Source organism: Sphaerotilus sp., assembly GCF_031429695.1.
Taxonomy (GTDB): domain Bacteria; phylum Pseudomonadota; class Gammaproteobacteria; order Burkholderiales; family Burkholderiaceae_C; genus Sphaerotilus.
Genome location: NZ_JANPAB010000068.1, coordinates 1 through 48168 on the forward strand (window position 1 = coordinate 1; position 48168 = coordinate 48168).

The following is a 48168-nucleotide window of genomic DNA, read 5'->3' on the forward strand; positions in this document are numbered from 1 at the left end:
GGCTACCAGTTGACCGAACACGTCCGGCGCTATTACCAGACCGCCAAGGTCTGAGGATCCGAGGAGACACCCCCATGCTGCTCACCCGCCGCGCCACCGCCCACCCCTCGGCGGGCTCGCCCTCCCCCCTCGTGTCCAGCCTGGCCCGCGGCATCGGCCGAGCCATCCCGACGATCGACCGCCGCTCCTTTCTGCGCCGCTCGGGCATGGGCGTCGGCGTCGGGCTGGCCGCGTCGCAACTGACGCTGGTCAAGCGCGTCGAGGCGGCCGATCCGGCATCCGCGGCGGCCGGCAGTGGCAAGAAGGTCGAGGTCAAGCGCACCGTCTGCGGCCACTGCTCGGTGGGCTGCGCGGTGGACGCTGTAGTGGAAAACGGCGTCTGGACACGCCAGGAGCCGGTGTTCGATTCGCCGATCAACATGGGCGCGCACTGTGCGAAGGGCGCCGCGCTGCGCGAGCACGGCCACGGCGAATACCGGCTCAAATACCCGATGAAGCTGGTGGACGGCAAATACAAGCGCATGTCCTGGGACGAGGCGCTGAATGGAATCAGCGCGAAGATGCTGGAGCTGAAGAAACAGAGCGGACCAGATTCGCTGTTCGTCGTCGGATCCAGCAAGCACAACAACGAACAGGCGTATCTGCTGCGCAAGTGGATCAGTTTCTGGGGCAGCAACAACACCGACCACCAGGCGCGCATCTGCCACTCCACCACGGTCGCAGGCGTGGCCAATACGTGGGGGTATGGCGCGATGACCAACTCCTACAACGACATGCAGAACTCGCGGTCGGCGATCTACATCGGCTCGAACGCGGCGGAAGCGCACCCGGTGTCGATGCTGCACATGCTCCACGCCAAGGAGACGGGCTGCAAGATGATCGTGGTCGATCCGCGCTTCACCCGCACCGCCGCGAAGGCCGACCAGTACGTGCGGATCCGCTCAGGGTCAGACATCCCCTTCCTGTTCGGCGTGATGCACCACCTCTTCAAGAACGGCTGGGAAGACAAGAAATACATCGAGGACCGCGTCTGGGGCATGGACAAGGTGCGCGAGGAGTGCCTGAGCAAATGGACGCCGGACAAGGTGCAGGAAGCCTGCGGCGTCGATGAGGCAACCTGCTTCCAGGTGGCCAAGACACTCGCCGACAACCGCCCCGGCACCATCGTCTGGTGCATGGGCCAGACGCAGCACACCATCGGCAACGCGATCGTGCGGGCGTCGTGCCTGCTGCAACTGGCGCTCGGCAACGTCGGCAAGTCCGGTGGCGGCACCAACATCTTCCGCGGCCACGACAACGTGCAGGGCGCCACCGACGTGGGGCCGAACCCCGATTCGCTGCCCGGTTACTACGGCCTGGCCGAGGGCGCGTGGAAGCACTTCGCCAAGACCTGGGGCGTCGATTACGAGTGGATCAAGAAGCAGTACGCGCCGGGCATGATGACCAAGTCCGGCATGACGGTCTCGCGCTGGATCGACGGCGTGCTGGAGAAGAACGAGCTGATCGACCAGGACAGCAACCTGCGCGGACTCGTCTTCTGGGGCCACGCGCCGAACTCGCAGACCCGCGGTCTGGAGATGAAGAAGGCGATGGACAAGCTCGACCTGCTCGTCGTCATCGATCCCTTCCCGAGTGCCACTGCCGCGATGGCCGCGATGCCCGGCAACAAGGACGACCTGAACGCCAACCGCGCCGTCTACCTGCTGCCCGCGTGTACGCAATTCGAGACCAGTGGCTCGGTCACGGCATCCAACCGCTCGATCCAGTGGCGCGAGAAGGTGATCGACCCGCTGTGGGAAGCGCGCTCGGACCACATGATCAGGTTCCAGCTGGCCGAAAAACTCGGCTTCGGCGCGGAACTGGTCAAGAACTTCAAGATGGTGCCCGGCAAGGCCAGCCTGCCAGAGCCGGAACCCGAGTCCATCCTGCGCGAGATCAACCGCAGCGTCTGGACCATCGGCTACACCGGCCAGAGCCCGGAGCGCCTGAAAGCCCACATGCGCAACATGCAGGTCTTCGACGTGAAGACGCTGAAGGCCAAGGGCGGCATCGACAAGGAAACCGGCTACGTGCTGGACGGCGACTACTTCGGACTGCCCTGGCCCTGCTACGGCACGCCGGAACTGAAGCACCCCGGCTCGTCCAACCTCTACGACAACAGCAAGCACGTCATGGATGGCGGCGGCAACTTCCGCGCCAACTTCGGCGTCGAGCGCGATGGCAGCTCGCTGCTGGCCGCCGATGGTTCGCACTCGCTGGGCGCGGACCTGACCACCGGTTACCCCGAATTCGACCACCTGCTGCTGAAGAAGCTCGGCTGGTGGGACGACCTGACCGAATCCGAGAAGACGGCGGCCGAGGGCAAGAACTGGAAGACCGACCCGTCGGGCGGCATCATCCGTGTGGCCATGAAGGTCCACGGTTGCCACCCTTTCGGCAACGCCAAGGCCCGTGCCATCGTCTGGAATTTCCCCGATCCGATCCCGCAGCACCGTGAGCCGCTCTACTCCACCCGTCCCGATCTGGTCGCCAAGTACCCGACGCATGACGACAAGAAAGCGTTCTGGCGGCTGCCCACGCTCTACAAGTCGGTTCAGGAGAAGAACAAGGACATCGGCAAGACCTTCCCGCTGATCATGACCTCGGGCCGACTGGTCGAGTACGAGGGCGGCGGCGAGGAGACACGCTCGAACCCGTGGCTGGCCGAGCTGCAGCAGGACATGTTCATCGAGCTGAACCCGAAGGCCGCCAACGACCGCGGCATCCGCAACGGCGACTGGGTGTGGGTGAAGACCCCGCCGATGGCCGCGGTGCCCGAATTCAAGGGAATGCGGATGAAGGCGCTGGTCACGGAGCGGGTCGATGCGGAAACGGTGTTCATGCCCTTCCACTTCTCGGGCCGCTGGGGCGGGGCTGACATGGCCGCGTACTACCCCGACGGCGCGATGCCGGTGGTGCGTGGCGAAGCCGTCAACACCGGCACGACCTACGGCTACGACAGCGTGACGATGATGCAAGAGACCAAGACCACGGTCTGCCAGGTCGAAAAAGCCGCCTGACACACCACGGTTCACGGAGCACCCCCATGGCACGAATGAAATTCCTCTGCGACTCGGAGCGCTGCATCGAGTGCAACGGCTGCGTCACCGCCTGCAAGGCCGAGCACGATGTCCCGTGGGGCGTCAACCGGCGCCGCGTCGTGACGCTGAACGACGGCATCCCCGGCGAGAAGTCGATCTCGGTGGCGTGCATGCATTGTTCGGACGCGCCGTGCATGTCGGTCTGCCCGGTGGACTGCTTCTACCGCACCGACGAGGGGGTGGTGCTGCACGACAAGGACGTGTGCATCGGCTGCGGCTACTGCTCCTACGCCTGCCCGTTCGGCGCGCCGCAGTTCCCGAGCAACGGCACCTTCGGCCTGCGCGGCAAGATGGACAAATGCACCTTCTGCGCCGGCGGGCCGGAGGAGAACACCAGCCAGGCCGAGTACGAAAAGTACGGCCGCAACCGGCTGGCCGAGGGCAAGCTGCCGGCCTGCGCCGAACAGTGCTCGACCAAGGCGCTGCTGGGCGGCGATGGTGATGTGGTCGCGGACATCTTCCGCACCCGCGTCGTGCAGCGCGGCAAGGGCAGCGAGGTCTGGGGCTGGGGCACCGCCTACGGCAAGCCGGAGGCACCGAAGTCATGAGCAAGACCACCCCGATCACCCGGAGCGCGCTGGGGTTGTCCGCGGCGCTGGTCTTGACCGCCACGCTCGCCGGCTGCGGCGAGCGCACGCAGGAACTCCGCGCCAAGCAGCCCGATCAGGCGCCCTACGCTGGCGGCGACAAGGCCGCGTGGGAAGCGCAGATCAAGGCGCGCAACCAGAACCAGAACGAGTACGTCCGCGCCCCGGCGCGGCCGTGAGGAGCGGCGCGATGTCCAAGCTGATCCGCCACCTGATGCTCGTCGCGCTGCTCCTCCTCGGTGGTGCGGCGGGGGCGCAGTCGAGCGACGCGGCGTCGGCCCCGGTCGCCGCGACGGCCTCGGCCTCGGCTGCGGCCAGCAGCCCGCAGGACAACAAGGCCGCCGTCTGGCGCGCCGCCCGGGACAGCGGCACCGTGCCCGGCTATTCGTCGCTGCCCGGCGCCGAGAAGGGCGTGCTGATCCAGTCACAGGTGCAGTACCCCGGCGCCCGCCGCACGACCGCTGGCGAGGCATGGCGGCAGGTGCGCAACCAGTGGATCATTCCCTACGGCGGCTCGCTGCTGCTGATCGTGGCGCTGGCGATTGCGCTGTTCTACTGGCGCAAGGGCGCGCTCGGTGGCCACGAACCCGACACCGGCCGCATGGTCGAACGCTTCACCCCGCTCGAACGCTCGGCCCATTGGCTCAACGCGATCGCCTTCGTGGTGCTCGCCGTGTCGGGGCTGGTGATGGCGTTCGGCAAGTTCGTGCTGCTGCCGGTGCTGGGCCACACGCTGTTCGGGTGGATCACCTTCGTGCTGAAGAACGCCCACAACTTCGCCGGGCCGCTGTTCGCCGTGTCGCTGGTGATCGTGATCGTCACCTTCGCCCGCGACAACCTGCCTCGGGCGGGCGACCTGGGCTGGCTGCTCAAGGGCGGCGGCCTGTTCGGCGGCAAGGAAGTCCCCTCTCACCGCTACAACGCGGGCGAGAAGCTGGTGTTCTGGGGCGGCGTGTTCGTGCTCGGGCTGGTCGTGGTGGTGTCGGGGCTGGTGCTCGACGACGTGGTGCCCGGCTTCAGCGGCCTGCGCGGTGACATGCAGATCGCCAACATGGTCCACGGCACCGCCACCGTGCTGATGATGGCGATGTTCATGGGCCACATCTACATCGGCACGATCGGCATGAAGGGCGCCTACGACGGGATGCGCACCGGCTACGTCGATGAAGCCTGGGCCCGAGAGCACCACCAGCTCTGGCTCGACGACATCCAGGCCGGCAAGATCCCGGCACAGCGGTCCACGCCGGTCGCCACCTCGGCCGCCCTTCCTCCCAACGCGAGCACCCCCGCATGAAGCGCACCGCCACCCTTCCCCTGCTGCTGGTCTTGCTGGTCGGTGCCGCGGTCGCCAAACTGCCCGCGCCCGGTGACGAAGCCAAGGCCAAGGCCGCCGAAGCCGCCGCCAAGACCGCCCACGCCGGCAAGGTGGATGCGTACAAGCTCTGCCTGTCGATGGACAAGGTTGCCGCCGACTACCGCACCAAGGCCAAGACCGCGGGCAAGGAGGTCAAGCCCGCCGCCGAGACCCCGGCGTGTGCCGATCCGGGAGCGTTCGTCTACGCGCCACCCGCGCCAGCGTCGGCCCCCTCGGCCGCGGCCTCCGCCCCGCCTGCAGCGGCCTCCAAGGGCTGACGACACCATGGCCTTCGCCGCGCCCTTGCCCGACCTGCGCCCCGACGCACCGCGGATGACGGCCGCGCGCGATCCGCTGCTGCGCGAGATCGAGGTGATGGACGAGTACGGCGAGCGGCGCACGATCCCGATCCCCGCCGAGCGCCCGCTGACCGTGTTCGTGGACAAGCGCGAAGTGGTCACGCTGATGACGCTGGGGGCGAGTCCGGAGCTGCTGGTGCTCGGCTGGCTGCGCAACCAGCGGCTGGTGGACACGCTCGCGGACATCGAGTCGATCACCGTGGACTGGGACGTGGGCGCGGCGGCGGTATACACGCGCTCGGGTCTGCCGGACCTGGACCGCCGCACTGGCCGGCGTGTCGTCACCACCGGCTGTGGCCAGGGCACCGTCTTCGGCGACGTGATGGAACAGGTCGATGCCATCCGCCTGCCCGACGCCCGCAGCGCCCGCATCCGCCAGGGCACGCTCAACGGCCTGCTCGACGTGATGCGCCAGCAGGACAGCATCCACCGCAAGGCTGGCTCGGTCCACGGCTGCGCGTTGTTCCTCGGCACGCAACTGCTGATGTTCATCGAGGACGTGGGCCGCCACAACGCCATCGACACCATTGCCGGCTGGATGTGGCTGCACGGCGTGGAGGGTGGCGACAAGACTTTCTACACCACCGGTCGGCTCACCAGCGAGATGGTGATGAAGGCCGCGCACATGGGCGTGCCGATCATCGTGTCGCGCAATGGCGTGACGCAGATGGGGCACGACCTCGCGACCCGGCTCGGCATGGCGCTGTTCGGGCGGGCGGCGAACCGGCATTTCCTCTGCTACACCGGGTTCGATCGCTTCGATTCGGAGCCGGAGGTGAAACGGGCGGCAGTGCGCGTCGTCGCGGGCTGACGCCCAGTCCCGTCAGCCGTTCGGAAACTTCAGTCCGATCCGCGCCGCCGCCACCACCGCCTCGGTGCGCGAGTTCACGCCCAGCTTGCGGAACAGGCCCAGCAGGTGGGTCTTGATGGTGGATTCCGCCACGTCCAGCTCGCGGCAGATCACCTTGTTGGACTGCCCCGCCGTCAGCAGGCGCAGCACATCGACCTGGCGCGGGGACAAGCCCAGGCGGTCGATCATTTCGGCCGTGCGTTCTTCGTCCGTCTGTTCCAGTTCGGGCAGCGGGGCCACGGCGCTGTAGACGATCGGCGGCAGGTAGATGCCGCCATCAAGCACCACGCGCAGCGCCTGTTCGACCGCCTTGCCGCGGGCGGTCTTGGGAATGAACCCCGCGGCACCCTCGTTGAGCGCGGCGATCACCGTGTCGGCGTCGTCGCTGGCCGACAGCACGACGATGGTGCGTTCGTCCGACACCGCGCGCAGCTGGCGCAGCGTCGGCAGGCCCTGGCTGTCGCGCAGGCCGAGGTCGAGCAGCACCAGCTCGATGTCGGGCTCGGCCGCCAGATGGGCCAGCGCCGGGGTCAGGCCCTCGGCTTCGCGCATGACCACGTCCGGAAAACGCGCGGCCAGCAGCAACATCAGGCCGGAGCGGAACAGCGCGTGGTCATCGACAAGCAGGGCCTTCATCGGGGGCGGGCGATCGTGATCGTGCATCGAACAAGTGCCCACTATAGCCAGCCCGACTGCGCCCAGCTTGCTCTGCGTCAAGTTCGATCAGGTGCGCCCCAGCTTTGTCGAGGTGGGCGCAACCGGTCAGGGCCATCGCGATCTCCAGCTCGTCGCGCAGCAGCCGCAGCACATGCGCCACGCCGCGCGCCCCGCCCACCGCCAGCGCATGCACCACCGGCCGCCCGATCAGCACCGCCCGCGCGCCCAGCGCCAGCGCCTTGAGCACGTCGGTGCCGCGCCGGATGCCCCCGTCGACCAGCAGCGGCAGGTCACTGCCCACTGCGTCGGCAATGCGCGGCAACAGCGTGGCGGTGGCGGGCAGCGTGTCGAGCGTGCGCCCGCCGTGGTTGGAGACGATCAGCCCGTCCACGCCGACCGATTGCGCCAGCCGCGCGTCCTCGGGATGTGTCACGCCCTTGAGCAGCAGCGGCAGCCGGGTCTGGGCGCGCAGCCAGGCCACGTCGTCCCAGGTCGGCGTGTCGGCGAGCAGGCCGTCGAACAGGGCGCTTTGTCCAGCCCCGAGCGAGCGCGCCGGCCGAGGTGGCAAACCCTCCAGATGCACCGCCCGCACGCCCGGCGGCAGCTGGAAACCGGCGCGGCGCTCGCGGTCGCGTGCGCCGTGGACGGGCGCATCGACTGTCAGCACCAACGCCGTGCAGCCGGCCGCCTCCGCGCGCCGCACCAGCTCCAGCGTGAAGCCGCGGTCGTGCTGCAGGTAGAGCTGGAACCACAGCGGCCCGGCGTCCGGATCGGTGCAGACGATGCGCGCAACGTCCTCGACCGGCACGGACGATTGCGTGCTCAGCACCATGCCGGCCTGCAGCGCTGCCGCCGCCTGCGCGGTGGCCAGTTCGCCATCCGGGTGTGCCAGCCGCTGGTAGGCGACCGGGGCCAGCAGGATCGGGTGTGCCAGCGTGCGGCCGAACAGGTCGATGCGCGTGTGTGCGCCCGCCATCGGCCGCAGCACCCGCGCCGACAGTGGCAGCTCGCGCCAGGCCTGTGCATTGGCGGCCAGCGTCAGCCCGTCCGCTGCACCACCATCGAAGTAGGCCCGGGCCTGGTCGTCCAGCCGGTCACGGGCCAGCGCGGCGTAGTCGGCCAGGTTGACCGGTGCAGCGGGCGGGCCGGCACGGGTCATTTTGTCTCGGGCTGGCTCACGAAGGCGACCTTGGTCAGCCCGGCCTTCGAGGCATCGGCCAGCGTCTGCGCGACAGGGCGGTAGGTGGCGTCCTGGTCGGCGCGCAGGTGGATCTCGGGCTGCATCGGCTTGCCGCCCTCGGCCAGGAAGCGCGCGGCGGCGTCCTCGCGGCTGACTGGCTCGCCGTTCCAGTAGCGCTGACCTTGGGCATCGATGGCGAAGTCGATCTTCACCGGCACCGGCGGGTTGACCTGGCTGGTCGCCTGCGGCAGCTCCAGCTTGACGGCGTGGGTCAGCAGCGGCGCCGTGACGATGAAGATGACGAGCAGCACCAGCATCACGTCGATCAGCGGCACCATGTTGATCTCGGCCATGGGGGCACCCGAGGTCTGGCGGTCGAAACTGGCGAAGGCCATGTCCATGCCCCTTTCAGGCCGACGCTGCAGCAGGCCGCAGCGTCGAGCCGGTGGTCAGGAAGGTCAGCAGCTCGAACGCGAAGGCGTCCAGCCGGGCGTTGAGCACGCGGTTGCTGCGGTGGATCGCGTTGTAGGCCATCACCGCCGGGATCGCGACCGCCAGCCCGATGCCCGTCATGATCAGCGCCTCGCCGACCGGCCCGGCCACCTTGTCCAGCGTGCCCGCCCCGCTCATGCCGATGGCCAGCAGCGCGTGGTAGACGCCCCAGACCGTGCCGAACAGGCCGACGAACGGGGCGGTGGCACCGATGGTGGCGAGCGTGGTCAGGCCGTTCTCCAGCCGGGTGGTCTCCTCGTCCAGCACCTTCTTGATGGTGCGGGTGACGAACTCCTGCGACGTACCCGCCTCCTGCAGCTTGGCCGCACCGTGCTTGGCGTGGTGGGCCTGGGCGTGGATGGCATGGGCGGCGAGATGGCCGAAGGGGTCGGCGACGCCGCGGGTGCGGATCTCGGCATCCACCTCGTCAAGCGAGCGGGCGTTCCAGAAGAAGGCCAGAAACTGGTCGCTGCGCTGGCGGCGGAGGACCTGGGTCACGCCCTTGATGACGATCAGCGCCCACGAGGCGACCGACATCAGCACGAGGATCGCCAGCAGCGTCTTGCCGACCACGTCGGACTGGGAAAGGAAATGGCCAAAGCCCATGGGGTTCTCCGGAAAAGGCAGGAAATCAGGTGGTCAGGGTCAATCTTCCAGCTCGAATTCCAGCGGCATCGCGATCCAGAACTCGAAGGGCACGCCGTTCTCGGTGCGCGGCTTGACGCGGGCGGTCATCGCGGCCCGCAACGCCTGCTGGTCGAGCCGGGCGTGGCCGGACGAGCGTTGCAGCGCGACCTGTTTCGGCACGCCCCGGGTGTCGATCAGCGCACGCACGACGACGGTGCCCTCCTCCTTCAGGCGGCGCGAGGCGAGCGGGTACTCGATCTCGGGCACACGCACCCAGTCGCTGTCGGTCAGCACGACCTGGCGCGGCGCAGCCGGGGCGGGTGCCGGAGGCACGGGCGGTGCGGCGGGTGCCGGTGGGGCCGGGGGTGCGGGCGGCGGGGGCGGTGTGTCGGGCAGGGGCACCGGGGCCGGCTGGGCGGCGGCGGTGCGGTGAACACGGGCACCGGGGCCGGCACGGGCACCGTGGCGGCGATCACCGCCGCAGGTGGCGGCGGGGGGGTCTTCGGCTGCACCTTCGGCGGCGGGGGCGGCGGCGGTGCCTCGGGGGTCGGCGCGATCAGGTCCACCACCATCGGCGCCACCTCGGCCGCGGCCTGCCGGACGGCGGGCACCTGCAGCAGCGCCCAGCCCGCCAGCAGGTGCACACCCAGCATGCCGCCGACCAGCACGCGCTTGGTGCCGGGGCCGAGGGCATCGGGAGAAACGTTCGCGTGCATGTCAGGTGTCCACCCACTGGCGCAGCAGGTTGTGATAGGTGCCGGTCAACCCGACCACGCTCGGGTCGGTTTCGCCCACGGTGCTGCGCAGGTGCACGAGGAATCGGTCCATGTCGTGGAGCAGGCGGCGCTGCTCGTCCCCGCGCACCATGCTCTCGATCCAGAAGAAGCCCGCGACACGGTGGCCACGTGTCACCGGCTCGACCCGGTGAACGCTGGTGCCGGGGTACAGCACCAGATCCCCGGCGGCCAGCTTCACGCGCTGTTCGCCGAAGGTGTCATCGATCACCAGCTCGCCGCCGCCGTAGTCCGCGGGGTCCGTGAGGAAGAGCGTGGCACTGAGGTCGGTGCGGACCCGCTCGCCCGTTCGGGGCACATGGCGCACCGCGTTGTCGACGTGCGGGCCGTAGGCGTTGGTGCGGCCGCCGTAGCGGTTGAACATCGGCGGAAACACCCGCTTGGGCAGCGCCGCCGAGAAGAACACCGGATACCGCTCCAGCGCCCCGAGCACCAGCGCCTGCAAGGCCAGTGCCGCGCCGCAGGCGGGCGGCAACTGCTCGTTGCGCTTGGCGTGTACCGCCTGGGCGCCGGCGGTCGCGGCACCGTCGGTCCACGGCGCGTCCACCAGCAGCGCACGGGCGCGGGCCAGCGCGTCGGCGTCCAGTACCCCGGGAAGGCGGATCAGCATGCGGGTCTCCCGAACCTGGAACTCAGAACTTCAGCGAGCCCGTGACCTGCAGCAGGCGGCCGGCGCCCGGGATGTAATGCCCGGTGTACAGCGCATCCGCGTACAGCTTGTTCGCCACGTTGCTCAGGTTGGCCTTGACGGTGAAGTCCTCGTTGACCGCGTACTCGGCCATCAGGTCACCGGTGATGAACTTCGGCGCGGCCCAGCCGGGATTGCGGTTGGGCGTCTGGCTGCTGCGGGCATTCAGACCACCACCGACACGCCATTTCGGCGTGAGCTGGTAGGTGGTCCAGAACGTGCCGCTGTGGCGTGGCGACAGCGACGGGCGATCGCCCTGCGCTTCGGTCTGCACGCAGGTCACCGTCGCCGATGCCGTGCAAGGCACCGCCACGTCGATCTTCGCCACCGGCATCCACAGGTAGGAGCCGTAGACCTCCCAGGCCGAGGTCAGCCGGCCAGCCAGGTCCAGCTCGGCACCCGCGGCGTGGCGCTTGCCCGACAAGGTCACCAGATTGACCAGCGGGTCGGTGTTGCGCTCGTTGAGCTTGGTCGAGCGGAACAGCGCAAACCGCGCCGAGAAGCGCCCGTCGGCCGACTCGGCCCGCCCGCCCAGCTCCAGGTTGATCGCCTTCTCGGGCGGGGTGTCGACGTTGGTCGCGCCCAGCGAATAGGCATCGCCCGAAGTGTTGAACGAGGTGGCCCCCGACAGGTGGAACGACAGCCGCTCGCTCGGCTGGAACAGCACGCCGGCGCGCTGGCTCCACTCGGCCACCTGCATGCGGTAGCTGGAGGTGGTGACCGGCGTGACGGCGGCGGTCGGGACCGTGAAGGTGTCGTAGTCGCCGGTCAGCCGGTCGTGGCGCAGGCCGGCCAGCACCTTCCACATCGGCGCCACCTGCACGAGATCCTGGGCATAGACCCCCAGACCGCGCGAGGTGTACTGGCTGCCGGTGCGCAGCGAGCGCAGGCTTTCGTCGACCGCCGCGCCGTCGTCGGGCGTGCCGGCGGTGGTCATGGCCTTGGTCGGCACGACACCGCCCTGGGCCGCAGTCAGCGCGGTATAGACGTTTTTCTTCTCGTAGGCGAAGTCCGCGCCGGCCAGCACCTCGTGCTGCAGGCCGAGCGCCTTGAACTTGCCGCTGAAGTCGCTCTGGGCATAGAGCGTCTCCAGATCCTGGATCTTCAGGTTGGTGCCGCGGGTGAAGACCGTCGCATCGCCGAAGTTGGCCAGCGTGGCCGAGGTCGGGCATTGCGGGTTGGTGACGGCGCCGGTGGTGGCGTTGACCGTGCGGGTACACAGGCGGATCGCGCTGGCGCGCTGGTCGCGGTCGTAGCGGCCGACACGCACCTTGCTGGTCAATTCCACGCCCTGGCCGAAGCGGTGGGTGTGGCTGGCGGTGGCCGTGGTGGCCTCGCCGGCGTTGCGGTCGCTGGCCAGGCCGTAGTAGGCGCTCGGGTCCAGCGGCAGCAGCGTGGTTTCGCTCACACCGGAAGTGGTGTTCGGGCGAATCCACGGCAGGCCGTAGTTCATCCCATTGTCGTTGTCGAGGTGCGAGAAGCCGACCGAGAACTCGTCGCGCTCGCCCATGCCCCAGCGGTAGGTGCCGGCCAGTCCGGTCTTGTTCAGCGAAGAGCCGGCGCCATTGTTGTCGGCGGTGGTGTTCATCACGCCCAGCCGCAGCGCGGCGCTGTCGCCGGTGCGGATATTGAAATCGCCGACCACGCGCTGGTAGCGGTGGTTGCCGAGCGTCACGTCGATCTGGTGCTCGTTGATCAGGCGCGGGGCCTTGGTGACCTGGTTGACCGCACCGCCAGTGGAACCCCGGCCGAACAGCATCGAGGCCGAGCCGCGCATCACCTCCAGCCGGTCGAGGAAGAAGGTGTCGCGTTCGTAGAAGGCAGGGTCGCGCATGCCGTCGACGAAGACATCGCCCGTGCTCTGCAGCGGCAGGCCGCGCAGGCGGATGTCCTCCTCGCCACCTTCGGCCGCCAGGAAGCTGATGCCGGCGGTGTTGCGCAGCGCGTCCTTGACGGTGTCGAGGTTGCGGTCGTCGATCAGGCGCTCGGTGACGACGGTGACGGACTGCGGGATGTCGCGCAGTTCCTGCTTGCCCTTGCCGATGGTGGTCGTCGTGGCCTGCAGGGAGTCCTTGCCGCGCTCGGTGTCGGTCTTGGCCTTCACGGTGATCTTACGCAGGGTCGAGACCTCGGCGACCGGAGGCTCCGGCTCGACCGGCTGGGCCTGGGCGAGACAGCCCAGACCGAATCCGGCGGCCAAGGCGCCGAGTGGAAGCGCCTGGGCCAGCAGGCGCCGGGCAGGTGTGGACGGGTCGGAGGAATGGCGCGCGCAGGTCATCGCAGTCGGGATCCAGAAGTCGGCAGGAACAGGGGGCGCGGATCCTGGCTTCTGGCTGGGGCGCTAAGTTTTCAAATGATAACCATTCTCATTTAATGTGTAAACACCCCTGATCAACGCGTGCGTCCGGGCTACTTCGTCAGGATGAGCTTGCCCAGCGCGGTGAGCCGCAGGCGGTACACCGCGCCTTCGTGGTCAATCTCGATCTCGCGCCGGCCGCGCAACAGGGCCGTGCTCGACAGGCGCTCGGTCACCACGGACACAGGGGGTGAAGCAGGCACGTCGCGGGAGGGGAGATCGGATGCCGGTGCGGCCGAGTCGGGAATGGGATGCGGGTTCATGTTCGTATTTTAATGCGAATCATTATCAACAATGGTGTTGCATTCGCACGCTTCTGCAGCAACACCGCCGATCCATAGCGTCCGTCTATGGAATGACAACAAACAGCCAATTGGTGCGATGCCGCAAGCTCCCCTAAGATTGAGTCCAACGATGACCCGAACCCGGGTCATTGCATGACCCGCAAGTCCACCTTCCGCTCGTTCCACTCTTTCACCCACGGAGCTTCCACGTGTCCTCTCTGATCAACACCCAAGTCCAGCCCTTCAAGACCACCGCCTTCCACAACGGCGCGTTCGTCGAGGTTTCGAACGAGAGCCTGAAGGGCCACTGGTCGGTCCTGATCTTCATGCCGGCCGCCTTCACCTTCAATTGCCCGACCGAGATCGAAGACGCGGCCGACAACTACGCCGCCTTCCAGGCTGCGGGCACCGAGGTCTACATCGTCACGACCGACACCCACTTCTCGCACAAGGTGTGGCACGAGACCTCGCCGGCCGTCGGCAAGGCCAAGTTCCCGCTGGTGGGTGACCCGACGCACACGCTGACCAACGCGTTCGGCGTCCACATCGCCGAAGAAGGCCTGGCGCTGCGCGGCACCTTCGTGATCAACCCGGACGGCGTCATCAAGACCGCCGAGATCCACTCGAACGAGATCGCCCGCGACGTGAAGGAAACGCTGCGCAAGCTGAAGGCCGCCCAGTTCACCGCCGCCCACCCCGGCCAGGTCTGCCCCGCCAAGTGGAACGAAGGCGCCGAGACGCTGACGCCATCGATCGACCTCGTCGGCAAGATCTGATCGCTCCCGACTGATCCCCACCCGCCCTGCCCCGCGCTGAAAGCCCATCATGTTGGACGCCGCCCTCAAGACCCAGCTGAAGAGCTACCTCGAACGCCTCGTGCAGCCCATCGAGATCGTCACCTTCACCGATGACACCGAGAACTCGAAGAAGCTGCTGGCGCTGGTGGCCGATGTGGCGTCGGTGGCCCCTGCAGGGCGGCTGACAGTGCGGGCCGGGGCGGTGTCGGGTGAGCGGGTGCCCTCGTTCCAGATCACCCGCCAAGGCGCCAACACCGGTGTGCGCTTCGCCGGCCTGCCGATGGGCCACGAGTTCACCTCGCTTGTGCTCGCCCTGCTGCAGACCAGCGGCTACCCGCCCAAGGTCGAGGCCGCACTGATCGAGCAGATCAAGGCCCTCGACCCCGGACAGGATCTCGTCTTCGAGACCTACATGTCCCTGACCTGCCACAACTGCCCGGACGTGGTGCAGGCGTTCAACCTGCTGGCCGCGCTCAACCCGAAGATCCGCCACACCGCGATCGAAGGCTCGATGTTCCAGGCCGAGATCGACGCGCGCCAGATCATGGGCGTGCCGTGTGTCTACCTGAACGGGCAGATGTTCTCGTCGGGGCGGATGGAGCTGGCCGAAATCCTCGCGAAGATCGACACCGGCGCCGCCGCCCGCGAAGCCGCGAAGATCACCGCGCAGGCACCCTACGACATGTTGATCGTCGGTGGTGGGCCGGCGGGGGCAGCGGCGGCGATCTACGCAGCCCGCAAGGGCATCCGCACCGGGGTCGCGGCCGAGCGTTTTGGCGGGCAGGTGCTCGACACGATGGGCATCGAGAACTTCATTTCGGTGAAGGAAACCGACGGCCCGAAGCTGGCCGCCGCGCTGGAGCAGCACGTCCGGCAGCACGACGTGGACGTGATGAACCTGCAGCGAGCCACGGCGCTGATCCCGGCCACTGAACCCGGTGGCCTGATCGAGGTGAAGCTGGAAAGCGGCGCGAGCCTGCGCAGCCGCAGCGTTGTCATCTCGACCGGCGCCCGCTGGCGGCAGATGAACGTCCCCGGTGAAGACGAATACCGCAACAAGGGCGTGGCCTACTGCCCGCACTGCGACGGGCCGCTGTTCAAGGGCAAGCGCGTGGCGGTGATCGGCGGCGGCAACTCGGGCGTGGAAGCAGCGATCGACCTGGCCGGCCTCGTCCGCCACGTCACGCTGATCGAGTTCGACAAGCAACTGCGCGCCGATGCGGTGCTGCAGAAGAAGCTCTTCAGCCTGCCGAACGTGACGGTCATCGTCTCGGCCCTGTCCACCGAGGTGCATGGCGACGGCCAGAAGGTCAACGGCCTGAGCTACAAGAGCCGCACGGACGACACGATGCACCGCGTGGACCTCGAAGGCATCTTCGTGCAGATCGGCCTGCTGCCCAACAGCGACTGGCTGCGCGGCACGGTCGAGCTGAGCGGGCGCGGCGAGGTGATCATCGACGACCGGGGCCAGACCTCCGTGCCGGGCGTGTTCGCGGCGGGCGACGTGACGACGGTGCCGTACAAGCAGATCATCATCGCGATGGGCGCAGGCTCGACGGCGGCGCTCAGCGCGTTCGATCACCTGATCCGCACCAGCGCGCCAGCCTGACAATACCGGTACTGAAACCTCTGCTGGAGCCACCGTCATGCAAGGCGACCCCCAAGTCATCGCGTACCTGAACGCGCAGCTCAAGAACGAACTCACCGCCATCAACCAGTACTTCCTGCATGCGCGGATGCTCAAGAACTGGGGCCTGATGAAGCTCGCCAAGCACGAGCACGAGGAGTCGATCGAGGAGATGAAACACGCCGACAAGCTCATCGAGCGCGTGCTGATGCTCGAAGGGCTGCCCAATCTGCAGGACCTGGGCAAGCTCTACATCGGCGAGAACGCGGTCGAGACGCTGCACTGCGACCTGAAGATCGAGATGGCCTCGCACCCGCTGCTGAAGGAAGCCATCGCCCACTGCGAGAGCGTGCGCGACTACGTCTCGCGCGACATCCTGCTGTCCATCCTCGACGACACCGAGGAGCACATCGACCACCTGGAGACCGAGATCGGGCTGGTCGCGCAGGTCGGCGAGCAGAACTGGCTGCAGACCCAGATCGGCGGCGCGGCGTCCTGACCCAGCTCCCCTGCTCCCCGTACTTCAAGGGCGCCATGCCCTTTTTTCACGCAAGTATTTGAGAATCAATCTCGTTTAGATTAAGATTCCTGCACCTCCTCTTCCGCAGGTTCCGCCATGATCGTCTGCCTCTGCAACCGTGTCAGTGACCGCGACATCCGCCATGCCGTCGAGGTACGCGGCGTGCGGGACTTCGAAGTGCTCAAGGACGTGACCCGCGCAGCCTCGTGCTGCGGCTGCTGCCAGGACTGCGCCCGCGAAGTGTTCGACGCGGCGTGCCAGCGCCAGGGCCAGCCGGCCGTTCCCCACTGACCGATCCACGACCATGTCCCTGCCCACGTCCCTGCCCAAGCGCCAGTTCCTGCAACTCGGCGGCCTCGCCCTGCTCGCCGCCGCCAGCCCCTGGACCGCCGCCCAGCCCCGCCCGGCCGCCGATGCCCCCGCCGTGGTGCAGCACTACGCCGCGCTGGTCCACGCCGCCTACGGCGACACGCTGGCCGCTGCCGAGGCGATGCAGGCCGCCATCGCCGCGTTCGTGGCCGCCCCGTCCGCTGAAGGGCTGGATGCGGCCCGCAAGGCGTGGCTGGCCGCCCGCGAGTTCTACGACCAGACGGACGCCTTCCGCTTCTACGGCGGTCCGATCGACGACGACCAGGGTCCGGAAGGACGGATCAATGCGTGGCCGATCGACGAGTCCTACATCGACGCGGTGCAGGGCAAGCCCAAGGCGGGCCTCGTCAACAACCCGAAGCTCCAGATCACCAAGGCCAACCTCGCCAAGGCCAACGAACGCGGCGGCGAGGAAAACATCAGCACCGGCTGGCACGCCATCGAGTTCCTGCTCTGGGGCCAGGACCGCAGCACGACCGGGCCCGGCGACCGCCCCTTCGAGGACTACGTCGATGGCAAGGCGCCCAACGCCGACCGCCGCCGCCAGTACCTCACCGTCGTCACCGCGCTGCTGCTCGACGACCTGGGCGGGCTGGTGCGGGCCTGGGCGCCGGGCCAGCGCAACTACCGCGCCCGCTTCGAGAAGGGCGGCCAGGAGTCGGTGCGCAAGATGATCGTCGGGCTGGGTTCGCTGTCCCGCGGCGAGCTGGCCGGCGAGCGCATGGAGGTGGCGCTGAACTCGCAGGACCAGGAGGACGAGCACTCCTGCTTCTCGGACAACACCCACCGCGACATCGTCAACAACGCGCAGGGCATCCTGAACGTCTGGCTCGGCCAGTACAAGCGCCGTGACGGTTCGACGCTCGCCGGACCCGGCCTGCGCGACCTGGTGGCCGCCAGACAGCCCGAGCTGGCCGAGCGCACCACCGCCCAGATCGCCGCCTCGGTGGCCGCCGCCGAGGCGATCCAGGCGCCGTTCGACCGCGAGATCGTCGGCGCGAAGGATGCCCCGGGGCGCCTGCGCATCCAGAAGACCATCGACAGCCTGGTGGCGCAGTCCAAGCTGCTGGTCGATGCGGCGTCGGCGATCGGCATCACCAAGCTGACGCTGGCGAAGTCCAAGGGCAAGTCGTGACGGTTCGTGCAGCGGCAGTGGCGGCGGGGGTGGCGCTGGCCGTCACCGGGGTCTCGCTGAACCTGGCGGCAGCGCCCGAGGACGACCCGCTCGGCGAGAAGACCGGCGGCGCCACCACGGTCTGGTCCAGCGGCAAGAACGCCTTCTCGTTCCCGCTGGCCAATCTGGAGGACGCGGAGCGCACGCGCTTCGTGATCGGCAACTCCTTCTTCAAGCGCAACTGGGTCGAAGCGCCGGCCTCGACCACCGCCCGCGACGGACTCGGCCCGCAGTTCATCGCCCGGTCCTGCGGCGGCTGCCACGGCATGGACGGCCGCGGCGCCCCGCCCGACCTGCGCCGCACGCTGCGCGATGGCGCGGGGGCGCATGAGCCGCCGGTGGCTCTGCTGATCCGGCTGTCGGTGCCAGGCACGGGCGAACACGGCGGCGTGGTGCCCGATCCGGTCTATGGCGACCAGTTCAACAACGCCGCCATCCAGGGCGTGCAGCCCGAGGGCCGCGTCGCCATCCAGGCCCGCCCCGTCCACGACCGTTTCGCCGACGGCACGCGCTACACCTTGCAGCAGCCGCACTACACGCTGACCGACCTCGCCTACGGGCCGCTGGCGGCGGACGTGCGCCTGAGTCCGAGGCTGGCGCCGCAACTGGCCGGCGTCGGGCTGCTGGAGGCGATTCCCGAGGCAGAGATCCTGCGCAACGCCACCGAGCAGGCCGCCAGCGCCGGACCGGTCAAGGGTCAGCCCAACCAAGTCTGGGACACCGTGGCCGGCGAGATGCGGCTCGGCCGTTTCGGCTGGAAGGCCAACGTCGCCACGCTCGCACACCAGACCGCCGGCGCCTTCAACGGCGACATCGGCATCACGTCGCGCCACTTCCCCGCCGAAGCTTGCACGCCGACCCAGAAAGACTGCCTCGCCGCGCCCCACGGTGGCGGTGCGAACGGCAGCCCCGAGATCGACGACGAGACGCTGTCGCACGTCGTCTTCTACCAGGCAACGCTCGCCCCGGCCGCCCGGCGCCACCCCGCCGACCCGATGGTGCAGCACGGCCAGCGCCTGTTCGCGCAGGCGCAGTGCGCCGCCTGCCACCGGCCGAGCTACGTCACCGGCGAAGGCCCGTTCCCGGCGCTGACCAGCCCGAAGGTGGCCGGTCAGCGCATCTGGCCCTACACCGACCTGCTGCTGCACGACATGGGCGAGGCCCTCGCCGACGGCCGCCCCGACTTCGCCGCCAGCGGCCGGCAGTGGAAGACGCCGCCGCTGTGGGGCCTGGGCCTGCTGCACGAGGTCAACGGCCACCAGCGCCTGCTGCACGATGGCCGCGCCAGCGGCGTGCTGGAAGCCATCCTGTGGCACGGCGGCGAGGCCGAGCCGGCGAAACGGCAGGTGCTGAAGATGACCCCCGCCGAGCGCGCTGCGCTGGTGGCTTTCGTGAATTCCCTGTGACTGTGACCGTGACCTTCTCTCGCCTTCGCTCCCGCCATGGCCTGCCGGTCTTCGTGCTGCTGGCCTGCTCGCTGCTGTCGAACGCAGGAGCCGCCGCCGGGCCTGCGCCGGTCGTGGCCGTGCCCTACTACCACACGGTCGATCTGCTGCAGATGCAGCGCCGCCACCTGTCCCTGCCCGCTGCACGGCAGTTCCGCGAAGAGGCCGACGCGCTGCGCACCACGCTGGCGAAGGGCTGCACCGACCGCGCCCCGGCCCGGCTCGCCTGGACCGGCACGATGGCGGCGTGGACCCGGCTGAGCGCGGTCTCGACCGGGCCGCTGCTGCAACGCCGCTCCGCGCGGGCGATCGATTTCCAGCCGACCCGGCCGCGCCTGATCGAGCAGGCGATCGACGCGCTGCGCACCGGCAGCACTGGCAGCACCAATGGCACCCCGCCAACGCCCCCCGATGCCGCGCAGCTCGAACGCATCGGCAGCCCCGCCAAGGGCCTGCCCGCGCTGGAGTGGCTGCTGTGGTCGCCGGCCGCGCCCCGCGACGCGGCGGTCTGCCCCTACGCGGTGGCGCTGGCCGACGACCTGGTGCGCGAAGCCACCGCCGTCGAAGCCGCGTGGCAGGCCACAGACTCTGCAGAGGCGGCAGAAGAGCCGGACGAGGCGCAGCAGACCGCCGCGTTCGCCGAGCTGATCAACCAGTGGGTGGGCGCGGTCGAGTCGCTGCGCTGGGCGGACATCGAGCGACCGCTGCGCGCCGGCCGCGACGACAAGCTCGGCTGGCCGCGCCAGACCAGCGGCCAGACCGCGCTGGCGTGGCGCAGCCGCTGGGAGGCGATCCGCACGCTGACGCAGACACCCGCGGTGGTGCCCGGCGAAGGCGCCGGGCTGGTGACGATGGCGCTGTACCTGCGTGGCCACGGCCACCTGCGGCTGGCGGACACGCTCGACGCCGCCACGCGCCAGGCCGACGCCGCGCTGAAGAACCTGCGCCCGCAAGACCCTCCTGCCCGGCTGCAAGCCGCCAGCCGCGCGCTGGCCCGGCTCAGGACGCTGATCGAGACCGACGTGGCCGGCGCCGCGAAGGTCAGCATCGGCTTCTCGGATGCCGACGGCGACTGACCTGGCGCGGCGGCGCTGGCTCGGCGCGGCGCTGCTCGGGGTGCTGTCGCCATGGCCGGCGCAGTCGGCGCGTGTCACCGAGCGCACACCGACTGCGCCGGCCACCCGCCACTGGGTCACCGCCTGGAACGAGGCGGACGGTCACCGCATCGGCCTGCTGCGTGGTGACGCGACCGGCGGCATGGTCGCGGACCAGCTCGCCGTGCCGACCCGTGCGCACGGCCTGCAGATCCTGCCGGACGGCAGCGTGCTGGCGGTGGCGCGGCGGCCGGGGGACTGGCTGCTACGCTGGCAGTCACAAGCACCGCGCCGGGCCGTGGCACCAGAGACGGTCTGGGCCGGCCCGCAGCGCCAGTTCAACGGCCACGCGCTGCTGCACCCGGACGGCCGCCACCTGCTCGTCACCGAAACCGACACCGCCGCCCCCGATGACCCCGACGGCCTGGGGCGCGGCCGAGTGACGGTGCGCCGGCTCGACCGCCTCGCCACGGTGGTCGCCGACTGGCCGACCGGCGGCCGTGACCCGCACCAGTTGCTTGCCAGCCCCGACGGGCGCTGGCTCTGGGTCGCCAATGGCGGCATCGCCAGCCGGCCCGAGACCGGCAGGACACGGCTGGACGCGGCGCCGATGGACGCCTCGGTCGTCGCGATCGACCTCGCCACGGGCGAACTGGCGCGGCGCTGGACCCTCGACGACGACCGCCTGAGCCTGCGCCACCTGGCCTGGCACGCGCCGACCGCGACGCTCGGCATCGCCCTGCAGGCCGAACACGCAGAACTCGACCGCCGCCTGTCGGCCCCGGTGCTGGCGCTGCTGCAACCGCTCGACGCGCAGACCCGGCTGCGCACCGTCGCATCGCCGCAGCCGATGGCGGGCTACGGCGGCGACATCTGTGCCACGGCCGACGGCTTCGCGGTCAGCAGCCCGCGGGCCGGGCGTGTCGGCCTCTGGCAGGCCGGTGGCGACTGGGTGGGGGGCGTGTCGCTGCCCGAGGTCTGCGCGCTGGCCCCGCAGGATGGGCACTTCATCGCCGCCGGCCAGCGAGCGGCCGTGGACGGGTCCGGCACGGCGGGCCATCCCTTGTCCCTGCCCGTCACGCCCGATAACCATTGGGTTTGCAAATGAGAATGATTATTGATACTCTCAGGTCATGCCTGTCTCTGTCGCTCCTTTGCCCCTGCCTCACACCCTTCCGCACCCGACCATGACCCGATCCACTGCCCTCCCGCTCGCCCAGACCCTGACCACCGCCGCCGTCCTGGCGCTCACGCTGCTCGGCCAGACCGCGCAGGCGCAGGACCAAGTGCTCAATATCTACTCCGCTCGCCACTACCAGACCGACGAGGCGCTCTACGGCAACTTCACCAAGGCCACTGGCATCAAGATCAACCGCATCGACGGCAAGGAAGACGAGCTGGTCGAGCGCATCCGCAACGAAGGCACGGCCAGCCCCGCCGACCTGCTGATCACGGTGGACGCCACGCGGCTGGAGATCGCCGACAAGCTGGGCCTGTTCCAGCCGGTGAAATCCGCGGTGCTGGAGTCGCGCATCCCGGCGAGCCTGCACACACCGAACTGGTACTCGTTCTCGACCCGCGCCCGCGTCATCGTCTACAACAAGACGGCCGTCAAGCGCGAGCAGGTGCAGAACTACGAAGACCTCGCCAACCCGGCGCTGAAGGGCCAGGTCTGCGTGCGCTCCGGTGCGCATCCGTACAACCTGTCGCTCGGCGGTGCGCTGATCGCCCACGACGGCGAGGCGAAGACGGAAGTCTGGGCGCGTGGCCTGGTCGCCAACTTCGCCCGTGCGCCCAAGGGTGGGGACACGGACCAGATCATGGCGGTGGCGGCCGGTGAATGTGGCGTGACGCTGGCGAACACCTACTACGTCGCCCGCCTGCTGCGCTCGACCAAGCCGGCGGAGCAGGAAGCCATGCGCGCCGTCGGCGTGGTGTGGCCGAACCAGGCGGGCTGGGGCACGCATGTGAACGTCTCCGGCGCCGGGGTGCTGAAGTATTCGCCCAACAAGGATGCGGCCGTGAAGTTCCTGGAATACCTCGCCAGCGACGCCGCGCAGCTCTACTTCGCCGACGGCAACAACGAGTGGCCGGTGGTCAAGTCGGTGGTGACGAACAACCGGGCGCTGGAGTCGCTGGGCGCGTTCAAGGCCGACGCGCTGCCAATCGGCGACCTGGCGAAGAACACGGTCAACGCGCAGAAGGTGTTCGACCGCGCCGGCTGGCGCTGAGGCACCCGGCGTCCGGTCAAGTCAAGGGGCGCCGCCGATGCCGCGCCCCTTGGCGATGCTCCGGCACAGCAGCACCATCGGCACCAGCCCCACCCCCACGATCGCCAGCGCCGCCGTCGAGGCTTCGGTCAGCCGCTCGTCCGAGGCCAGCGTGTAGGTCTGCGTGGCCAGCGTGTCGAAGTTGAAGGGGCGCATCACCAGCGTGGCGGGCAGCTCCTTCATCACGTCGATGAACACCAGCAGCCCCGCCGTCAGCGCACTCCCCCGCAGCATCGGCAGGTGGACCCGCCGCAGCGTCTGCCCCGCGCTCAGGCCGAGGCTGCGCGCCGCGTGGTCCATGTTCGGCGTGATGCGGCCCAGGCCTTCGTCGATCGCCTGCACCGCCGCCGTCAGGTAGCGCACGAGGCACGCATACACCAGCGCCGCGATGCTGCCGGTGAACAGCAGCCCCGGCGTGTGCCCGGTCAGCTCGCCGATCAGGGCGGCCAGCGCGTGGTCGAGCCGCGTCACCGGGATCAGCACGCCCACGGCGATCACGGAACCCGGCAGCGCATAGCCCAGCCCCACCACCCGGTGTGCCCAGCGCGTGACCCGGCCCCGGTGAACCCTCGCCGCATAGCCGATCAGCAGCGCCAGCGCCACCGCCAGCAGCGCGGTGGTCCCGGCCACCAGCATGCTGTTGCGCGCCAGCACGAAGAAGCGTTCGCCGAACTGCGCATCGCCGTCGGTCAGCGCCATGCGCAGCAGCAACCCGGCGGGCAGCAGGAACCCCGCGACCAGCGGAATCACGCAGCCGATCACCGCCGCTGCGGCCTTCACGCCGGACAGCGGCGCCCGCGGGCTGCCGAGCCGGCGCAAGGTGGTGTCGTGGTAACGCCGCCCGCCCCGGCTGACCCGCTCGAAGGTCAGCACCGCGACCACGAAGGCCAGCAGCACCAGCGCCAACTGCGCCGCCGCGACCCGGTCGCCGAGCGAGAACCAGGCGCGGTAGATGCCGGTCGTGAAGGTCTGCACCGCGAAGTAGGACACCGTGCCGTAGTCGGCCAGCGTCTCCATCAGCGCCAGCGCCACGCCGCCCGCGATCGCCGGCCGTGCCATCGGCAGCGACAGCCGCAGGAAGGCCCGGAACGGCGACAGCCCCAGCGAGCGGCCCACCTCGATCATCCCGCCGGCCCGCTCGATGAACGCCGTACGGGCCAGCATGTAGACATACGGGTAGAGCACCAGCGCGAACATCAACGCCGCCCCACCGAGCGTGCGCACATCCGGGAACCAGTAATCCGCCTTGCGCCAGCCGAACGCGGCGCGCAGGGCGGTCTGCACCGGGCCGATGTACTGCAGGAAGTCGGTGTAGACATACGCGATCACGTAGGACGGCATCGCCAGCGGCAGCACCAGCGCCCACTCGAACTCCGCCCGCCCCGGGAACTCGTAGCGCGTCACCAGCCACGCCGACCCCACGCCCAGCGCCGCCACGCCCAGCCCGACCCCGGCACACAGCCACAGCGTGCTCGCCACATAGTCGCCGAGCACGGTGGACGCCAGGTGCCGCCAGGTCTCGCCCGTGCCGCCCGAAAACACGTGCGTGCCGACCGACACCAGCGGCGCCGCCACCAGCAGCGCGGCCAGCACGGCGGTCCACAACAACCAGGGACGGCGGTTCGGGGCAACAGACATCAGGGACACCATTCCAGTCAGGAGTCAGGCAACGATAATCATTATCATCTGGACCATGCCCATGCACCCCACTCCCTGGCTCGCCCTCGACGGACTCCGACTCGGCTACGGCGCCAAGACCGTCGTCGAGCACCTCGCGCTGCACCTGCCGCAGGGCACCATCGGTTGCCTGCTCGGGCCGTCCGGCTGCGGCAAGACGACGGTGCTGCGGGCGGTGGCGGGGTTCGAGTCGGTCCTGGGCGGCGAGATTCGGCTGGATGGGCAGATCGTCAGCTCCACCACGGTGCAGGTGCCCCCCGAACAGCGCCGCATCGGCATGGTGTTCCAGGACCACGCCCTCTTCCCGCACCTGACGGTGGCCGCCAACGTCGGCTTCGGGCTGCGCGGCCACCCGCATCCCGAGAAGCGGGTCGCCGAGATGCTCGACACGGTGGGCCTCGGCCACACGGCGCAGCGTTACCCGCACGAACTCTCCGGCGGCCAGCAGCAGCGGGTGGCGCTGGCGCGGGCACTGGCGCCGTCGCCGCGGCTGATGCTGCTGGACGAGCCGTTCTCCAGCCTCGACATCGAGCTGCGCGAGCGGCTCGGCGCGGAGCTGCGCAGCCTGCTGAAGGCGGCGGGCACCACCGCGCTGCTCGTCACCCACGACCAGCACGAGGCGTTCGCCATCGCCGACGAGATCGGCGTGATGCACCAGGGCCGCATCCAGCAATGGGCCAGCGCCTACCAGCTCTACCACGAGCCGGCGAACCGCTTCGTCGCCGACTTCGTCGGGCAAGGCGCGTTCCTGCCGGGCGAAGTGCTGGACGACCACCACGTCCGCACCGAGCTGGGCGTCACGCACAGCGACCATCCGATCCGCTGCACCGAACACGGCGACCTGTGCGGCCGGGGCTGCCCGGTCGATGTGCTGCTGCGGCCGGACGACGTGGTCCATGACGACGCGGCGCCGACCCAGGCCCGCGTGGTCCACAAGGCCTTCCGCGGCGCGGAGTTCCTCTACACGCTGGCGCTGGACAGCGGCGCGCAGGTGCTCTCGCTTGTGCCTTCGCACCACAACCACGCGGTGGGCGAGGCGATCGGGATCCGGCTGGAGCTGGCGCATGTGGTGGCCTACCAGCGCGAGCGGGCGGGGGTCGCCGCGGCAGCCTGAGACAATCCCGCCCATGCTGCAATTCCAACTCCTAGGCACCGAAGGCCACGCCCGCCGCGGTCGCCTGACGCTCAATCATGGCGTCGTCGAAACCCCCATCTTCATGCCCGTGGGCACCTACGGCACCGTCAAGGGCGTGATGCCGCGCTCGCTGGAGGAGATGGGCGCGCAGATCATCCTGGGCAACACCTTCCACCTCTGGATGCGCCCCGGCCTCGACGTGATGGCGCAGTTCGGCGGGCTGCACAAGTTCGAACACTGGCACAAGCCCATCCTCACCGACTCGGGCGGCTTCCAGGTCTGGTCGCTCGGCGAGATGCGCAAGATCAGCGAGGAAGGCGTCAAGTTCGCGTCACCCGTCAACGGCGACAAGCTGTTCCTGACGCCCGAGATCAGCGTGCAGATCCAGACGGTGCTGAACTCGGACATCGTGATGCAGTTCGACGAATGCACGCCGTACTGGCAAGGCGTCAAAGGCAGCGGCCACACCACCAGCGAGAAGGAAGCGCGGGTGTCGATGGAGCTGTCGATGCGCTGGGCCAAGCGGTCGAAGGCGGAATTCGAGCGACTGGAGAACCCGAACGCGCTCTTCGGCATCGTGCAGGGCGGCATGTTCGAACACCTGCGCGAGGAGTCGCTGAACGGACTGGTGGAACTGGACCTGCCCGGCTACGCGATCGGTGGTGTCTCGGTCGGCGAGCCGAAGGACGAGATGCTGCGGATCATGCGCCACACGCCGCACCTGCTGCCGAGCCAGAAGCCGCGCTACCTGATGGGGGTCGGCACGCCGGAGGATCTGGTGGAAGGCGTGGCCTGCGGCGTGGACATGTTCGACTGCGTGATGCCGACCCGCAACGCCCGCAACGGCCACCTCTTCACCCGCTTCGGCGACCTGAAGATCCGCAACGCGCGCCACAAGTCGGACGAAGGCCCGCTGGACATGAGCTGCGCGTGCCACACCTGCCAGAACTTCAGCCGCGCCTACCTCCATCACCTCGACCGCTGCGGCGAGATGCTCGGCCCGATGCTGACCAGCATCCACAACCTGCACTACTACCTGAATTTGATGCAGGAAATCCGCAATGCGCTGGATGCCGGTGAGTTCGCGGCATTTCAGGCGCAGTTCAAGGCCGATCGCGCCCGCGGGGTGTAGCGATGGACCTGCGCTGGCCCCCCACCCTGTCGAGCGACGATCTGAATCCGCCCGCCACCGACGCCGACCTCACCGCGCTGCAGCAGAAACTCGGCGTCACGCTGCCAGCCGATTACCTGCAGGTGCTGCAGCAGCACAACGGCCAGCGCGGCCTGGCGGACGGGCTGTTCGACGGACAGGAGTTCCTCTCGACGCAGACCGTGTTCGCACAGTGGCAGCTCTGGAAGGGTCTGCACGACGCGGGCAGGTTCAAGGCTCTGCACTCGTCACCGGCCGCGGGCGTGCGCAACGACTGGTGGAACCCGCGCTGGATCCCGTTCACCCACGACGGTGGCGGCAACCACCTTTGCCTGGATCTGGATCCCGCAGCGGGTGGCACGGTCGGTCAGGTCATCACGATGTGGCACGACTCGGGCGAACGCGCCGTGCAAGGTCGCAGTTTCGGCGAGTGGTTCACCCGCTGGTGGCAAGGCACCGCCGCGTAACTCACCCTGCCGCCAGCACCTCGTCGATCACCTCGACCCAGTGCTTGACCGGCAGTTGCGTGCCGGACTGCAGGTGCTGGATGCAGCCGATGTTGCCGGAGATGATGACGCTGGGCTGGCGGGCCTCCAGCGTCTGCACCTTGCGGTCACGGAGCTGGTAGGCGATCTCGGGCTGCAACACGGAATACGTGCCGGCCGAGCCGCAGCACAGGTGGCTGTCCTGCGTCGGCAGGTGGACCTCGAAACCGATCTCGGCCAGCGCGGCCTCGACACCGCCGCGCAGTTTCTGGCCGTGCTGCAAGGTACACGGCGGGTGGTAGGCCAGCACGCCATGGGCGCGGCGCTGGCCCATGATGGCCTTGAGCGGGGCGATCAGCGTCGGCAGCAACTCGGACAGGTCGCGCGCAACGGCGGCGATGCGCGCGGCCTTCTCGGCATAGACCGGATCGTGGGCGAGCGCGTGACCGTAGTCCTTGACCGACAGGCCGCAACCCGACGCATTGAAGACGATCGCCTCAACCGGTTCCACCCCACCCAGCCCGTCGACCTTGGGCCACCAGGCGTCGATGTTGCGGCGCATGTCGGTCAGCGCGCCCTCATGGTCGCCGAGGTGGTCGCGCACCGCGCCGCAGCAGCCGGCTTCGTCGGACACCAGCGTCTGCACCCCGCAGGCATCCAGTACCCGGGCCGTGGCGCTGTTGATGTTGGGCGCCAGCGTCGGCTGCACACAGCCCAGCAGCATCAGCACCTTGCGGTGGTGTTCGCGGGTCGGCCAGCGCTGGGCATGGGCCATCGCGGCTGAACTCAACTTGGGCGGCACCTTGTTCTTGATCAAACCCGGCAGCAGCGCGCGTACGCTTTGCCCCACCTTCAGCATCGGGCCGAAGCTGGGCGAGGTCATCGTCTCGCGCAGCATCCAGCGCACGCCACGGTCGGCCCGCGGACGCTCCACCTTGGCGTCCACCACGCGCCGGCCGATCTCGACCAGGGCGCCGTACTCGACGCCCGACGGGCAGGTCGTCTCGCAACTGCGGCAGGTCAGGCAGCGGTCCAGGTGGAGCTGCGTCTTGCGCGTGGGTTCATGGCCTTCCATCACCTGCTTGATCAGGTAGATGCGGCCACGCGGCCCGTCCAGCTCGTTGCCGAGCAGCTGGTAGGTCGGGCAGGTGGCGGTGCAGAAACCGCAGTGGACGCAGCGGCGCAGGATCTCTTCGGCGCGGTCGCCATCAGGAGTGCCCTTGAATTCAGGCGCGAGGTCGGTTTGCATGCTGGCTCAGAGTCCCGGGTAGAGACGGCCCGGGTTGAACACGCCATCGGGGTCGAAGGCCTGCTTGAGTTCCTGGTGGATACGGTCGAGCGGTGGCTTGAGCGGCGCGAACACGCCCAGGCCGTTGGACGCCGCGGCCTTGTCGCGGGCACGGAACAGCGTGGCGTGGCCGCCGGCCTGCGTGGCGATCTGGCGCACGCGGGCCGCCGGCTCGCGCGTGACCCACCAGCGCTGCGCACCGCCCCAGTCGATCAGCTGGTCGCCCGGCAGCGGCAGTGGCGGAGCGCCCGACGGCACCGACAAGCGCCACAGCGCCGCGCCATCGGCCAGCGACCGGCGCGCATCGACGAAGAAGTCATCGGTCTGGTCGCGCATGCCGAGCCAGAAGCGCTGCGCCAGCGCGTTGTCGATCGGCTCGCCACCGAGCTTCTGGTTGGCCGCCGCCACGGCGGTGGTCGCCCCCGAGAGCCGCACCACCAGCGCCCCTTGCCACCAGGCGGTGGCGTTGATGGGCAGCGGCTGGCCGGCCCAGCGCTGCAGCAGGTCCAGCGCCTCGCCTTCGGAGCAGTCGAAGCGCAGCGTGCTGGTGTAGGACGGCGTGGGCATCACCTTGAGCGAGACCTCGCAGATCACCCCGAGGATGCCCAGCGAGCCAGTCACCATGCGGGACACGTCGTAACCCGCGACGTTTTTCATCACCTGCCCGCCGAAGGTCAGCACCTCGGCCTTGCCGGTGAGCATCGTCATGCCCAGCACGTAGTCGCGCACGCTGCCCATGGCTGCCCGCGACGGGCCTGACAGCCCCGTGGCCACCATGCCGCCGATGGTGCCGCCGCGCTGGCCGGGACGCTCGGTATCGGGATAACGCGGCGGCTCGAAGGCCAGGTACTGGTTGCGGCGGGCGAGTTCGGCCTCGACCTCGGCGATGGGCGTGCCGCCGCGCACGGTCATGACCAGCTCGCTCGGCTCGTAGCGCGTGATGCCGGTGAGGCCGCGCACGTCGAGCAACTGGCCCTGGAGGGGTTCGCCGTAGAAGGACTTGGTGCCTGCGCCACGGATGGCGAGGCTGCCGCGCCCCTCGCGGGCGGCGCGGACGCGTTCGATCAGGCTGTCGAGTGCCTTGCTCATGGTGGTGTGTGGTTCAGAAACGGGGCAGTTCGCTGAAAGGCAGCAGACCGCGCTTGACGTGCATTCTTCCGTACTCGGCGCAGCGGTGGAGGGAAGGAATCACCTTGCCGGGGTTGAGCAGGCCGGGGGCATCGAACGCCCGCTTCACCGCCAGCATCATCTCGCGCTCTTCGGGCGCGAACTGCACGCACATGGAATTGAGTTTTTCGATGCCCACGCCGTGCTCGCCGGTGATCGTGCCGCCCATGGCGACACTGGTCTCCAGGATCTCGGCGCCGAAGGCCTCGGCCCGCTCCAGCTCGCCGGGGCGGCTGGCGTCGAACAGGATCAGCGGGTGCAGGTTGCCGTCGCCGGCATGGAAGACGTTGCAGCAGCGCAGGTCGTGGCGGAACTCCATCTCGGCGATGGCGCGCAGCATGTCGGCCAGGCGCCGGCGAGGGATGGTCGAGTCCATGCACAGGTAATCCGGGCTGATGCGGCCGGATGCCGGAAAGGCGTTCTTGCGGCCGGACCAGAACTTCAGCCGCTGGGTCTCGTCGCGGCTGACTTCGAGCCGGCTCGCGCCACAGCGCCGCAGCACCTCGGTCATCCGGCCGATTTCCTCTTCGACTTCCTCGGGCGTGCCGTCGCTCTCGCAGAGCAGGATGGCCGCCGCCTCCAGGTCGTAGCCGGCGTGCACGAAATCCTCGACCGCGGCGGTCATCGGCTTGTCCATCATCTCCAGTCCGGCGGGGATGATGCCGGCGGCGATGATCTCGGCCACCGCATCGCCCGCCGTTTCCACAGTGGGGAAGCTGGCCATGATGCAGCGCGCGATCTGCGGGCGCGGCACGAGCTTGACGGTGACTTCGGTGATGACGGCCAGCATGCCTTCGCTGCCGATGACCACGCTGAGCAGGTCCAGCCCGGGGGCGTCGAGCGCCGCGCTGCCGAACTCGACCGGCTCGCCCTCGACCGTGTAGCCGCGGACCTTGAGCACGTTGTGCAGCGTCAGACCGTACTTCAGGCAATGCACGCCACCCGAGTTCTCGGCGACGTTGCCGCCGATGGTGCAGGCGATCTGGCTGGACGGATCCGGCGCGTAGTACAGGCCGAAGGGCGCTGCGGCTTCGCTGATGGCGAGGTTGCGCACGCCGCACTGCACGACGGCGGTGCGCGCACGCTGGTCGATGGTCAGGATGCGGTTGAAGCGGGCGAGCGACAGGGTCAGGCCGTCGCGGTGCGGCGTGGCGCCACCGGACAGGCCGGTACCGGCCCCCCGTGCCACGACCGGCACCTCCAGGCGGCGGCAGACACGCAACGCATTGGCGACCTGCTCCTCGGTCTCGGGCAGCGCCACCGCCATCGGCTGCGTGCGGTAGGCGGTCAGACCGTCGCACTCGTACGGAATCGTGTCCTCGGACTGCCACAGCAGCGCGTGCGCGGGCAGCACGGAGGACAGCGCCTGCACAAGCCGGCTCTGGCGCTCGCGCCGGGCAGCGGCGTCCAGGGCGTCGTGCGGCAAGGGGGCGTTCATCGGAAAAACTTCTCCAGCAAAGGTGGGCCGCACTGTAATGGGTTGGCGGCCGGTTTCACGGGCCCATGGTCAAGAATGCAAAAAGACCGTCAAGACCGCGGTGTATCCGTACAGATGGTGGCGCGCGATTTCGCCACTGGCAAAAAAACCCACCAGCGGCACGTCCCCCAGCGCGTGTCGCACCAACTGCATCTCGGCCGACGGACCGCCAAAATGCGGCCCGCCCCGCCCGGAGCAGCTCACGTAGATGGCTCCTGCAATGCGACTGGCCGGCGCACCGTCGCCTTCGTCGGGATCGGGGCTCAGCTCCTCGCGGATCTCGGCACAGATGCGCACCAGGTCACGCCGCGCCGCCTCTACGCTGCGGGTGCAGAAGGTCAGTTGCATGCCCGGTTCGACCCGCGCGGCCACGGCCACGGCGTGGTGCATCGGGTCCAGGCCGATCAGGTGCCGCACCCAGGTGTCGCTGCCGAACTGGCTGCCGCGGCCGAACACGTCGTCCTGCGCCCCGGTCAGCCCGACCAGCGTCGCACGCAGGCGCGGCACGGCTTCGCGCGGGTGGTCGAGGTCGATGTTCAGGTCGTTCAGCAGACACGACAGCGCCGACTTGCCGTCGAGCACGGCCACGATGTGGTCGCGCGCCTCGTCCACATGGCGCACCGGCCCGATCGGCTGGCAGCCCTGCGACACCCGCGACAGCAGCCCCACTTCGCGCGTGAAGGCCACACCCGAGACCCCGCCCTCGTAGACGCCCGACAGCGGTGCGGATCCGCTCGACACCGCAGGCGCGCAAAACTGCACGCTGCGGTGGCGCGAGGCCATCAATCCGCCAAACAGGTAGCCACTGGTGGTGCGCTGGGCCAGCTCGGCGACGAGTTCACCCATGTCCGGGGTCTGGCCGTCACCATGCACCAGCGCCGTGTGGACGTCGCTGCGCACCAGCGGGCGCTCGCCGCTGTACAGCTCGAAGCTGCCCGGTGGCAGATCGGCCAGCATCAGCACCAGCGCAGGCTCGTCGAAATACTCGACCCCGCTGACCGCCACGCCAATGCCGACGCCGCCCACCCACGACACCCGCGGCCAGCGCTGGCGCAACTCGGCCAGCAGCGCATCGGCACGTGCCGCGTAGTGATCCGTGATGTAGATGAAGCCGAGCGTGAACGTGCCGGGGTCGTCCGCCAAAGGGGACAGCCCCGCCCGCTGGGCATCAATCTGGGCCGCCACCAGCGCCAGCGCCATGTGCGCGTCGGGATGGGTGGCGTGTGCGGTGAGGAAGGTGTGCATGGATCAGCGGGTGCGGCGCAGGAATGCCGGATCAGCCCTTGGCAGACTTGCGGGCGGGGGTCTTGCGCGGTGCAGCCATGGGCGCGGACGCAGGTACGGGTGCGGCGGTGACCTCCGCGGTGGCCTTGATCGCGTCGGCGGCGCGGGCCTGGGCCTCGGTCGTGGCCTCGGAGGTGGCCTGCATCGCCTGGGTGGCCAGCTCGGTGAACTGCTGGGTCAGGGCACCCCACCACTGCATCGGGTCGACGGCAGGTGCAACCGCAGCCGCAGGTTCGGGCGCTGCAGGCACGGGCGCAGGCGCCGGAGACGGCGCCGCGGTGGCCGTGCTGGCGGCCGCCTGGAACAGGCCGCTCATCGGACGCACCTTGAGCGCCTCGCCCAGGTCGCCCATCTGCACGTTCATGCTCTTGAGCGTGCCCAGCGTCATGCGCTGCACTTCGAGCGCCTGCACCGTGGTGCCGATCATCCGGGCGTTCTGCTCCAGCCAGAACTGCACCGTGCGCAGCTCGTTGATGCGGCGCTCCAGCTCGGCCGGATCGAGTGTCGGCGCGACCCACTGGCCGATGCTCGGGAGCGTCTGCCCGGCGTTCTTGACCAGCCCCTGGAGAAACTCGAAACCAGGGACGAACTTGCTGAACGATTCGCTGAAGGCGGTGGAGTCTGTCATGTTATTTTCCTTGGGGTCAGGGACGGTGTTGAACGGCTGGTCCATTGTGCCCAGCGATGCCCGCAGTGTCACTGACGTTAAGGGGGGACAAGGGGGATGCGCTGCACCAGGAAACCGCGGCGTGCCATCTGCTGCGGCAAGCCGGCCGGCCCGAGCATGTGCAGCGCACCGACGGCGGCGAACACCGCATGCCCATGCGCGTGGAGCGCAGCGATGCGGTTGGCCATGGCGGGGTTGCGGGCATCGACGGTGGCGTGGTGCTGCGCACGGTCCAGCGGCGTGTCCTGGCAGGCGCACCAGGCGGCAAAATCCTCCAGATCGGTCAGCCTGCCCTCGGCCCAGTCACGGACCAGGCGCTGCACCACCGTGCGCGATGTCTCGCTGCGCAGCTCCTGCAGTCCCTGCCGCACGGCGACCAGCGCCGGGCCGGCCGCGTCATGCACCATCAGGGCCATCTGCTGCTCGGGGGTTTCCAGCGACACGATCGGTACCCCCAGCGCCTGCGCCCGCCGCATCAAGGTGCTGTCAATGCCCCAGGCTGGATCCAGCCCGTCACGCCGCATCGCCAGCGACACCAGCGTGACCACCTGCAGCTCGGGCCGCAGCCCATCCAGGCTGCCCTGCACACAGGCCTGGCGCGCCGCGTGGGCGATCTGCCGGGTCTCCTGCGGCGGCAGGCGCGGGCCGCCGGGGCGTTGCCGTGCGGCGCGTTGCAGCCGGTCCAGCACTGCGGGGTCGAGCAGGTTCAGCTCGAATGCGGCCCGGTCAGACGCCTGCAGCGCCGCCCGCACCTGCGGTCCCGGCAACGCCCATTCGCGCCGGGCGAGGTGGATCGTCGCGTAAAGGTGCGAGGTGCGCCCGTCCTTCTCGATGCGCCACAGCAAACCGTGGTCATCCTGCTTGTGCTCCTCCGCCTGCAATTCGGCGGGGCTGAAGGGCTCCGGGGTGGGTGGGCAATCTGCAGCCCGTGTCTGGGCCACCGCCGCAGTGGCAAGCAAGGCCCACAGGCACACGACAACCCGGCGGAACAGCCCCTGTGCCATGGTCAACCCGGCAAAGCCGAGACCTCCGCGGTCCTGTGCGTCTGGGAAATCGCGCCGAACACCGACTGGCCCGTTGCATCGAACGCCTCGACCTCCACCCGTGCTGCCCCGTTCAGCGCCGTGCGGGCCGGGCCGGGCAGCGCCAGGAGCGTGCCGGCCGACACCGCCCGGTGGCGCGCCAGCTGCGCGATCAGCCCACCCGTGTCCGCTGCACCGGCCTTGGCCGTCTCGACCGGCGCGAGCCGCTGGCCGTCGACCGCAGCGCACAGCGTCAGCGCAAACCGTCCACGGTGCCAGGCGCGGCCCAGCGCGTCGAGGGTCACGGCCACTGGCGCCCAGGCCATCGCCGACGCCACCCGTTCACCCTGCACCCGCCACTGCCAGTGGTTGGCGAGCATCACCAGCCGCACGCCGTCACGCGCCTGATCGACACCTGCACCGCGGGGCACATCACCGAGCGCCACCACCAGCTGCGCACCCAGGTCGGTTTCAGCCGCATCGAAGGGCAGCGCGTCCTGCGCACCGGCGTTCATGTCGCCTGCCAGCCCGGCGCCAGGCAGCTCGGCGTCGGCGCACGGCTGGGCATCGACCAGCCGGTAAGCCCGTGGCAGCGGCGCCATGCACATGCGCGGATCGAAGGGGAAGGCGTGCCGGGCCTTGCCCTGCTGCAGCGTGCGGGCCAGGTCCTCCAACTGCGGCGCGAGGAAGTTCCAGTCATCCAGCACCTGCTGCATCCGCGTGGCGATGCCGTTGGCGTGGTGGGCCTGGGTGAGATCGGCCGAGACCACGACGAGCTGACCGTCGCGGGATCCGTCCTTGTAGGTCGCGAGTTTCATCCGTCGATGATGGCATGCAGGGGTCAAGGCTGTCACCGTGCAGGCCCACTCGCACGTTGAGGACGGGCCGCCGAGGATCCGTTGTAGATTGCGACCATGCCCACCGTCTCCCATCCGCCCGCCACCACCGCCGACCCGCTGCGCCGCCTCGGCGCGCGTCCGGCGCTGGGACTGGCGCTGGTGGCCGTGGTGGTGGGGCACCTGTGGGTCATCGACGCCTGGAGCCTGCCCAGCGAGGCGCCGGTCGTGGCCCGAACGGCCCCTCGCAGCGTGACGACCTTGCCCGCACCCGACGCGGGTGGGCCGGCCTTCCTGGCGGCAGCGGCATTGCCGACGCCAACGCCATCGGCCGCACCCGTGGCGCCGCCGCAGCGCCAACGCAAGCCTGTCGCTGTGCCTGTGGTGCGGCCGGCGGCGGCTATCGCCAACGAGGAGCCGGCCCAGACACAAGCCGTCATGCTCGAACTCGCCAGCGCACCGGCCGATCCGGACGCCGAGCCCCGCCTGCTCGCGCTGGCCGCTGTCGGCAATGCCGCCACCCGCGGAGGAGCACCGGCTGCCGCCTCCAGCGCGCTGACCGCGCCGCCCTCGGTGCGCCTGCTTTACCGCATGAAAAAGGGGCCGCTGGCTGGCACCGGCCAGATCGACTGGCAACGCGACGGTGGCACCTACCGGATGCGGCTGGAGGCCCGTGTGCCCGTTTTCGGACAGATTTTCCTGGAGACCAGCGAAGGCCGCCTCGACGCTGGTGGCCTCGCGCCCCTGCGCCACACCGAGCGCCGCCTCAAGCGCAGCGAGCGGGCGCTGAGTTTCGTGCGCGACCAGGGCCCGCCGCGCATCCTGTTTTCCGCCCGTGAAGGCCAGGAACCCTTGACGCCGGGTGCCCAGGACCGCCTGAGCTGGATCACCCAGCTCGCCACCCGCATGGCCTCGCCGCCGGCGGGCGAGTGGCGCGCCGGCAGCACCATCGAGATGGACGTGGCCAGCACTGGCGGCGACGTGCAACGCTGGGTCTTCACCGTGCAGGGCCAGGACAGCACAGGCCTGTGGCAGTTGCGCCGCGAGCCCGACGGCCCGCACGACACCCGCGCCGAAGTCTGGATCGACACCCGCCAGCAGCATTGGCCCGTGCGCATCCGCCTGAGCGAGCCCTCTGGCGACCCGCTGGAGCTGACCCTCGACGGGCTTCAACCCACCTGACGCCCCCCAACCAACACCCAGGAGGACTGCACCATGCACATGCTCTACAACTCGGAAAACTTCGCCGTCATGCGCTTTGCCGGGAACACTGTGGCCGGTCAGGGGTTCGAGATCGTCGACAAGACCAGCCGGCGCGAAATCTACCTCGGCGGACTGCTGGCCGACCACTTCCTGGCCGGTGTCGAATACCTCATCAGCCAGACAGACGACGAGGCGCGCATCGACGATTTCCTGTCCGGCTACACGACGCTGGCCCACCACCCGGTCGTGCTCCACTGAATCCGGGCCGAGTGCAACGACGCGTAAACGGCCCCGGCTGCCACGCGTTTTGCAACTTGCGTCCGATCGGCCATTGGCGCGAAGATGGCCTTGTCTCGATCGTCCGTCCTTGAACCCCCCGAGGAGCTTGCATGCGCAAGGAAGTGTCCAGGCAGACTGTCCGCCGCTCCCGCAGCCGCCCCGGCGGTGCTCCCGTGCTGCTCTCACCCGGGATGCACGACGCACCGGTGCTCGACCAGCTGTGTTCGCACTTCGTCCTGACGCTCACGCTGCGGCAGGCCGGCCGCTTCGCCGGCCGGCGTGACTGGAACAGCCTGCTTGCGCTCACGGCGCGGCACCTGGTCTGGCCGGTCACCGTGCTCGGCCGCCTGCGCGAGTTCCTGGGCCGCCGGGTCAAGGAACACGATGCCTGGGTCGGTCACGAGGCACTCGACGACGTGGCCTTCCTGGAAAAGCACGGCTGGTGGCGCGGCCCCTATGAGGAAGGCACGCTCTTCTTCTACCTCGACGAGTACATCAAGGACGCGCCGAAAGACCTGATGGCCGTGCTCGGCACCACCGGCGAGTGGCTGGGCCAGCACCTGCGCGAGAGCGCCACGCTGGTCGAGAAGAACGTCGAGGTGCTGGCCGGCCTGCTGCAGCTCAACCCGGCCGAGCGGGCGCTGATCCTGTACGGCACGCTCGCCCGCTACCAGCGCGACCTGCGCGGGCTGCTGGTCGAGTTCAAGGTGTCGAGCGCGCAGGAGGCCTACGCGACCATCGCCGAAGTGGCCGGGGTTGACCAGCGCGACGTGGCGGAGGCCCTGCGCGCCGGTTCGCGGCTGGAGCGCATCGGCATGATCGAGAACCTCATCTCCGAGCACAACATCACCGACCTCGCCGACCTGATGAAGGTGTCGGACCAGCTGCCGCCGGTGCTGATGCGCGAGTACCGCGACCCGCAAGACCTGATGGCCGTCTTCACCCGGCCGGCAACCAAGAGCGAGCTGACCCCGGCCGACTTCCACTTTGTCGGCGAGGAGGTGGACGTGCTGATCGCGCTGCTGAAGAACGCGGTCGAGCGGCGCGAGGCGGGGGTGAACGTGCTGATGTACGGCCCGCCCGGCACCGGCAAGACCGAACTCGGCCGCGTCGTCGCGCAGACCGCCGGCCTGGAGCTGTACGAGGTCGAATACGCCGACCGCGACGGCAACTCGCTGTCCGGCCGTGACCGCTACCGCTCGCTGCAGATCAGCCAGGTGTTCCTGAAGGCCAGCCCGAACGTCGCGCTGCTGTTCGACGAGGTGGAGGACGTGTTCCCGCCGATCTCGTCCGACGCCGCGCAGCTCATGGCACGCATGGACAGCAGCGATGCCGGCCACGGCGGCAGCTCGTCCGTCAACGGCAAGGCGTGGGTGAACCAGATCCTGGAGACGAACCCGGTGCCGGTGCTGTGGGTCACGAACCGGATCGAGCAGATCGACCCGGCCTTCCGCCGCCGCTTCCAGTACCACCTGGAGCTGAAGTCGCCGCCGCCGGGTGCCCGAGAGGCACTCGTGCTGCGGGCGCTCGGTGACACCCCCGTCAGCGCCGAATTCGTCGAACGGCTGACCCAGCGCCAGGCCCTGACCCCGGCGCAGATCCGCACCGCCGTGCGCTTCGCCAAGCTGATCGGCGATGCGCAAGGGGCGGCACCGCTGCAATCGATCGAAGCCTTGATCGAGCGCCAGATCGCCCACGCCGACCTCGCGCTCGGCACCGTCGATCGCCAGGCCGACCGTGCCCGGCCGGTGGTGACGACCTACGACCTGAGCCTGCTGAACGTCGAGAGCCGCTTCGAGATTCCACGCATCGTCGAGGCGCTCAAGCGGCGCGGCCATGGCGCCCTGTGCTTCCACGGCGCACCGGGCACGGGCAAGACCGCACTCGCCGAGCACATCGCCCGCGAACTCGGCCGGCCGTTGATGGTCCGGCAGGCCAGCGATCTGGTCAGCAAGTTCGTCGGCGAGACCGAACAGAACATGGCCAAGATGTTCAACGAGGCGAAAGCCGAACAGGCGGTGCTGCTGCTCGACGAGGCCGACAGCTTCCTGCGCAGCCGCAAGCGCGCCGAGCGGACCTACGAGATCACCGAGGTCAACGAGATGCTGCAGGGCATGGAGCGCTTCGGCGGCGTCTTCATCTGCACCACCAACCTGTTCGAGGATCTGGACGAGGCGGCGCTGCGCCGCTTCACCTTCAAGCTGCACTTCCAGCCGCTGCTGCCGGACCAGCGCGTCCGGATGTTCATCGCCGAGGCGCTCGACGGCGACGCCCCGCGCCTGACCGACGAGCAGCGCCAGCGCCTGAGCGTGCTGGACCAACTGGCGTGCGGCGACTTCGCGGCGGTGCGGCGGCAGGTGGACATCCTCGGTGAAGCCTTCGATGCGGACGAGTTCCTGTCGCAGCTCGAAGGCGAACACCGCGTGAAGCCGCAGGTACGCGAGCGGCGCAGCATCGGCTTTGTGCACTGAACGCCCGTCGGGCCGCCGAGACAGGTGGGGCAGATCCAGCCCCGCCTGCCTACAATCCCGGGATGACTGCCGCCCCGACCCCCGCCTACACCCGCGCCGCACGCCTGCCCGAGCTGCTCCGCCAGCGCATCGTCGTCCTCGACGGCGCGATGGGCACGATGATCCAGCGTTACAAGCTCACCGAAGCGGATTTCCGCAGCGAGCGACTGCGTGACCACGGCAAGGATCTCAAGGGCAACAACGACCTGCTCGTGCTGACCCGCCCGGACGTGATCGCCGAGATCCACGACCAGTACCTCGCGGCCGGCGCGGACATCATCGAGTCCAACACCTTCGGCGCCACCAGCGTGGCACAGGAGGACTACGACCTCGCACCGCTGGCCTACGAGATGAACGTCGCCGCGGCGAAGCTGGCCCGTGGCTGCTGCGACCGCCATTCGACGCCGGACAAGCCACGCTTCGTGGCCGGCGCCCTCGGCCCGACGCCGCGCACCGCCAGCATCAGCCCCGACGTGAACGACCCTGGCGCCCGCAACACCAGCTTCGACCAACTGCGCGCGGCTTACTACGAACAGGCGAAGGGCCTGCTCGACGGCGGCTGCGACCTCTTCCTCGTCGAAACCATCTTCGACACGCTCAACGCCAAGGCCGCCATCTTCGCGCTCGACGAGTTGATGGAGGACACCGGCGAGCGCCTGCCGGTGATCATCTCCGGCACCGTCACCGACGCCTCGGGCCGCATCCTGTCCGGCCAGACGGTGGGCGCGTTCTGGAACAGCGTGCGCCATGCGAAGCCGATCGCCATCGGGCTGAACTGCGCACTCGGCGCCACGCTGATGCGGCCGTACATCGAGGAGCTGTCGCGCATCGCGGGCGACACCTTCATCTCCTGCTACCCGAATGCCGGCCTGCCCAACCCGATGAGCGACACCGGCTTCGACGAGACGCCGGAGATCACCGGCGCGCTGGTCGAGGAATTCGCCAAGGCCGGCTTCCTGAACATCGCCGGCGGCTGCTGCGGCACGACGCCAGACCACATCCGCGCCATCGCCGAGCGCGTGGGCAAGTACCAGCCGCGCTGCCAGCACGCCACGCCGTTCACCTCGTTGATGACCGAAGACGCCACGGCCACCGCCTGAACCGGGACCACAAGAACATGACGACCCCCCTCACCCCTCCGCCGATGCGCCTGTCGGGCCTCGAACCCGTCGAGATCGGCGCCAGCACGCTCTTCGTCAACGTCGGCGAACGCACCAACGTCACCGGCTCGCGGGTCTTCGCCAGGATGATCCTCGCAGGCGAGTACGAACGCGCCCTGGCCGTCGCCCGCCAGCAGGTCGAGAACGGCGCGCAGGTCATCGACATCAACATGGACGAGGCGATGCTCGACAGCCAGGCGGCGATGGTGCGCTTCCTGAACCTGATCGCCGGGGAGCCGGAAATCGCCCGCGTGCCGATCATGATCGACTCGTCGAAGTGGAGCGTGATCGAGGCCGGCCTGAAGTGCATCCAGGGCAAGGGCATCGTCAACTCGATCTCGATGAAGGAAGGCGAGGCCGAGTTCAAACGGCAGGCCAAGCTCGTCCGGCGCTACGGCGCAGCGGCCGTGGTGATGGCGTTCGACGAAAAAGGCCAGGCCGACACCTACGCCCGCAAGATCGAGATCTGCGAGCGGGCGTACCGGATGCTGGTGGATGAGGTCGGGTTCCCGCCAGAAGACATCATCTTCGACCCCAATATCTTCGCCATCGCCACCGGCATCGAGGAACACGACAACTACGCCGTGGACTTCATCAACGCCACGCGCTGGATCAAGGCCAACCTGCCGGGCGCCAAGGTCTCGGGCGGCGTGTCGAACGTGAGCTTCTCGTTCCGCGGCAACGAACCCGTGCGCGAGGCAATCCACACCGTGTTCCTGTACCACGCGATCCAGGCCGGCATGGACATGGGCATCGTCAACGCGGGCATGGTCGGGGTGTACGACGACCTGGAGCCGGTCCTGCGTGAGCGGGTCGAGGACGTGGTGCTGAACCGCCGTCCCGACGCGGGTGAGCGCCTGATCGAGATCGCCGAAACCGCCAAGGGCGCCGCCAAGGACGACTCGGCCAAGCTGGCGTGGCGCGGCACGGCCGAGCAGTTGGTGAGTGTCGGTGACCGCCTGAGCCACGCGCTGGTCCACGGCATCACCGACTTCATCAACGCCGACACCGAGGAAGCCTGGCAGGCCATTTCGGCCAGAGGCGGTCGGCCGCTGCACGTCATCGAAGGCCCGCTGATGGCCGGCATGAACATCGTCGGCGACCGCTTCGGCGCGGGCAAGATGTTCCTGCCGCAGGTAGTCAAGTCGGCCCGCGTGATGAAGCAGGCGGTCGCGCACCTGCTGCCCTACATCGAGGCCGAAAAGAAGGCCATGGTCGATGCGGGCGGTGAAGCCAAGCCCAAGGGCAAGATCGTCATCGCCACCGTCAAGGGCGACGTGCATGACATCGGCAAGAACATCGTCACGGTGGTCCTGCAGTGCAACAACTTCGAGGTGGTCAACATGGGCGTGATGGTCCCGTGCCAGGACATCCTGAAGAAGGCACGCGAGGAAGGCGCGGACATCATCGGCCTGTCCGGGCTGATCACGCCGAGCTTGGAGGAGATGCAGCACGTTGCCGCCGAGATGCAGCGCGATGACTACTTCCGAGAACGCCAGACGCCGCTGCTGATCGGTGGCGCCACCTGCTCGCGGGTCCACACCGCCGTGAAGATCGCGCCGCACTACACCGGGCCGGTGGTCTACGTGCCGGATGCCTCGCGCTCGGTCGGCGTGTGCTCGGACCTGCTCAGCGACGAGCGCGCCGCCAAGTTCATCGACGAACTCAATGCCGACTACGACCGCGTCCGCACCCAGCACGCCAACAAGAAGGCCACGCCGATGGTGCCGCTGGCGACCGCACGCGCCAACAAGACGCCGGTCGACTGGGCAGGCTACACACCGCCGAAGCCGAAGTTCATCGGGCGGCGCATATTCCGTAACTACGATCTGGCGGAACTGGCGCAATGCATCGACTGGGCGCCGTTCTTCCAGACCTGGGATCTGGCGGGCAAGTTTCCGGAGATCCTGAAGGACGAGATCGTCGGCAGCGAGGCGGTGCGGGTGTTCAGCGATGGCAAGCGGATGCTGCAGCGGGCCATCGAGGGCCGCTGGTTGCAGGCCAATGGCGTCATCAGCCTGCTGCCCGCCAACACGGTGGACGACGACACGATCGAGGTCTACAGCGACGAGTCCCGCGAGACCGTGGTGCTGCGCTGGCAGCCGTTGCGGATGCAGTCGGAGCGGCCGGTGATCGACGGCGTGCGCCGGCCGAACCGGAGTCTGGCCGACTTCATCGCTCCGAAGGGGACGAAGCCGGACTACATCGGCCTGTTCGCCGTGACCGCCGGGCTGGGCATCGAGAAGAAGGAGCGCCAGTTCATCGACGATCTCGACGACTACAGCGCGATCCTGTTCAAGGCGCTGGCCGACCGGCTGGCCGAAGCCTTTGCCGAGCGGCTGCACCAGCGTGTGCGCACCGAACTGTGGGGCTATGCGGCGGACGAGGCGCTGAGCAACGAAGCCCTGATCGCCGAGCAGTACCGTGGCATCCGCCCGGCGCCGGGGTATCCGGCCTGCCCGGACCACCTCGTCAAGCGGGTGATGTTCGACGTGCTCGATGCACCCGATATCGGCATGACGCTGACCGAAAGCATGGCGATGACCCCGGCGGCGAGTGTCAGCGGGTTCTACCTCGCGCACCCGGATTCCACGTACTTCAACGTCGGCAAGATCGGCGAAGACCAGTTAGCGGACTTCGCGGCAAGACAATCACTGAGCGAAATCGAGGCGCGCCGAGCGCTCGCGCCTGTGCTGGGCTGAATCGACATCCGCAGCAAAAAAGCGCCTCGGTGGAGGCGCTTTTTTCATGGCAGCCGAAGCTGCCGGGTCGATCAAGCTCAGGCTTGCGACTGCTTGCGGCGACGGGCCATGAAGCCCAGCGCGCCGAGGCCGGCGAGCATCATCGCGTAGGACTCGGGTTCGGGAACCGGAGCCGCCATGGTCACAGCCACATTGTCGACCAGCAGACCCTGCGCACCTTGGCCAGAGAAGTACAGGTGGTACGAAGCCAGCGGATTCGCCACAAAGGTGAAGGAGACGTTCTGCCAGCCCGGCGTGGGCGGCGTGCCCCAGGAACCCGGAGCAGAGCTGAGCACACCGGCGTAGGAACCGTAGTCGGGAGCCCCCATCGTCGTCGAGTTGAACAGCTCGGCCAAGCCCGTGCCGTACGCATCGAAGCTCACCGTGTAGCTGGTGCCAGCGCCGACCGTGAAGCTCTGGTAGATGTACTCGGTGTTATCCAACGCGGCAAACGTGTTGCCCGCGATCGTGCCGATCGAAGCGGCGGTACCGCCAGTGAACCACTCGACGCCCAGCGCCAAGTTGAACTGCGTGTCATCCAGCCCGGTGACTTGAGCGTGGCTGGTGCCGGCCAGCAGCGTCAGTGCGACGCCAGCAGCGATGGAAGCAAGACGAAAGGAAGAAGGCATGTGCATGATAGGTCTCTCCGTGACTTGGTGCGGACTGCCGATACCGGTGCTGAATCTGATGTCAGCACGTCCGAACAGTTCAGAGCCAAGTCTAGGCAGTACCAAACAATTGACTACCCCGTTTCACGGGTGTCACCCACGCCAGAACTGAACAATCAAGTCCCCATCACCACAGTCCAGGGGGTCGATTTTTCAGATATCACACGAGAACCAGATTGTCCCGGTGAATCAGCTCCGCCTCGTTGGCGTAGCCCAGCAGCCCCTCGATCTGCGACGACGGCTTGCGCGCGATGAGCCGGGTCTCGCTACAGGCGTAGTTCGCCAGACCACGGGCGATCTCGATCCCAGCCTGTGTCCGCACGGCGATCACGTCACCACGGGCAAAGTCGCCCTGCACTTCCACGACGCCGATCGGCAGCAGGCTCTTGCCCTCGTCGCGCAGCTTGAGCGCCGCGCCATCGTCCACCACCACCGCGCCCTTGAGCTGCAGGTGGTCAGCCATCCACTGCTTGCGCGCCGCGACCTTTGGGGTCGTCGCCACCAGCAGCGTGCCGATGGATTCGCCCGCCACCAGCCGCAGCAGCGCATCCGGCTCGCGGCCCCAGGCGATCACGGTGGACGCACCACTGCCGGCCGCCCGTTTCGCGGCCAGGATCTTAGTGATCATGCCGCCCTTGCCGATGCTGGAACCCGCACCACCGGCCATCTGCTCCAGCTCGGCCGTCCCTGCCACCGCTTCGTGGATGAACTTCGCGTCCGGGTCTTTGCGCGGGTCGGCCGAGTACAGCCCCTTCTGGTCGGTCAGGATGATCAGCGCATCCGCATCGACGAGGTTCGCCACCAGAGCACCCAGCGTGTCGTTGTCGCCGACCTTGATTTCATCGGTGACCACTGTGTCGTTTTCGTTGATCACCGGCACCACGCCCAGGCCAAGCAGCGTCAGCAGCGTCGAGCGGGCGTTCAGGTAGCGCTCTCGGTCGGCGAGGTCGGCATGGGTCAGCAGCACCTGTGCGCTGCCGAGGCCCTGTTCGCGCAAGGCGGTTTCGTAGACCTGCGCCAAGCCCATCTGCCCGACCGCGGCAGCGGCCTGCAACTCGTGCAGCTCCTTCGGCCGCGTCGCCCAGCCCAGGCGCTTCATGCCTTCGGCGATGGCGCCTGACGACACCATCACCACCTCGCGCCCCTGCCGCACCAGTGCGGCGAGCTGCACGCACCAGGCGTTGATCGCCTCGGCGTCCAGACCGCGGCCCTCGTTGGTGACCAGACTGGAGCCGACCTTGACGACAATGCGGCGGGCGTTCAGCAGAACCTCACTCATGGCGACCTCAGCGGAAGCGCGGATCGGCCGGATCCGGCGGCAGGGACTCGTTGTCCGCCTCGACGAAGCGGACATCCGGCACCTCGATCGGGGGGGCGTTGAGCGCAGCAACGTGCTGGTAAAGCGCCCGGACAAGGGGTTCGCAACCCTCGCGCGTCAGTGCCGAAATCTCGAACACCGGCGCCTTCCAGCGCAAGCGGCGCACGATGTCCTTCATGCGCTTCTTGCGTTCCTCGGGGTCAGGAATCATGTCGAGCTTGTTGAGCACGAGCCAGCGCGGCTTGTCATAGAGCGCCTTGTCGTACTTCTTCAGCTCCTTGGCGATGGCGCGGATCTGTGCGACCGGATCGACGCCATCGTCAAACGGCACCGCGTCCACCATGTGCAGCAGCACGCGGGTGCGCTGCAGGTGGCGCAGGAACAGATGCCCCAGACCGGCGCCTTCGGAGGCCCCTTCGATCAGGCCCGGCACGTCGGCCACCACGAAGCTCTTGCTCGGACCGACCCGCACCACCCCGAGGTTGGGGTGCAGCGTCGTGAACGGGTAGTCGGCGATCTTGGGGCGCGCGTTGGAAATCGCGGTGATCAGCGTGGACTTGCCAGCGTTGGGCATGCCGAGCAGGCCGACATCTGCCAGCACACGCAGCTCCATCTTCAGCGCCTTGATCTCGCCGGGCCAGCCGACGGTTTTCTGCCGGGGCGCACGGTTGGTGCTGGTCTTGTAGTGCAGGTTGCCGAATCCACCATCGCCGCCCTTGGCCAGGATGATCTGCTCGCCGTGCGTGAGCAACTCGGCAATGACCTCTTCGGTCTCGGCATCTCGGATGATGGTGCCGACCGGCACATGCATCACCACATCCGCGCCCGCCGCACCGAACTGGTCCGAACCCCGGCCGGATTCGCCGTTGCGGCCTTCGTAGCGGCGGATGTAGCGGAAATCGATCAGCGTGTTCAGGTTGCGGTCGCCCACGACATAGACGTGACCGCCACGGCCGCCGTTGCCGCCGTCCGGTCCGCCGAAGGGAATGAACTTCTCGCGCCGGAAGCTGGCGCAGCCGGAGCCGCCGTTGCCGGCGGCCACATCGATGGTGACTTCATCGACAAATTTCATGCTTGTACTCCAGCGTCCAGGCGCATCACCGCCATGGTCTCAACGAACTTCAAAGCAAAAAAGCCCCGGCTTGCCGGGGCTTCATGCGCGCAAGCGTCGCAGCGCGGTCGGTCAGACCGGCGTGACGATCACGGTCTTGCGGTTCTCGGCGCCCTTGGTGGCAAACGAGATGGTGCCATTGACCAGCGCGAACAGCGTGTGGTCACGGCCCATGCCGACATTGCTGCCTGCATGGAAACGGGTGCCGCGCTGGCGCACGATGATCGAGCCTGCGGTGACGACCTGGCCGCCATAGGCCTTGACGCCGAGCATCTTCGGTTGGGAGTCGCGGCCGTTCCGTGTGGAACCGCCGCCTTTTTTCTGTGCCATGGTTCAGATCCTCTGAGGATGTGCTGGATGGGAGAGGCGACGGGAATCAGCCAAGCACCGCGCTGATTTGCAGCTCGGTGTAGTTCTGGCGGTGGCCCTGGCGCTTCTGGTAGTGCTTGCGACGGCGCATCTTGAAGATGCGCACCTTGTCGTGCCGACCATGCGACAGCACCGTGGCCGTCACCGTTGCGCCTTCAACCAAGGGAGCGCCAACCCGGAGTTCTGCACCGCTTCCAACGGCGAGCACCTGGTCGATCACGATCTCTTGGCCAACGTCCGCAGTGATCTGTTCTACTTTGATTTTTTCGCCGGCTGCAACCTTGTATTGCTTGCCACCGGTTTTTATGACCGCGTACATATCAGCCCTTTCTTGGGGGTAAAGTTTTTCCGCGTGCTGACGCCAGCAACATCCTGGCGACAAACGCGAAGCCCAAGATTATGCCACGCTTTGCACGGCTTCCTCCCCAAGCTGTCGGCTTCTCATCACAGCCACAAGCCGCAAAGCGTGTCCGACCAAACACGGGTCCATCTGCAGTTGTGACAGGGTTCCTATAATCCGCGGATTCTGCGCATCCCAACCAGCCCCTCCTCGTGAGCTTCGCCACCGCCACCAAGCCGACCCCCTCCGCCGTCACGCAACTCATGGCCGGCGAGATGGCGCAGGTTGATGCCGTGATCCACCGCCGCCTGGCCTCGGAAGTCGCGCTGATCAACCAGATCTCGCACTACATCGTCAGCGCCGGGGGCAAGCGCATCCGCCCGCAGCTCGTCCTGCTGTTCGCCCGCGCCCTCGGTTTCGAAGGCCCGGAGCGTTTCGAGATGGCCGCGACGGTCGAGTTCATCCACACTGCCACACTGCTGCACGACGATGTGGTCGATGAATCCGCGCTGCGCCGGGGCCGCAAGACTGCCAACGCACTGTTCGGCAATGCGGCCAGCGTGCTGGTGGGTGACTTCCTGTACTCGCGGGCCTTCCAGATGATGGTGTCGGTGGACCGGATGCGCGTGCTCGACGTGCTGGCCGAGGCCACCAACGTCATCGCCGAAGGGGAAGTCCTGCAGCTCATGAACATGCACGACCCCGACACCAGCGTCGAGGACTACCTGCGGGTCATCCGCTACAAGACGGCCAAGCTGTTCGAGGCGAGTGCGCGCATCGGTGCCGTATTGGCAGGCGCGACACCGGAAGTCGAGGCCGCCTGCGCCGCCTACGGGCAGGCACTGGGCACGGCGTTCCAGATCGTCGATGACCTGCTCGACTACGAAGGCGCCACCGCCGCGTTGGGCAAGAACGTCGGCGACGACCTGCGCGAAGGCAAGCCGACGCTGCCGCTGCTGACTGCGATGAGCAACGGCAGTGCGGCCGAGCGCGACCTGATCCGCCACGCGATCGAACACGGCGAGGTCGAACGGCTCGATGAAATCATCCAGATCGTGCGCCGCACGGGTGCGCTGGATGCCACCCGCCAAGCGGCGCGCGACGAGGCGCAGCGTGCGCAACAGTACATTTCGGCTCTGCCCCCTTCCCAATTCAAGGATGCGCTGCTAACATTGTCAGTCTTGGCAGTTGACAGGAACGCTTGAGTTTTCAGGGCAGTTCGTCAGCACACGGGGTGTAGCTTAGCCTGGTAGAGCGCTACGTTCGGGACGTAGAGGCCGGAGGTTCGAATCCTCTCACCCCGACCAAGAAGACGGTTAGACAATTCAAAACGATCGCGCCACATGGTTTGTTCATGGCGCGATTTGTTTTTCGGGGTGTAGCTTAGCCTGGTAGAGCGCTACGTTCGGGACGTAGAGGCCGGAGGTTCGAATCCTCTCACCCCGACCATGCAAACAAAAATCGCGCCCTTGAGCGCGATTTTTTTGCTTCTGCACTACAGCAGACTCAATCCGCCGCAGGCACCCGCCGCGCCCCCAACGCCAGCAGCGCCGTCCCGATGACCACCACCGACATCGCCGCCGTCAGCGACACCGACTGCGCGATGAACCCGATCAG

46 protein-coding genes and 2 tRNA genes are annotated in these 48168 nt (G+C 68.5%); 26 read left to right on the forward strand and 22 right to left on the reverse strand.

The window, feature by feature from the left end; all coding sequences use genetic code 11:
• The first annotated feature begins 74 nt into the window (after positions 1-74).
• Genes RMP06_RS13160 through RMP06_RS13185 form a run of 6 tightly spaced genes read left to right on the forward strand, consistent with a single transcriptional unit; the run spans position 75 to position 6251 of the window.
• Positions 75-3059 (forward strand): formate dehydrogenase subunit alpha, encoded by a 2985-nt coding sequence (locus tag RMP06_RS13160; RefSeq protein WP_310462234.1) that lies wholly within the window; start codon positions 75-77, stop codon positions 3057-3059.
• Between the two features lie 26 nt (positions 3060-3085).
• Entirely contained in the window at positions 3086-3688 is a 603-nt protein-coding gene (gene fdh3B, locus RMP06_RS13165) for a formate dehydrogenase FDH3 subunit beta (protein ID WP_310462235.1), read from the forward strand.
• A complete protein-coding gene (locus RMP06_RS13170; RefSeq protein ID WP_310462236.1) occupies positions 3685-3906 on the forward strand; it encodes a hypothetical protein in 222 nt (73 codons plus the stop codon). The genes fdh3B and RMP06_RS13170 overlap by 4 nt, the downstream gene beginning before the upstream one ends.
• An 11-nt stretch (positions 3907-3917) precedes the next feature.
• Entirely contained in the window at positions 3918-5021 is a 1104-nt protein-coding gene (locus RMP06_RS13175) for a formate dehydrogenase subunit gamma (RefSeq protein WP_310462237.1), read from the forward strand.
• Positions 5018-5359, forward strand: a complete 342-nt coding sequence (locus RMP06_RS13180; protein ID WP_310462238.1) for a hypothetical protein — start codon at positions 5018-5020, stop codon at positions 5357-5359. Before RMP06_RS13175 ends, RMP06_RS13180 begins: the two co-directional genes overlap by 4 nt.
• 7 nt (positions 5360-5366) lie before the next feature.
• Positions 5367-6251: a formate dehydrogenase accessory sulfurtransferase FdhD gene (locus tag RMP06_RS13185; protein WP_310462239.1), complete on the forward strand. Its 885-nt coding sequence runs from the start codon at positions 5367-5369 to the stop codon at positions 6249-6251.
• Positions 6252-6263: 12 nt separating this feature from the next.
• Here RMP06_RS13185 and RMP06_RS13190 read toward each other — a convergent pair whose 3' ends face one another.
• From RMP06_RS13190 to RMP06_RS13230, 9 genes are all read right to left on the reverse strand, one after another.
• Positions 6264-6926: a LuxR C-terminal-related transcriptional regulator gene (locus RMP06_RS13190; RefSeq protein WP_310462240.1), complete on the reverse strand. Its 663-nt coding sequence runs from the start codon at positions 6924-6926 to the stop codon at positions 6264-6266.
• A complete protein-coding gene (locus tag RMP06_RS13195) occupies positions 6904-8106 on the reverse strand; it encodes an alpha-hydroxy acid oxidase (protein ID WP_310462241.1) in 1203 nt (400 codons plus the stop codon). The genes RMP06_RS13190 and RMP06_RS13195 overlap by 23 nt, the downstream gene beginning before the upstream one ends.
• Entirely contained in the window at positions 8103-8522 is a 420-nt protein-coding gene (locus RMP06_RS13200; protein WP_310462242.1) for an ExbD/TolR family protein, read from the reverse strand. Before RMP06_RS13200 ends, RMP06_RS13195 begins: the two co-directional genes overlap by 4 nt.
• A gap of 13 nt (positions 8523-8535) precedes the next feature.
• The gene (locus RMP06_RS13205) at positions 8536-9225 is read right to left on the reverse strand and encodes a MotA/TolQ/ExbB proton channel family protein (protein WP_310462243.1); all 690 of its coding nucleotides are present in this window, start codon (positions 9223-9225) and stop codon (positions 8536-8538) included.
• Positions 9226-9264: 39 nt separating this feature from the next.
• The gene (locus RMP06_RS13210; RefSeq protein WP_310462244.1) at positions 9265-9579 is read right to left on the reverse strand and encodes an energy transducer TonB; all 315 of its coding nucleotides are present in this window, start codon (positions 9577-9579) and stop codon (positions 9265-9267) included.
• Positions 9534-9962, reverse strand: a complete 429-nt coding sequence (locus RMP06_RS13215; RefSeq protein ID WP_310462245.1) for a hypothetical protein — start codon at positions 9960-9962, stop codon at positions 9534-9536. The genes RMP06_RS13210 and RMP06_RS13215 overlap by 46 nt, the downstream gene beginning before the upstream one ends.
• Position 9963: 1 nt before the next feature.
• The gene (locus RMP06_RS13220) at positions 9964-10650 is read right to left on the reverse strand and encodes a Fe2+-dependent dioxygenase (protein WP_310462246.1); all 687 of its coding nucleotides are present in this window, start codon (positions 10648-10650) and stop codon (positions 9964-9966) included.
• A 22-nt stretch (positions 10651-10672) separates the two neighbouring features.
• A complete protein-coding gene (locus RMP06_RS13225; RefSeq protein WP_310462247.1) occupies positions 10673-13006 on the reverse strand; it encodes a TonB-dependent receptor in 2334 nt (777 codons plus the stop codon).
• Between the two features lie 131 nt (positions 13007-13137).
• Positions 13138-13347: a hemin uptake protein HemP gene (locus RMP06_RS13230; RefSeq protein WP_310462248.1), complete on the reverse strand. Its 210-nt coding sequence runs from the start codon at positions 13345-13347 to the stop codon at positions 13138-13140.
• A 230-nt stretch (positions 13348-13577) separates the two neighbouring features.
• Here RMP06_RS13230 and ahpC point away from each other — a divergent pair, with 230 nt between their 5' ends.
• From ahpC to RMP06_RS13275, 9 genes are all read left to right on the forward strand, one after another.
• Positions 13578-14144, forward strand: coding sequence for an alkyl hydroperoxide reductase subunit C (ahpC, locus tag RMP06_RS13235; RefSeq protein WP_310462249.1), 567 nt, complete (start codon positions 13578-13580; stop codon positions 14142-14144).
• 49 nt (positions 14145-14193) lie between these two features.
• Positions 14194-15774: an alkyl hydroperoxide reductase subunit F gene (ahpF, locus tag RMP06_RS13240; RefSeq protein WP_310462250.1), complete on the forward strand. Its 1581-nt coding sequence runs from the start codon at positions 14194-14196 to the stop codon at positions 15772-15774.
• Between the two features lie 37 nt (positions 15775-15811).
• Positions 15812-16291: a bacterioferritin gene (gene bfr, locus RMP06_RS13245; RefSeq protein ID WP_310462251.1), complete on the forward strand. Its 480-nt coding sequence runs from the start codon at positions 15812-15814 to the stop codon at positions 16289-16291.
• Positions 16292-16408: 117 nt separating this feature from the next.
• On the forward strand, positions 16409-16603 hold the full coding sequence (locus tag RMP06_RS13250; protein WP_310462252.1) for a (2Fe-2S)-binding protein: 195 nt from the start codon (positions 16409-16411) through the stop codon (positions 16601-16603).
• A 13-nt stretch (positions 16604-16616) separates the two neighbouring features.
• Positions 16617-17816, forward strand: a complete 1200-nt coding sequence (locus RMP06_RS13255) for an imelysin family protein (protein WP_310462253.1) — start codon at positions 16617-16619, stop codon at positions 17814-17816.
• The gene (locus RMP06_RS13260; protein ID WP_409050171.1) at positions 17813-19261 is read left to right on the forward strand and encodes a di-heme oxidoreductase family protein; all 1449 of its coding nucleotides are present in this window, start codon (positions 17813-17815) and stop codon (positions 19259-19261) included. Before RMP06_RS13255 ends, RMP06_RS13260 begins: the two co-directional genes overlap by 4 nt.
• 8 nt (positions 19262-19269) lie before the next feature.
• Complete coding sequence (locus RMP06_RS13265; protein WP_310462254.1) at positions 19270-20376, forward strand: imelysin family protein; 1107 nt, start codon at positions 19270-19272, stop codon at positions 20374-20376.
• The gene (locus tag RMP06_RS13270) at positions 20360-21502 is read left to right on the forward strand and encodes a DUF1513 domain-containing protein (RefSeq protein WP_310462255.1); all 1143 of its coding nucleotides are present in this window, start codon (positions 20360-20362) and stop codon (positions 21500-21502) included. The genes RMP06_RS13265 and RMP06_RS13270 overlap by 17 nt, the downstream gene beginning before the upstream one ends.
• Before the next feature lie 79 nt (positions 21503-21581).
• Complete coding sequence (locus RMP06_RS13275) at positions 21582-22625, forward strand: extracellular solute-binding protein (protein WP_310462256.1); 1044 nt, start codon at positions 21582-21584, stop codon at positions 22623-22625.
• A gap of 21 nt (positions 22626-22646) precedes the next feature.
• Here RMP06_RS13275 and RMP06_RS13280 read toward each other — a convergent pair whose 3' ends face one another.
• Positions 22647-24302 carry an ABC transporter permease gene (locus RMP06_RS13280; RefSeq protein ID WP_310462257.1) on the reverse strand — a complete coding sequence of 552 codons (1656 nt, stop codon included), beginning with the start codon at positions 24300-24302 and terminating at the stop codon, positions 22647-22649.
• Positions 24303-24363: 61 nt separating this feature from the next.
• Here RMP06_RS13280 and RMP06_RS13285 point away from each other — a divergent pair, with 61 nt between their 5' ends.
• The 3 genes from RMP06_RS13285 to RMP06_RS13295 are packed head-to-tail and all read left to right on the forward strand — an operon-like array spanning position 24364 to position 27093.
• A complete protein-coding gene (locus tag RMP06_RS13285) occupies positions 24364-25455 on the forward strand; it encodes an ABC transporter ATP-binding protein (protein WP_310462258.1) in 1092 nt (363 codons plus the stop codon).
• A 13-nt stretch (positions 25456-25468) separates the two neighbouring features.
• Positions 25469-26608 carry a tRNA guanosine(34) transglycosylase Tgt gene (gene tgt, locus RMP06_RS13290; RefSeq protein WP_310462259.1) on the forward strand — a complete coding sequence of 380 codons (1140 nt, stop codon included), beginning with the start codon at positions 25469-25471 and terminating at the stop codon, positions 26606-26608.
• Positions 26609-26610: 2 nt separating this feature from the next.
• Positions 26611-27093: an SMI1/KNR4 family protein gene (locus RMP06_RS13295; protein ID WP_310462260.1), complete on the forward strand. Its 483-nt coding sequence runs from the start codon at positions 26611-26613 to the stop codon at positions 27091-27093.
• Between the two features lies 1 nt (position 27094).
• On the opposite strand, the gene glcF is transcribed toward RMP06_RS13295, so the two are convergent.
• The 7 genes from glcF to RMP06_RS13330 form a co-directional block, all read right to left on the reverse strand.
• Positions 27095-28360 carry a glycolate oxidase subunit GlcF gene (gene glcF, locus RMP06_RS13300; RefSeq protein ID WP_310462261.1) on the reverse strand — a complete coding sequence of 422 codons (1266 nt, stop codon included), beginning with the start codon at positions 28358-28360 and terminating at the stop codon, positions 27095-27097.
• A 6-nt stretch (positions 28361-28366) separates the two neighbouring features.
• Positions 28367-29488 carry a glycolate oxidase subunit GlcE gene (gene glcE / locus RMP06_RS13305; RefSeq protein WP_310462262.1) on the reverse strand — a complete coding sequence of 374 codons (1122 nt, stop codon included), beginning with the start codon at positions 29486-29488 and terminating at the stop codon, positions 28367-28369.
• A gap of 13 nt (positions 29489-29501) precedes the next feature.
• Positions 29502-31004, reverse strand: coding sequence for an FAD-linked oxidase C-terminal domain-containing protein (locus tag RMP06_RS13310; RefSeq protein ID WP_310462263.1), 1503 nt, complete (start codon positions 31002-31004; stop codon positions 29502-29504).
• A 69-nt stretch (positions 31005-31073) separates the two neighbouring features.
• Entirely contained in the window at positions 31074-32288 is a 1215-nt protein-coding gene (locus RMP06_RS13315; protein ID WP_310462264.1) for an FIST signal transduction protein, read from the reverse strand.
• A 31-nt stretch (positions 32289-32319) separates the two neighbouring features.
• Entirely contained in the window at positions 32320-32955 is a 636-nt protein-coding gene (locus RMP06_RS13320) for a PhaM family polyhydroxyalkanoate granule multifunctional regulatory protein (protein ID WP_310462265.1), read from the reverse strand.
• A gap of 77 nt (positions 32956-33032) precedes the next feature.
• Positions 33033-33998: a TraB/GumN family protein gene (locus RMP06_RS13325; protein ID WP_310462266.1), complete on the reverse strand. Its 966-nt coding sequence runs from the start codon at positions 33996-33998 to the stop codon at positions 33033-33035.
• A gap of 2 nt (positions 33999-34000) precedes the next feature.
• Positions 34001-34834: a fumarylacetoacetate hydrolase family protein gene (locus RMP06_RS13330; RefSeq protein WP_310462267.1), complete on the reverse strand. Its 834-nt coding sequence runs from the start codon at positions 34832-34834 to the stop codon at positions 34001-34003.
• 96 nt (positions 34835-34930) lie between these two features.
• On the opposite strand from RMP06_RS13330, the gene RMP06_RS13335 reads away from it, so the two are divergent.
• The 5 genes from RMP06_RS13335 to metH all read left to right on the forward strand — a co-directional run bounded on the left by RMP06_RS13335 (position 34931) and on the right by metH (position 42706).
• Entirely contained in the window at positions 34931-36034 is a 1104-nt protein-coding gene (locus tag RMP06_RS13335; protein ID WP_310462268.1) for a DUF3108 domain-containing protein, read from the forward strand.
• Positions 36035-36067: 33 nt separating this feature from the next.
• Positions 36068-36313 carry a BTH_I0359 family protein gene (locus tag RMP06_RS13340; RefSeq protein WP_310462269.1) on the forward strand — a complete coding sequence of 82 codons (246 nt, stop codon included), beginning with the start codon at positions 36068-36070 and terminating at the stop codon, positions 36311-36313.
• 212 nt (positions 36314-36525) lie between these two features.
• On the forward strand, positions 36526-38805 hold the full coding sequence (locus RMP06_RS13345) for an ATP-binding protein (protein ID WP_310462277.1): 2280 nt from the start codon (positions 36526-36528) through the stop codon (positions 38803-38805).
• Positions 38806-38867: 62 nt separating this feature from the next.
• A complete protein-coding gene (locus RMP06_RS13350) occupies positions 38868-39944 on the forward strand; it encodes a homocysteine S-methyltransferase family protein (RefSeq protein WP_310462270.1) in 1077 nt (358 codons plus the stop codon).
• A gap of 17 nt (positions 39945-39961) precedes the next feature.
• Positions 39962-42706: a methionine synthase gene (gene metH / locus RMP06_RS13355; protein WP_310462271.1), complete on the forward strand. Its 2745-nt coding sequence runs from the start codon at positions 39962-39964 to the stop codon at positions 42704-42706.
• Positions 42707-42783: 77 nt separating this feature from the next.
• Here metH and RMP06_RS13360 read toward each other — a convergent pair whose 3' ends face one another.
• From RMP06_RS13360 to rplU, 5 genes are all read right to left on the reverse strand, one after another.
• Positions 42784-43380, reverse strand: a complete 597-nt coding sequence (locus RMP06_RS13360; RefSeq protein WP_310462272.1) for a PEP-CTERM sorting domain-containing protein — start codon at positions 43378-43380, stop codon at positions 42784-42786.
• A gap of 193 nt (positions 43381-43573) precedes the next feature.
• Positions 43574-44692 carry a glutamate 5-kinase gene (gene proB / locus RMP06_RS13365; protein WP_310462273.1) on the reverse strand — a complete coding sequence of 373 codons (1119 nt, stop codon included), beginning with the start codon at positions 44690-44692 and terminating at the stop codon, positions 43574-43576.
• A 7-nt stretch (positions 44693-44699) separates the two neighbouring features.
• On the reverse strand, positions 44700-45803 hold the full coding sequence (gene obgE / locus RMP06_RS13370) for a GTPase ObgE (RefSeq protein ID WP_310462274.1): 1104 nt from the start codon (positions 45801-45803) through the stop codon (positions 44700-44702).
• A gap of 111 nt (positions 45804-45914) precedes the next feature.
• Positions 45915-46172: a 50S ribosomal protein L27 gene (gene rpmA, locus RMP06_RS13375; RefSeq protein WP_294000674.1), complete on the reverse strand. Its 258-nt coding sequence runs from the start codon at positions 46170-46172 to the stop codon at positions 45915-45917.
• 46 nt (positions 46173-46218) lie between these two features.
• Positions 46219-46530 (reverse strand): 50S ribosomal protein L21, encoded by a 312-nt coding sequence (gene rplU / locus RMP06_RS13380; RefSeq protein WP_310462275.1) that lies wholly within the window; start codon positions 46528-46530, stop codon positions 46219-46221.
• 284 nt (positions 46531-46814) lie between these two features.
• Between rplU and ispB the strand changes: the two genes are divergently transcribed.
• The 3 genes from ispB to RMP06_RS13395 all read left to right on the forward strand — a co-directional run bounded on the left by ispB (position 46815) and on the right by RMP06_RS13395 (position 48000).
• Positions 46815-47756 carry an octaprenyl diphosphate synthase gene (gene ispB, locus RMP06_RS13385; RefSeq protein WP_310462278.1) on the forward strand — a complete coding sequence of 314 codons (942 nt, stop codon included), beginning with the start codon at positions 46815-46817 and terminating at the stop codon, positions 47754-47756.
• Between the two features lie 25 nt (positions 47757-47781).
• Positions 47782-47858 (forward strand) — tRNA-Pro (locus tag RMP06_RS13390).
• A 65-nt stretch (positions 47859-47923) separates the two neighbouring features.
• A tRNA-Pro gene (locus RMP06_RS13395) sits at positions 47924-48000 on the forward strand.
• The last annotated feature ends 168 nt before the right edge of the window (positions 48001-48168 follow it).

What these genes read in the sequence shown, in the direction of transcription:
- RMP06_RS13160 (WP_310462234.1), top strand. Translation starts at nt 75, where the DNA reads ATGCTGCTCACCCGCCGCGCCACCGCCCACCCCTCGGCGGGCTCGCCC.
- fdh3B (WP_310462235.1), top strand. Translation starts at nt 3,086, where the DNA reads ATGGCACGAATGAAATTCCTCTGCGACTCGGAGCGCTGCATCGAGTGC.
- RMP06_RS13170 (WP_310462236.1), top strand. Translation starts at nt 3,685, where the DNA reads ATGAGCAAGACCACCCCGATCACCCGGAGCGCGCTGGGGTTGTCCGCG.
- RMP06_RS13175 (WP_310462237.1), top strand. Translation starts at nt 3,918, where the DNA reads ATGTCCAAGCTGATCCGCCACCTGATGCTCGTCGCGCTGCTCCTCCTC.
- RMP06_RS13180 (WP_310462238.1), top strand. Translation starts at nt 5,018, where the DNA reads ATGAAGCGCACCGCCACCCTTCCCCTGCTGCTGGTCTTGCTGGTCGGT.
- RMP06_RS13185 (WP_310462239.1), top strand. Translation starts at nt 5,367, where the DNA reads ATGGCCTTCGCCGCGCCCTTGCCCGACCTGCGCCCCGACGCACCGCGG.
- RMP06_RS13190 (WP_310462240.1), bottom strand. Translation starts at nt 6,926, where the DNA reads ATGAAGGCCCTGCTTGTCGATGACCACGCGCTGTTCCGCTCCGGCCTG.
- RMP06_RS13195 (WP_310462241.1), bottom strand. Translation starts at nt 8,106, where the DNA reads ATGACCCGTGCCGGCCCGCCCGCTGCACCGGTCAACCTGGCCGACTAC.
- RMP06_RS13200 (WP_310462242.1), bottom strand. Translation starts at nt 8,522, where the DNA reads ATGGCCTTCGCCAGTTTCGACCGCCAGACCTCGGGTGCCCCCATGGCC.
- RMP06_RS13205 (WP_310462243.1), bottom strand. Translation starts at nt 9,225, where the DNA reads ATGGGCTTTGGCCATTTCCTTTCCCAGTCCGACGTGGTCGGCAAGACG.
- RMP06_RS13215 (WP_310462245.1), bottom strand. Translation starts at nt 9,962, where the DNA reads ATGCACGCGAACGTTTCTCCCGATGCCCTCGGCCCCGGCACCAAGCGC.
- RMP06_RS13220 (WP_310462246.1), bottom strand. Translation starts at nt 10,650, where the DNA reads ATGCTGATCCGCCTTCCCGGGGTACTGGACGCCGACGCGCTGGCCCGC.
- RMP06_RS13225 (WP_310462247.1), bottom strand. Translation starts at nt 13,006, where the DNA reads ATGACCTGCGCGCGCCATTCCTCCGACCCGTCCACACCTGCCCGGCGC.
- RMP06_RS13230 (WP_310462248.1), bottom strand. Translation starts at nt 13,347, where the DNA reads ATGAACCCGCATCCCATTCCCGACTCGGCCGCACCGGCATCCGATCTC.
- ahpF (WP_310462250.1), top strand. Translation starts at nt 14,194, where the DNA reads ATGTTGGACGCCGCCCTCAAGACCCAGCTGAAGAGCTACCTCGAACGC.
- bfr (WP_310462251.1), top strand. Translation starts at nt 15,812, where the DNA reads ATGCAAGGCGACCCCCAAGTCATCGCGTACCTGAACGCGCAGCTCAAG.
- RMP06_RS13250 (WP_310462252.1), top strand. Translation starts at nt 16,409, where the DNA reads ATGATCGTCTGCCTCTGCAACCGTGTCAGTGACCGCGACATCCGCCAT.
- RMP06_RS13255 (WP_310462253.1), top strand. Translation starts at nt 16,617, where the DNA reads ATGTCCCTGCCCACGTCCCTGCCCAAGCGCCAGTTCCTGCAACTCGGC.
- RMP06_RS13270 (WP_310462255.1), top strand. Translation starts at nt 20,360, where the DNA reads ATGCCGACGGCGACTGACCTGGCGCGGCGGCGCTGGCTCGGCGCGGCG.
- RMP06_RS13275 (WP_310462256.1), top strand. Translation starts at nt 21,582, where the DNA reads ATGACCCGATCCACTGCCCTCCCGCTCGCCCAGACCCTGACCACCGCC.
- RMP06_RS13280 (WP_310462257.1), bottom strand. Translation starts at nt 24,302, where the DNA reads ATGTCTGTTGCCCCGAACCGCCGTCCCTGGTTGTTGTGGACCGCCGTG.
- RMP06_RS13285 (WP_310462258.1), top strand. Translation starts at nt 24,364, where the DNA reads ATGCACCCCACTCCCTGGCTCGCCCTCGACGGACTCCGACTCGGCTAC.
- tgt (WP_310462259.1), top strand. Translation starts at nt 25,469, where the DNA reads ATGCTGCAATTCCAACTCCTAGGCACCGAAGGCCACGCCCGCCGCGGT.
- RMP06_RS13295 (WP_310462260.1), top strand. Translation starts at nt 26,611, where the DNA reads ATGGACCTGCGCTGGCCCCCCACCCTGTCGAGCGACGATCTGAATCCG.
- glcF (WP_310462261.1), bottom strand. Translation starts at nt 28,360, where the DNA reads ATGCAAACCGACCTCGCGCCTGAATTCAAGGGCACTCCTGATGGCGAC.
- glcE (WP_310462262.1), bottom strand. Translation starts at nt 29,488, where the DNA reads ATGAGCAAGGCACTCGACAGCCTGATCGAACGCGTCCGCGCCGCCCGC.
- RMP06_RS13310 (WP_310462263.1), bottom strand. Translation starts at nt 31,004, where the DNA reads ATGAACGCCCCCTTGCCGCACGACGCCCTGGACGCCGCTGCCCGGCGC.
- RMP06_RS13315 (WP_310462264.1), bottom strand. Translation starts at nt 32,288, where the DNA reads ATGCACACCTTCCTCACCGCACACGCCACCCATCCCGACGCGCACATG.
- RMP06_RS13320 (WP_310462265.1), bottom strand. Translation starts at nt 32,955, where the DNA reads ATGACAGACTCCACCGCCTTCAGCGAATCGTTCAGCAAGTTCGTCCCT.
- RMP06_RS13325 (WP_310462266.1), bottom strand. Translation starts at nt 33,998, where the DNA reads ATGGCACAGGGGCTGTTCCGCCGGGTTGTCGTGTGCCTGTGGGCCTTG.
- RMP06_RS13330 (WP_310462267.1), bottom strand. Translation starts at nt 34,834, where the DNA reads ATGAAACTCGCGACCTACAAGGACGGATCCCGCGACGGTCAGCTCGTC.
- RMP06_RS13335 (WP_310462268.1), top strand. Translation starts at nt 34,931, where the DNA reads ATGCCCACCGTCTCCCATCCGCCCGCCACCACCGCCGACCCGCTGCGC.
- RMP06_RS13340 (WP_310462269.1), top strand. Translation starts at nt 36,068, where the DNA reads ATGCACATGCTCTACAACTCGGAAAACTTCGCCGTCATGCGCTTTGCC.
- RMP06_RS13345 (WP_310462277.1), top strand. Translation starts at nt 36,526, where the DNA reads ATGCACGACGCACCGGTGCTCGACCAGCTGTGTTCGCACTTCGTCCTG.
- RMP06_RS13350 (WP_310462270.1), top strand. Translation starts at nt 38,868, where the DNA reads ATGACTGCCGCCCCGACCCCCGCCTACACCCGCGCCGCACGCCTGCCC.
- metH (WP_310462271.1), top strand. Translation starts at nt 39,962, where the DNA reads ATGACGACCCCCCTCACCCCTCCGCCGATGCGCCTGTCGGGCCTCGAA.
- RMP06_RS13360 (WP_310462272.1), bottom strand. Translation starts at nt 43,380, where the DNA reads ATGCACATGCCTTCTTCCTTTCGTCTTGCTTCCATCGCTGCTGGCGTC.
- proB (WP_310462273.1), bottom strand. Translation starts at nt 44,692, where the DNA reads ATGAGTGAGGTTCTGCTGAACGCCCGCCGCATTGTCGTCAAGGTCGGC.
- obgE (WP_310462274.1), bottom strand. Translation starts at nt 45,803, where the DNA reads ATGAAATTTGTCGATGAAGTCACCATCGATGTGGCCGCCGGCAACGGC.
- rpmA (WP_294000674.1), bottom strand. Translation starts at nt 46,172, where the DNA reads ATGGCACAGAAAAAAGGCGGCGGTTCCACACGGAACGGCCGCGACTCC.
- rplU (WP_310462275.1), bottom strand. Translation starts at nt 46,530, where the DNA reads ATGTACGCGGTCATAAAAACCGGTGGCAAGCAATACAAGGTTGCAGCC.
- ispB (WP_310462278.1), top strand. Translation starts at nt 46,815, where the DNA reads ATGGCCGGCGAGATGGCGCAGGTTGATGCCGTGATCCACCGCCGCCTG.